Source organism: Aeromonas sp. R7-1 (genome assembly GCF_040908115.1).
Lineage (GTDB): Bacteria > Pseudomonadota > Gammaproteobacteria > Enterobacterales > Aeromonadaceae > Aeromonas > Aeromonas caviae.
This window is the reverse complement of the sequence record NZ_JBFODD010000038.1, coordinates 1-56,440: the sequence shown is the minus strand read 5'-3', so window position 1 is coordinate 56,440 and position 56,440 is coordinate 1. Positions and strand designations below refer to the sequence as shown.

The 56,440-nt window shown below is 58.9% G+C and carries 53 protein-coding genes and 1 pseudogene (1 of these 54 cut by a window edge); 27 read left to right on the top strand and 27 right to left on the bottom strand.

Annotated elements, in window-relative coordinates; translation table 11 throughout:
* The 7 genes from AB5Y51_RS09525 to AB5Y51_RS09495 all read right to left on the bottom strand — a co-directional run.
* Positions 1-280: the 5' portion of a substrate-binding domain-containing protein gene (locus AB5Y51_RS09525; RefSeq protein ID WP_041211440.1), read on the bottom strand. It extends 746 nt beyond the left edge of the window; 280 of the gene's 1,026 nt are visible here — the first part of the coding sequence; its start codon is at positions 278-280; its stop codon lies off the left edge, out of view.
* Positions 280-1,212, bottom strand: a complete 933-nt coding sequence (rbsK, locus tag AB5Y51_RS09520; protein ID WP_226044212.1) for a ribokinase — start codon at positions 1,210-1,212, stop codon at positions 280-282. Before rbsK ends, AB5Y51_RS09525 begins: the two co-directional genes overlap by 1 nt.
* 97 nt (positions 1,213-1,309) lie before the next feature.
* Positions 1,310-2,185, bottom strand: a complete 876-nt coding sequence (gene rbsB / locus AB5Y51_RS09515; RefSeq protein WP_039040773.1) for a ribose ABC transporter substrate-binding protein RbsB — start codon at positions 2,183-2,185, stop codon at positions 1,310-1,312.
* A 30-nt stretch (positions 2,186-2,215) separates the two neighbouring features.
* Positions 2,216-3,184 (bottom strand): ribose ABC transporter permease, encoded by a 969-nt coding sequence (rbsC, locus tag AB5Y51_RS09510; RefSeq protein ID WP_039040774.1) that lies wholly within the window; start codon positions 3,182-3,184, stop codon positions 2,216-2,218.
* Complete coding sequence (rbsA, locus tag AB5Y51_RS09505; protein ID WP_368178336.1) at positions 3,181-4,710, bottom strand: ribose ABC transporter ATP-binding protein RbsA; 1,530 nt, start codon at positions 4,708-4,710, stop codon at positions 3,181-3,183. Before rbsA ends, rbsC begins: the two co-directional genes overlap by 4 nt.
* A 35-nt stretch (positions 4,711-4,745) precedes the next feature.
* Positions 4,746-5,165 (bottom strand): D-ribose pyranase, encoded by a 420-nt coding sequence (rbsD, locus tag AB5Y51_RS09500; protein ID WP_368178335.1) that lies wholly within the window; start codon positions 5,163-5,165, stop codon positions 4,746-4,748.
* A 245-nt stretch (positions 5,166-5,410) separates the two neighbouring features.
* Entirely contained in the window at positions 5,411-6,028 is a 618-nt protein-coding gene (locus AB5Y51_RS09495; protein WP_039040777.1) for a glutathione S-transferase family protein, read from the bottom strand.
* Between the two features lie 257 nt (positions 6,029-6,285).
* Between AB5Y51_RS09495 and AB5Y51_RS09490 the strand changes: the two genes are divergently transcribed.
* On the top strand, positions 6,286-7,041 hold the full coding sequence (locus AB5Y51_RS09490) for a hypothetical protein (protein ID WP_042017089.1): 756 nt from the start codon (positions 6,286-6,288) through the stop codon (positions 7,039-7,041).
* 61 nt (positions 7,042-7,102) lie between these two features.
* Entirely contained in the window at positions 7,103-7,765 is a 663-nt protein-coding gene (locus AB5Y51_RS09485) for a DUF2987 domain-containing protein (RefSeq protein ID WP_010674784.1), read from the top strand.
* Between the two features lie 71 nt (positions 7,766-7,836).
* Here the strand turns inward: AB5Y51_RS09485 and ttcA are convergent, their stop codons facing one another.
* The 11 genes from ttcA to ccoN form a co-directional block, all read right to left on the bottom strand.
* Positions 7,837-8,745, bottom strand: coding sequence for a tRNA 2-thiocytidine(32) synthetase TtcA (ttcA, locus tag AB5Y51_RS09480; protein WP_010674783.1), 909 nt, complete (start codon positions 8,743-8,745; stop codon positions 7,837-7,839).
* 67 nt (positions 8,746-8,812) lie between these two features.
* Positions 8,813-9,760 (bottom strand): universal stress protein UspE, encoded by a 948-nt coding sequence (uspE, locus tag AB5Y51_RS09475; RefSeq protein WP_039040780.1) that lies wholly within the window; start codon positions 9,758-9,760, stop codon positions 8,813-8,815.
* Positions 9,761-9,896: 136 nt separating this feature from the next.
* On the bottom strand, positions 9,897-10,652 hold the full coding sequence (locus tag AB5Y51_RS09470; RefSeq protein WP_039040781.1) for an FNR family transcription factor: 756 nt from the start codon (positions 10,650-10,652) through the stop codon (positions 9,897-9,899).
* A 68-nt stretch (positions 10,653-10,720) separates the two neighbouring features.
* Positions 10,721-11,407, bottom strand: coding sequence for a sulfite exporter TauE/SafE family protein (locus tag AB5Y51_RS09465; protein WP_045524886.1), 687 nt, complete (start codon positions 11,405-11,407; stop codon positions 10,721-10,723).
* Positions 11,391-11,597 (bottom strand): cbb3-type cytochrome oxidase assembly protein CcoS, encoded by a 207-nt coding sequence (gene ccoS, locus AB5Y51_RS09460; protein ID WP_167825620.1) that lies wholly within the window; start codon positions 11,595-11,597, stop codon positions 11,391-11,393. Before ccoS ends, AB5Y51_RS09465 begins: the two co-directional genes overlap by 17 nt.
* Before the next feature lie 82 nt (positions 11,598-11,679).
* Positions 11,680-14,076: a heavy metal translocating P-type ATPase gene (locus AB5Y51_RS09455; RefSeq protein ID WP_319909185.1), complete on the bottom strand. Its 2,397-nt coding sequence runs from the start codon at positions 14,074-14,076 to the stop codon at positions 11,680-11,682.
* Between the two features lie 88 nt (positions 14,077-14,164).
* The gene (locus tag AB5Y51_RS09450) at positions 14,165-14,653 is read right to left on the bottom strand and encodes a FixH family protein (protein ID WP_045524884.1); all 489 of its coding nucleotides are present in this window, start codon (positions 14,651-14,653) and stop codon (positions 14,165-14,167) included.
* Between the two features lie 113 nt (positions 14,654-14,766).
* Positions 14,767-15,756, bottom strand: coding sequence for a cytochrome-c oxidase, cbb3-type subunit III (gene ccoP / locus AB5Y51_RS09445; protein ID WP_010674776.1), 990 nt, complete (start codon positions 15,754-15,756; stop codon positions 14,767-14,769).
* Positions 15,756-15,935 carry a CcoQ/FixQ family Cbb3-type cytochrome c oxidase assembly chaperone gene (locus AB5Y51_RS09440; protein WP_010674775.1) on the bottom strand — a complete coding sequence of 60 codons (180 nt, stop codon included), beginning with the start codon at positions 15,933-15,935 and terminating at the stop codon, positions 15,756-15,758. The genes ccoP and AB5Y51_RS09440 overlap by 1 nt, the downstream gene beginning before the upstream one ends.
* An 11-nt stretch (positions 15,936-15,946) precedes the next feature.
* Positions 15,947-16,561, bottom strand: coding sequence for a cytochrome-c oxidase, cbb3-type subunit II (gene ccoO / locus AB5Y51_RS09435; protein ID WP_010674774.1), 615 nt, complete (start codon positions 16,559-16,561; stop codon positions 15,947-15,949).
* Between the two features lie 18 nt (positions 16,562-16,579).
* Positions 16,580-18,004, bottom strand: coding sequence for a cytochrome-c oxidase, cbb3-type subunit I (gene ccoN, locus AB5Y51_RS09430; protein ID WP_010674773.1), 1,425 nt, complete (start codon positions 18,002-18,004; stop codon positions 16,580-16,582).
* 279 nt (positions 18,005-18,283) lie between these two features.
* Here ccoN and AB5Y51_RS09425 point away from each other — a divergent pair, with 279 nt between their 5' ends.
* The 14 genes from AB5Y51_RS09425 to rmf all read left to right on the top strand — a co-directional run bounded on the left by AB5Y51_RS09425 (position 18,284) and on the right by rmf (position 38,603).
* The gene (locus AB5Y51_RS09425; RefSeq protein WP_323921061.1) at positions 18,284-18,742 is read left to right on the top strand and encodes a hypothetical protein; all 459 of its coding nucleotides are present in this window, start codon (positions 18,284-18,286) and stop codon (positions 18,740-18,742) included.
* A gap of 108 nt (positions 18,743-18,850) precedes the next feature.
* Positions 18,851-19,309 (top strand): GAF domain-containing protein, encoded by a 459-nt coding sequence (locus tag AB5Y51_RS09420; RefSeq protein WP_010674771.1) that lies wholly within the window; start codon positions 18,851-18,853, stop codon positions 19,307-19,309.
* A 101-nt stretch (positions 19,310-19,410) separates the two neighbouring features.
* Positions 19,411-20,055 carry an RNA chaperone ProQ gene (gene proQ / locus AB5Y51_RS09415; RefSeq protein WP_134997858.1) on the top strand — a complete coding sequence of 215 codons (645 nt, stop codon included), beginning with the start codon at positions 19,411-19,413 and terminating at the stop codon, positions 20,053-20,055.
* Between the two features lie 8 nt (positions 20,056-20,063).
* A complete protein-coding gene (gene prc / locus AB5Y51_RS09410; protein WP_041211433.1) occupies positions 20,064-22,079 on the top strand; it encodes a carboxy terminal-processing peptidase in 2,016 nt (671 codons plus the stop codon).
* A 129-nt stretch (positions 22,080-22,208) separates the two neighbouring features.
* The gene (gene pepN / locus AB5Y51_RS09405) at positions 22,209-24,833 is read left to right on the top strand and encodes an aminopeptidase N (RefSeq protein WP_368178334.1); all 2,625 of its coding nucleotides are present in this window, start codon (positions 22,209-22,211) and stop codon (positions 24,831-24,833) included.
* A 67-nt stretch (positions 24,834-24,900) separates the two neighbouring features.
* Entirely contained in the window at positions 24,901-25,122 is a 222-nt protein-coding gene (locus AB5Y51_RS09400; RefSeq protein ID WP_010674767.1) for a DUF2835 family protein, read from the top strand.
* 274 nt (positions 25,123-25,396) lie between these two features.
* Positions 25,397-30,238: an NAD-glutamate dehydrogenase gene (locus tag AB5Y51_RS09395; RefSeq protein ID WP_368178333.1), complete on the top strand. Its 4,842-nt coding sequence runs from the start codon at positions 25,397-25,399 to the stop codon at positions 30,236-30,238.
* 47 nt (positions 30,239-30,285) lie between these two features.
* On the top strand, positions 30,286-31,296 hold the full coding sequence (gene pyrD / locus AB5Y51_RS09390) for a quinone-dependent dihydroorotate dehydrogenase (protein ID WP_368178332.1): 1,011 nt from the start codon (positions 30,286-30,288) through the stop codon (positions 31,294-31,296).
* Positions 31,297-31,381: 85 nt separating this feature from the next.
* Positions 31,382-31,918, top strand: coding sequence for a cell division protein ZapC (locus AB5Y51_RS09385; RefSeq protein WP_029314546.1), 537 nt, complete (start codon positions 31,382-31,384; stop codon positions 31,916-31,918).
* A 308-nt stretch (positions 31,919-32,226) separates the two neighbouring features.
* Positions 32,227-34,398, top strand: a complete 2,172-nt coding sequence (gene rlmKL / locus AB5Y51_RS09380; RefSeq protein ID WP_042017072.1) for a bifunctional 23S rRNA (guanine(2069)-N(7))-methyltransferase RlmK/23S rRNA (guanine(2445)-N(2))-methyltransferase RlmL — start codon at positions 32,227-32,229, stop codon at positions 34,396-34,398.
* On the top strand, positions 34,398-34,625 hold the full coding sequence (locus AB5Y51_RS09375) for a glutaredoxin family protein (RefSeq protein WP_010674762.1): 228 nt from the start codon (positions 34,398-34,400) through the stop codon (positions 34,623-34,625). Before rlmKL ends, AB5Y51_RS09375 begins: the two co-directional genes overlap by 1 nt.
* A gap of 72 nt (positions 34,626-34,697) precedes the next feature.
* Complete coding sequence (locus tag AB5Y51_RS09370; RefSeq protein WP_041215149.1) at positions 34,698-36,608, top strand: ABC transporter ATP-binding protein; 1,911 nt, start codon at positions 34,698-34,700, stop codon at positions 36,606-36,608.
* Positions 36,609-36,616: 8 nt separating this feature from the next.
* Entirely contained in the window at positions 36,617-38,266 is a 1,650-nt protein-coding gene (locus AB5Y51_RS09365; RefSeq protein ID WP_368178331.1) for a DUF3466 family protein, read from the top strand.
* A gap of 160 nt (positions 38,267-38,426) precedes the next feature.
* Positions 38,427-38,603 carry a ribosome modulation factor gene (rmf, locus tag AB5Y51_RS09360; protein ID WP_010674759.1) on the top strand — a complete coding sequence of 59 codons (177 nt, stop codon included), beginning with the start codon at positions 38,427-38,429 and terminating at the stop codon, positions 38,601-38,603.
* A gap of 79 nt (positions 38,604-38,682) precedes the next feature.
* Here rmf and fabA read toward each other — a convergent pair whose 3' ends face one another.
* The 3 genes from fabA to AB5Y51_RS09345 all read right to left on the bottom strand — a co-directional run bounded on the left by fabA (position 38,683) and on the right by AB5Y51_RS09345 (position 41,744).
* Positions 38,683-39,243, bottom strand: coding sequence for a 3-hydroxyacyl-[acyl-carrier-protein] dehydratase FabA (gene fabA, locus AB5Y51_RS09355; protein ID WP_010674758.1), 561 nt, complete (start codon positions 39,241-39,243; stop codon positions 38,683-38,685).
* Between the two features lie 78 nt (positions 39,244-39,321).
* A complete protein-coding gene (locus AB5Y51_RS09350; protein ID WP_219603620.1) occupies positions 39,322-41,301 on the bottom strand; it encodes a Lon protease family protein in 1,980 nt (659 codons plus the stop codon).
* Positions 41,302-41,381: 80 nt separating this feature from the next.
* Positions 41,382-41,744 carry a helix-turn-helix domain-containing protein gene (locus AB5Y51_RS09345; RefSeq protein WP_324042009.1) on the bottom strand — a complete coding sequence of 121 codons (363 nt, stop codon included), beginning with the start codon at positions 41,742-41,744 and terminating at the stop codon, positions 41,382-41,384.
* 125 nt (positions 41,745-41,869) lie between these two features.
* On the opposite strand from AB5Y51_RS09345, the gene AB5Y51_RS09340 reads away from it, so the two are divergent.
* The 8 genes from AB5Y51_RS09340 (at position 41,870) to AB5Y51_RS09305 (ending at position 47,745) form a co-directional block, all read left to right on the top strand.
* Complete coding sequence (locus AB5Y51_RS09340; RefSeq protein ID WP_128342418.1) at positions 41,870-42,121, top strand: hypothetical protein; 252 nt, start codon at positions 41,870-41,872, stop codon at positions 42,119-42,121.
* Complete coding sequence (locus AB5Y51_RS09335; RefSeq protein WP_324045545.1) at positions 42,108-43,634, top strand: replication initiation factor domain-containing protein; 1,527 nt, start codon at positions 42,108-42,110, stop codon at positions 43,632-43,634. The genes AB5Y51_RS09340 and AB5Y51_RS09335 overlap by 14 nt, the downstream gene beginning before the upstream one ends.
* 27 nt (positions 43,635-43,661) lie before the next feature.
* Positions 43,662-43,982, top strand: a complete 321-nt coding sequence (locus tag AB5Y51_RS09330) for a hypothetical protein (protein WP_039040801.1) — start codon at positions 43,662-43,664, stop codon at positions 43,980-43,982.
* 300 nt (positions 43,983-44,282) lie between these two features.
* Positions 44,283-44,498: a Flexible pilin gene (locus tag AB5Y51_RS09325; protein ID WP_151027399.1), complete on the top strand. Its 216-nt coding sequence runs from the start codon at positions 44,283-44,285 to the stop codon at positions 44,496-44,498.
* A 119-nt stretch (positions 44,499-44,617) separates the two neighbouring features.
* A complete protein-coding gene (locus tag AB5Y51_RS09320) occupies positions 44,618-45,940 on the top strand; it encodes a hypothetical protein (RefSeq protein WP_368178330.1) in 1,323 nt (440 codons plus the stop codon).
* Between the two features lie 3 nt (positions 45,941-45,943).
* Positions 45,944-46,258, top strand: coding sequence for a DUF2523 family protein (locus AB5Y51_RS09315; RefSeq protein ID WP_151027397.1), 315 nt, complete (start codon positions 45,944-45,946; stop codon positions 46,256-46,258).
* A gap of 3 nt (positions 46,259-46,261) precedes the next feature.
* A complete protein-coding gene (locus AB5Y51_RS09310; protein WP_368178329.1) occupies positions 46,262-47,476 on the top strand; it encodes a zonular occludens toxin family protein in 1,215 nt (404 codons plus the stop codon).
* Positions 47,477-47,505: 29 nt separating this feature from the next.
* Positions 47,506-47,745: a hypothetical protein gene (locus tag AB5Y51_RS09305; RefSeq protein WP_368178328.1), complete on the top strand. Its 240-nt coding sequence runs from the start codon at positions 47,506-47,508 to the stop codon at positions 47,743-47,745.
* 200 nt (positions 47,746-47,945) lie between these two features.
* Here the strand turns inward: AB5Y51_RS09305 and AB5Y51_RS09300 are convergent, their stop codons facing one another.
* The 5 genes from AB5Y51_RS09300 to AB5Y51_RS09280 form a co-directional block, all read right to left on the bottom strand.
* Positions 47,946-48,920 carry a DUF2971 domain-containing protein gene (locus AB5Y51_RS09300; RefSeq protein WP_368178327.1) on the bottom strand — a complete coding sequence of 325 codons (975 nt, stop codon included), beginning with the start codon at positions 48,918-48,920 and terminating at the stop codon, positions 47,946-47,948.
* 246 nt (positions 48,921-49,166) lie between these two features.
* Entirely contained in the window at positions 49,167-49,577 is a 411-nt protein-coding gene (locus AB5Y51_RS09295; RefSeq protein WP_323945495.1) for a hypothetical protein, read from the bottom strand.
* 112 nt (positions 49,578-49,689) lie between these two features.
* Positions 49,690-50,040: a DUF3653 domain-containing protein gene (locus AB5Y51_RS09290; RefSeq protein ID WP_201893947.1), complete on the bottom strand. Its 351-nt coding sequence runs from the start codon at positions 50,038-50,040 to the stop codon at positions 49,690-49,692.
* 191 nt (positions 50,041-50,231) lie between these two features.
* A complete protein-coding gene (locus AB5Y51_RS09285; protein WP_042017652.1) occupies positions 50,232-51,527 on the bottom strand; it encodes a site-specific integrase in 1,296 nt (431 codons plus the stop codon).
* A gap of 278 nt (positions 51,528-51,805) precedes the next feature.
* A complete protein-coding gene (locus AB5Y51_RS09280; RefSeq protein ID WP_039041159.1) occupies positions 51,806-52,111 on the bottom strand; it encodes a YebG family protein in 306 nt (101 codons plus the stop codon).
* A 220-nt stretch (positions 52,112-52,331) separates the two neighbouring features.
* Between AB5Y51_RS09280 and AB5Y51_RS09275 the strand changes: the two genes are divergently transcribed.
* From AB5Y51_RS09275 to AB5Y51_RS09265, 3 genes are read left to right on the top strand one after another with little or no spacing between them, the layout of a single operon-like run.
* Positions 52,332-52,976 (top strand): paraquat-inducible protein A, encoded by a 645-nt coding sequence (locus AB5Y51_RS09275; protein ID WP_010674754.1) that lies wholly within the window; start codon positions 52,332-52,334, stop codon positions 52,974-52,976.
* Positions 52,954-53,562 carry a paraquat-inducible protein A gene (locus AB5Y51_RS09270; RefSeq protein WP_010674753.1) on the top strand — a complete coding sequence of 203 codons (609 nt, stop codon included), beginning with the start codon at positions 52,954-52,956 and terminating at the stop codon, positions 53,560-53,562. The genes AB5Y51_RS09275 and AB5Y51_RS09270 overlap by 23 nt, the downstream gene beginning before the upstream one ends.
* A 51-nt stretch (positions 53,563-53,613) precedes the next feature.
* The gene (locus tag AB5Y51_RS09265) at positions 53,614-56,166 is read left to right on the top strand and encodes an MlaD family protein (RefSeq protein ID WP_368178326.1); all 2,553 of its coding nucleotides are present in this window, start codon (positions 53,614-53,616) and stop codon (positions 56,164-56,166) included.
* Positions 56,167-56,214: 48 nt separating this feature from the next.
* On the opposite strand, the pseudogene AB5Y51_RS09260 reads toward AB5Y51_RS09265, so the two are convergent.
* Positions 56,215-56,440 (bottom strand): annotated as a pseudogene (locus AB5Y51_RS09260) (IS1595 family transposase); the annotation flags it as partial.

The following is a 56,440-nucleotide window of genomic DNA, read 5'->3' as shown; positions in this document are numbered from 1 at the left end:
GCATCAGGTTGTAACCCTGCTCGAAACAGTAGCGCTCCACCCCGCGCACCACCTCGGCGAAGAAGGGGTTGCTGGAGGTGGTGACCAGCATGCCGATGCTGTTGGTCTCCTTTACCTTGAGGCTGCGGGCCACCAGGCTCGGGGCATAGTTGAGATCGCGCATGGCGGCGAAGACCCGCTCCCGGGTCTCTTCGGCGACGAAACGGGTCTCGTTGATGACGTGGGAGACAGTGGTGGTCGACACCCCCGCCAGCGCGGCCACCTCCTTGATATTGGCCATCAGTGCCCCTGCGCAGTCTGTTCAAGGAGGAAGGCATCGACCTCCTGCTTGCTCGGGATGGAGCTTTGGGCACCAAACCGGGTGACGGAGAGTGCCGCCGCCCCGTGGGCAAAGCGTACGGCAGCGTCAAAGTCGGCGCCGGCGAGCTCGGCCGCCAGGAAGGCGCCGTTGAAGGTATCCCCGGCCGCCGTGGTATCCACCGCCTTGACCCGAAAACCCGGCATGAGCGCCTGTTGCTGCCCCTTGCTGCAATAGACCCCTTGAGACCCCAGGGTGATCATCACCTCACCGATGCCCATCTGGTGGAAGCGGGCGGCAGCCTCACGGGCGCTCGCTTCGTCCGTCACCTTGATGCCGGTCAGCAGCTCGGCCTCGGTCTGGTTGGGGGTGATGAGATCCACCAGCGCCAGCAGATCCCTTGAGAGCGGGCGCGCGGGGGCTGGGTTGAGCACCACCCGTGTGCCGTGGGCACGAGCCAGACGGGCCGCTTCCTGCACGCTCTCGAGTGGCACTTCCAGTTGCAGCAGCAGGGTGTGGGCGGCGGCGATCATCGCCTCGTGACCTTGCACCACGGTCGGGGTGAGGGCGCCGTTGGCTTCGGCGGAGATGCCGATGCTGTTCTCCCCCTCGTCGCTCACATAGATGATGGCGATGCCGGTGGGGAGCCTGGGGTCGAGTTCGACGGCGCTGACATCGATGCCGTCGTTGGCAAACCCGGTTTTCATCTGGTGGCCGATGGCATCATCACCGATGCGGGCGATGAAGGAGACAGGGGCGCCGAGGCGGGCGGCGGCCACCGCCTGATTGGCACCCTTGCCGCCGGGAACGACCTGATAGCTGTGGCCGGTCAGGGTTTCACCGGGGCGGGGAAAGTGGGGGACGCGCAGCACATGATCCGCATTCACGCTGCCGAGGACTACGAGACGATTCATTCCTATCACCCTTGGTTGAGTACATCCTGGTCTGGGTGGGCCCAGACCAGGCGGCACTGGGGGAAAAAGAGAGGGGAGGCGAACCTCCCCCAACAACTTACTTGTTGACGATTTGCAGCGGTACCGGGATGGATTTTTCTACCGGTTGACCCTTGAGCACCTTGTCGGCGGTTTCCACGCCGATGGCGCCGATGAGGGCGGGCTGCTGGGCCACGGTGGCGGCCAGTTTACCCTTGGCCACGGCCGCTTTGCCATCGTCGGTGCCGTCGAAGCCCACGATCATCACCTCTTTGCCGGCGGCCTGCACGGCGCGGATGGCACCCAGCGCCATCTCGTCGTTCTGGGCGAACACCGCCTGCACGGTCGGATGGGCGGCCAGCAGGTTCTCCATGACGTTCAGACCCTTGGTGCGGTCAAAGTCGGCGGGCTGGGAGGCCAGCACCTGCAGTTTGTTGGCGGTGACCGCCAGGGCGAAGCCTTCGCCGCGATCACGGGCGGCGGAGGTACCTGCGATCCCTTCCAGCTGGATCACCTTGGCGCCGCTGCCCAGCTTCTCGGCGATGAAGTCGCCAGCCAGCTTGCCACCGGCCACGTTGTCGGAGGCGATGTGAGCCTTGACGTCACCCTGGGCTGCGCCGCGGTCCAGGGTCAGCACCGGGATGTTCGCCTTGTTGGCCAGGCGAATGGCGTTGCCCACTGCTTCGGAGTCGGTCGGGTTGATCAGGATGGCGTTGACCTTGCGCACGGTGAGATCTTCCACGTTGGAGAGCTCCTTGGCCGGGTCGTTCTGGGAGTCAAGCACCACCAGATCGTAGCCAAGCTCCTTGGCCTTGGCTTCGGCGCCCTCCTTCATGGTGACGAAGAAGGGGTTGTTGAGGGTGGAGACCACCATCGCCAGGGTGTGATCCGCGGCCTGGGCGGTGCCCAGCACGGACATGATGGCGGCAGCGAGCAGGGTATTGAGCTTTTTCATCATTTCATTCCTTGTGTGTGGCGTGGCTTGTTAACGGTTGCTTTTGTTATCGATCATCACGGCAAGCAAAATCACGCTGGCCTTGGCGATCATCTGGTAATAGGAGCTGACGTCGAGCAGGTTGAGGGCATTGTTGAGGAAGCCGATGATGAGGGCACCGATCAGGGTACCCATGATACGGCCCTTGCCCCCCATCAGGCTGGTGCCCCCCAGCACCACGGCGGCGATGGCATCCAGCTCGTACCCCATGCCGGCGGTGGGCTGGGCGGAGGAGAGGCGGGATGTGACGATGAGCCCGGCCAGTGCCGACAGCATGCCGCACAGACCATACACCGCGAGCTTGACCCGATCCACATTGATACCGGAGAGGCGGGTGGCCGATTCGTTGCCGCCGAGGGCATAGATGTAGCGGCCCAGGCGAGTGTGGTTGAGCAGGTACCAGGCCAGCAGGAAGACGATGGCCATCAGCCAGATGGGCACCGGCAGACCCAGCAGGTAGCCGGTCCCGAGCCAGGCGAAGTGATCGGCGCCGTCACTGAAGCCGGTGGAAATGGGGCGCCCCTCGGTGTAGACCATGGTGACGCCGCGCAGGGCGGTCATGGTGACCAGGGTGGCGATGAAGGCCTGTACCTTGCCCTTGGCGATGATGAGGCCGCTGATGCTGCCAAGCAGGGCGCCGGCCCCCAGGGTGAGGGGGATCACCAGGCCGATGGGCAGCTCCATGGCCACCATGGTGGCGGCCAGGGCGCCGCACAGGGCCAGTACCGAGCCGACCGACAGATCGATGCCGGCGGTCAGGATGACCAGCGTCATGCCGACCGCCATGATGGCGTTGACCGATGTCTGGCGCAGGATGTTGAGCAGGTTGTCGGCGGTGAAGAAATTGGGGCTCAGGAAAGAGACCACGCCGATCAGCACCAGCAGCGCGACCAGGGACTTGTTCTCGATCCACCAGGCCTTGCTCATGACGCCGCGGCGGGAAAGGGTTTGGGTTGTCATTGTGCTGCCTCTTGCTCTGCTTGCCACTGTTTACCGACTGCCGCTGCCATCAGCTTCTCCTGATTGGCATCGCGGGTGTTGAATTCTGCGCTGATGCGCCCTTCGTGCATCACCATGATGCGATCACTCATGCCGAGCACTTCCGGCATTTCGGAGGAGACCAGGATGATGCTCATCCCCTCCTTCTTGAACTGGTTGATGAGCTGATAGATCTCCTTCTTGGCGCCGACATCGACGCCGCGGGTCGGCTCATCCAGGATCAGCACCTTGGGCCGGGTAAGCAGCCCCTTGGCGATGGCCACCTTCTGCTGGTTGCCGCCGGAGAGGAGCTTGATTAGCTGATCCTGACTCGGGGTCTTGATGTTGAACAGACGCACATAGTCCCCTACCGCCTGGCGCTCGGCCTGACCGTCAATCTTGCCGCCACGAATGAACTCGCCGAGGGCGCACAGGCTCATGTTTTCGCGCACCGACAGCTCCAGCACCAGGCCGTCGCCCTTGCGATCCTCGGAGATATAGGCGATGCCGGCGGCCAGGCCATCGGCCGGGCTCTTGGGGACCAGTGCGTGGCCATCCACGGTAATGTCACCGGCGCTGATGGGGCTGGCACCGTAGATGAGCTTCATCAGCTCGGTACGCCCGGACCCCATCAGGCCGCTGAAGCCCAGAATTTCACCCTGACGCAGGGAGAAGCTCACCCCGCGCACGCCGGGGCCGGCCAGATCGTTCACCTGCAGGCTGACCGGGCCAAGCTCGCGCACCAGGCGCGGGTACTGCTCTTCCAGTCGGCGACCCACCATCATCTCGATGATCCTGTCTTCATCGAGATCGCTCACCGCCTGCTCGCCGATCCACTTACCATCCCGCAGCACGGTGACCCGATCGCAGATCTCGAAGATCTCTTTCAGGCGGTGGGAGATGTAGACGATGCCGCACCCCTGCTCACGCAGCTCGCGAATGACGGTGAAGAGCTGCTCGGTCTCGGTATCGGTCAGCGCATCGGTGGGTTCGTCCATGATGATGACGCTGGCATCGAACGACAGCGCCTTGGCGATCTCCACCATCTGCTGTTCGCCGATGGAGAGACTTCCGAGTCGGGTATCCGGCCCATGCTTGACGCCAAGCCGTGCCAGCAGGGTGCTTGCCCGTTCGCGCAGCTGCTTGTGGTCGATGCTGCCAAAACGGGTGCGCGGTTCGCGGCCGAGGAAGATGTTGGCGGCAATCGATAGCTCCGGCAGCAGATTCAGCTCCTGATGGATGATGCTGATCCCCTGATCCTGGGAGTCGCGGGGGCCCTTGAAGTGAACCGGCTGGCCGCGATAGCTGATGCTGCCCGAATCGGCCTGGTAGATGCCGGTCAGCACCTTCATCAGGGTCGACTTGCCAGCGCCGTTTTCGCCGAGCAGGGCCATCACCTGGCCCGGATAGACCCGAAGACCCGCGTCGTCGAGGGCGCGTACCCCGGGGAAGGTCTTGACGATCCCGGTCAGCTCCAGAATGGGTGAGAGGGGGGAGGTTGTGCTCATTTGCAGCTTCCTTGAAGAGGCCTTCTTTGAAGAATTCAGAACGCCACACCGGCGCAGAGGATCAGGTTGGCGTAGGGGGTCACCTCGCCGCTGCGCACGATCGCCTTGCTCTGGCGGGAGCGGGTTTTGAACTCCTCATGCAGGCAGTATTCGATGGCGATGGGCTTGCCCTGGGCGGCTGCTTGCGCCTCCAGCTGATCCACCAGCGCCTGATGGGTGGCGGGGCTGATCGCCTTGATCTCGCTTGCCATGATCACCTTCTCCACCACCAGGTCGGTGAGCAAGGCGGTCAGCACGGTTTCAAGGCTCGGCGTCCCCGCCATCAGCGCCAGATCGATGCGCTCGGGGCCTGCCGGAATGGGCAGGCCAGCGTCGCAGACGGTGATCTCGTCGGTGTGGCCCATCTGCGCGACCAGCGCGCTTAAGGGAGCATTGAGCAGCTTGCCTCGTTTCATACAGCACCTCGGCGGCCTGGGACCGCATATGGATATTGAGTTGGGCAATCGGTTACGCAACCGGTTGCGTCATTAGGGCGAAAGATAGGTGTTAACCGTTAACGGGTCTAGGCAGTGATGACGAAAATGTGAAAACGATCTCAGTGACAGGGCAATTTCAGAAGAAACGGGTGCCAGAAGAGCACCCGTCTGAGAGGCGTCGCCGGATGTTGCCCGTACAAAAAGGCGTACCCGGCGCGAGGAGTTCAGAGGGCGAGCGCCGCCTGCACTGCGGGGCGGGCCAGCATGCGCTGATAGTGATCCGCCACCTTGGGAAACTCGCTGATGGCAACCCCGTCGCTCTCGAGCCAGCCTGCAATCACGAAGAGGTAGATGTCGGCCAGGCTGAAGCGCTCCCCCAGTACCCAGGGGCCGGCCAGATAGTGGCGCTCAATCTGGTCAAAGCCATCGCGCATGTTCTGGGGCATCTTGGCCTGCATGGCAGCCATGGCCTGTTCATCGTCGGCCCAGCGGCCGGGACGGCGTCCATGGGCATGGGCGACATGGACGGTGGAGACGAGGAAACTGTGTACCTCCTGCATCCTGGCCAGGAGGAAGGGGTCATCCAATGGGGCCAGCCCGGCGTTAGGAAAACGCTGGGCCACGTAGAGCAGCAGGGCCGGTGTTTCGGTCAGCACGCCATGCTCCGTCACCAGTGCCGGGACTCGCCCCTTGGGATTGATGGCGAGGTAGTCGGGGCTGCGCTGTTCACCAGCGGCCAGATCCAGGCGCTTGACAAGGTGAGGGGCACCGGCCTCCACCAGAGCGATGCGTACCGCCATGGCACAGGTACCGGGGGCAAGATAGAGCGTCAGTTCGGACATGACCGTTTTCCTTGTGTGAGAGAGAAGAGCCAGTGGACATCTCGTCCGCCAGCGCGCGCCATCATCCTACTCCCGTTGGACAGAGGGGCCAAGGGTGAGGGGAACTTCATCAAGAAGGGCTGCAAGGCCTTTGGTATCAATGGCTTTCTGAACGGAAGATAACAGGAAAAACGGCTACGCATGCCGGTTCAAACCGCTATAATGTGCCACCTTGGATCAGTCGTCAGTGAATGTTGGACAGTCAATTGAGTAATAGAATGCGGATCGGTGGAACCCTCGAACAGTCCCTCAGCCAGGGATATCGTCTGGACCTGCAAGGGGTGTTGAAAGAGGGGTGGCAACAGACTCGTCGCACCGGTTTCGGATTGGCGCTGGCCATCGCCGGGGTCATGGCAATCTGGATCCTGCTGAGCAATACCTTGCTGACACCCTATGTCGCCCGTGAAGGAGGGGATATGGATATGGCCCTGATCCTGAGCTTGCTGGTCACGGTGATCATGTCACCCATGACCTCCTCCCTCGACATGCTGGGGTTGCAGCAGTCGGTGGGGGTGCGCGCCCGGCCGAGCCAGGTATTCGACTTCTTCCGCCACTTCCTGCGCCTGGGCAGCCTGAGTCTGCTCGGCAGCCTCATCACCAGCCTGTTTGGCCCCCTGTTCGAGCTGCTGGGTGTGCCGGTGATGCTGGCCTTCATCCCTTCCGCCCTGGTGGGCATGGGGCTGGTGTTTACCGTACCTCTGGTGCTGGAGCGCGGTCTTTCCCCGGCTCAGGCCATTCTGGTCTCCCTCAAGCTCTTTGCCCGGGGATGGCCCAGCATAGTGCTGCTGCACGGGGTCATGCTGGCACTCTTCTTCCTGGCGCTCATCCCCATGGGGCTGGGACTTATCTGGGTGGCGCCGCTCTACTTCAACTGCAAGGGCATTCTCTACCGGGATCTGTGTGGGGTGGCAGTCGAAGTGACCGAGGTTGCCAGTGGCAACGACGGGCAGGGCCCGGATCATTTCAACGCATAACGGGATACCAGGGGATCAGCCGGTGTCGACCCGCCCGGAACATGATGCAAAAGGATGGCATATGAACAAGCGATACGGGATGGCGGCGCTCCTGCTGGTACCCATGCTGGGACAGGCTGAGCCGTCCCTTGAACTCGACTACGGCACCTTCTACAGCCAGATGAAGACCTTCGCCAAGGGGGAATTTGGCCACGCCAGACTGGGCTTTTATCTGGCCAGTCAACAGAACGGTCGGCGATGCGGGCTCACCTCGGCCCGGGTCTCGACCCCGGACAGGGATGTGCCCGCCGAGGTCACGGTGGATGGCGAACTGCGTCTGCCCTATGACGAAGATCTCAACCTCGACAAGGCGATCGTGGTGGTGGGGCTCACCGAGGCCCACGCCGCCTGCGATCTGTCGGTACAGGTGATGGCTGACGCCCCCGCCACACCCGAGGTGCCGCTGGCCGAGCTCGTCTCGCGCCAGCAGCAGATGCAGCGATTGCTCGACAAGATGGCCGGCATGGTCGGCCAGTATTTCCTGCCCAAGATGGAAGGGGTGAGGATCTCCATGGTGGCGCCCGCAGGCACAGCCTACCTTGTGGAGGGTGCCCGTCAGGAGGCCGTCTCCTGGCAGCAGGGGCAACTGCTGCTCAGCAATGCGCAGCTGAAGGGGTTTGCCCAGGGCAAGCTGCAACTGCAAGGGGAGATCCTGCGCCTGACCCCCTGGCTGCACAAGGGGTAGCGACCCGAGTCCGCAGATTGCCAGAATGAAAAAAGGAGCGCCTGGCGCTCCTTTTCTGTGGGTGACGGGGCTTAGCGCACCTCAATCACGTCCAGCATGTCCATCTCGTCGATGTCCAGCAGCGGCGCCTTGGGCAGCTCGGGCGGATCAAATGCCTTGTCGCCACCGTCGATGATGCCGGAGTCGCGGTTGATGCTCTTGAAGTCAAACAGCTGGTGATCGAGCAGATGGCTCGGGATCACGTCCTGAATGGCGGTGAACATGGTTTCGAGACGACCCGGGAAGCGGCGATCCCACTCCTGCATCATCTGCTTGATGGCCTGGCGCTGGAGGTTCTCCTGGGAGCCGCACAGGTTGCAGGGGATGATGGGGAAGGCCTTGACCTCGGCATAGCGCACCAGGTCTTTCTCCTTGCAGTAGGCCAGGGGGCGGATCACCACGTTCTTGCCATCGTCGCTCACCAGCTTGGGGGGCATGGATTTGAGCTTGCCACCGTAGAACATGTTGAGGAACAGGGTCTCGAGGATGTCGTCACGGTGATGGCCAAGGGCGATCTTGGTGCAACCCAGCTCCTGGGCGGTGCGATACAGAATGCCGCGGCGCAGGCGGGAGCAGAGCGCGCAGGTGGTCTTGCCCTCCGGTACCTTCTCCTTGACGATGGAATAGGTATCTTCTTCCACGATCTTGAAGTCGATGCCGAGAGTGCTCAGGTATTCGGGCAGCACGTGCTCGGGGAAGCCGGGTTGCTTCTGATCCAGGTTGACGGCCACCAGATCGAAATGGATGGGGGCGCTGGCCTTCAGGCTCATCAGGATGTCGAGCATGGCAAAGCTGTCCTTGCCGCCAGACAGGCAGACCATGATCTTGTCACCCTCTTCAATCATGTTGAAGTCGGCGATGGCCTGGCCCACGTTGCGCCGCAGGCGTTTCTGCAGCTTGTTGAAACTGTATTTCTCTTTGGCGTTAAGCTCTTCTAGCATGGCCTCAAACCCGGGACAAAAATAAGCGGCTTATTATAGCCATGTCCCGGGGGAGGGCAAGAAACGCTTATGCAGGATGACGCCTGTCATCCACAGGGCAGCTGTAATCGTCGGGTTTGAGGATGAGAATGTCGCAGTTGAGCCTGTCCACCACGTGCTCGGCGGTGTTGCCAAGCAGGGCGGCAGAGAGGCCGGTACGGCCGACGCATCCCATGATCATCAGGGTGGCATTCAGATCGTCCGCCATGTCCGGCAGCACCTCCTCCGGCAAGCCTTCCGCCACCTTGGTCCACATGTGGTTGATGCCGAACTGATCGGCATGTTCCCGCAGCAGATCTTCATGGTGTTTGCGAATGGCATCGTTGTAGGCGTTGGGATCGAACTCTGGCAGTTCGATGGCGACATTGACCGGGGTGCCCGGGTAGGTGTTGACCAGATAGAGACTGGCACCAAGCAGCTCGGCGATGGCGATCCCCTCGCGGGTGATCCGCTCGTTGAGCACCTTCTGCTCCTTGTCATCGCTCGAGCAGTTGATGGCGGCAATCAGGTTGCCCCCCCGTTGCCAGTGCCCTTCTTTTACCAGCAGAACCGGACAGGGGCATTTGCGCAGCAGGTGCCAGTCGGTGGGGGTGAAGATGAAGGTTTGCAGGAAGGAGTGTTTGTGAGTCGCCTTGACGACCAGATCGTGACGCTGTTCCAGCACTTCCTGAATGACGCACTCGAAGGGACGGTTGTGCCAGAGCACTTTCACCTCGCATTCCAGCCCTCTGGCCCGATAGGGAGTGAGGATCTCGTCGAGCCACTCCCGACGCTGGGCGATGACACCATGGCGCATCTCTTCCCGCTCGTCTGCCGAGAGCATCGCGGTCATCTCGTAAGAGAAGTCGTAAATCGTCAGGAGCAGGGTCAGCTGGGCACCCTCATCCAGCTCGGCGACCTTGACCGCGCGCTCGAGCGCGATCTGGCGCTCCTCCTCGGGATTGATCACCACCAGAATGTTTCGGTACTTGACCATGTTCTCCTCCTTGGCAAAAAGGCCAATGATGGCAACTCTTTAGCTATTACAGCTTAGTCCAAGGGGGGAGACGGGAAGGTGTGCCGGATCAAATTTCAGGGTGATCCGATCCGGCAAAAAAGGGAATAAACGGGGATTAACCGCAGGGAGGACGAGTGGCTCCGGCCATGACGCCCAAGGCAACGTTGTCCAGTACAGTAATGTATTTGCCTTTGACGCTGATGAGACCGGATTTCTGGAAACGGCCCAGCAGGCGGCTGATGGTCTCGACGGTGAGACCGAGGTAGTTGCCGATGTCCCCACGGGTCATGGAGAGGCGGAACTCCTTGGCGGAGAAGCCGCGCTCGGAGAAACGAACCGAGAGATTGTGCAGGAAGGCAGCGAGGCGCTCTTCGGCGTTCTTTTTGGAGAGCAGCAGTATCATCTCCTGGTCGCCCATGATCTCGTTGCTCATCAGGCGCATGATCTGCTGGCGCAGTTTGGGCATCTTGCCTGAGAGGTCGTCGAGCACATCGAACGGGATCTCGCACACCATGGCGGTTTCCAGCGCCTGGGCGAAGGAGGGGTGAGACTGCTTGTGGATGGCGTCAAAACCGACCAGATCGCCAGCCAGGTGGAAGGCGGTTATCTGCTCGTCACCCTGCTCGGTGATGGTGTATGACTTGATGGTCCCGGAACGGATGGCATAGAGCGATTTGAGCTCGTCGCCGGCCTTGAACAACTCTTCACCCTTCTGGATAGGCTTTTTGCGCTCGATGATGCTGTCCAGCTGATCAAGCTCGTTGTCGTTCAGGGTGAAGGGGATGCAGAGCTGGCTGATGCTGCAATCCTGGCAATGAATTGCACAGCCACCGCTCTGAATACGTCTGCCAGGTTTCTTGTCCGGGATCATAGGCTCAAATGAATAATTGATTTATATCAAACAAGTTTACCACCATCTCATCCGTTTTGGATAGGGTTTCAAAAAGACGCCATTCCGATCCAGAGGGTGTGGATCCCGTAAGCAATAAGCAGCAAGGCGCCCCCAAGGCGCAGGCTGCGCAGGGTGAGCCAGTAGCGCAATCGGTCTGCCAGCCCCCCCAGCGCAAACAGGGTCGGCAGGGTGCCGAGGCCGAAAAAGAGCATGATGAGTGCCCCGCCACTCGCGGAGCCTGCAGCAGCGCTCCAGGTCAGCATGGAGTAGACGAGGCCGCAAGGGAGCCAGCCCCAGACCATGCCAAAGGGGAGGGCCTGCCAGGCTGATGTAAACGGGAGAAACCTGCCTGCCAGCGGCTTGATGAGAGGCCAGAACTTCGCACCGATGCGCTCGAGCAGCAAGACGCCATGCCACCAGCCAGCCAAGTAGAGGCCGAGCGCTATCATGAGCAGGGCGGCGATGAGGCGAAGCCCTGCCAGGGCGTGTTTGCCGGCGCCTATCTCCGTGGTGGTGGCGAGCAAGCCGCCCACCAGCGCGCCCGCCAGCACATAGCTCAGGATGCGCCCCAGGTTGTAGTTGAGCAGATAACCGAGCCTGCCCCAAAAATGCTGCTTCTCGGCAGGTATGGCCATGGAGAGCGCTGCAGACACGCCGCCGCACATGCCGATGCAGTGGCCGGCACCGGCAAGCCCGACCAGCAGGGCGCCCATGAGGTCAAGGCTGCTGGTCATGGGGACTGTTTTCCTCTTCAGGGTGTTGTTCAGGGGGGGACAAGGGGCGCTGCTCCTCGTCAAACAGGATGTTGGAGCCCTGCCTGTCGAGATCCTCGAACTGCTCGGAGCGGATGGCCCAGAAGAAGACGGCTCCTGCAATGACAACGAACAGGATGGCGATGGGGATGAGGACGAAGATGATGTTCATGGCGCGGACCCTGTGGTGAAAGGGGGATGATAACCCGGCGAGGCAAGAGGTGCCGCCACCCGGGAGGATGCCAGACGGCTGCTCACCGGTTGAGCCGCATGGAATTGGTGACCACGATGAGGGAGCTCAGGGACATGCCTGCAGCCGCCAGATAAGGGGGGAGCCAGCCACTGGCCGCCAGCGGCAGCACAAGCAAGTTGTAGCCGATGGACCAGGCAAAGTTCTCCTTGATGATCTTGCGAGTGCGCAGGGCCAGGGCCCGGGCGGCCAGCAGACGGGAGAGATCGTCGGCCAGCAGGATGGCGTCGGCACTGTTCTTGGCCAGATCCGTGCCCCCCGCCATGGCAAAGGAGGCGTGGGCGCCAGCCAGCACAGGGGCGTCGTTGATGCCATCTCCCACCATTATGCTGATATCCCCGGCCGCTTCCCGGGCCTTGAGGTAGGCCAGCTTGCCGTCCGGGGTGACCCCTTTTACCAGCTCATCGACCCCCAGCTCGCGGGCCAGCATGTCCGCCTGGTCCGAACCGTCGCCGGTGAGAATGGTGGTTTGCAGGCCTGCCTCCTTGAAGGCCTGGATCAGTGCACCGGCATCGGGGCGCAGCGTGTCGGCCAGGATGAAACGGGCCAGCAGTCCGTGTTCATCGGCCAGATAGATGGCCAGCCCTTGAACGGCATTCTCTTCTTGCGCCAGTTCGAGCCAGCGTGCACTACCGATGCGGTAATGCTTGCCCTCAATCACTCCCTGCACGCCGTGGCCGATGAGGGGGGTGACGTCGCTGGCGGCGAGCGGCACCCCGTCCGCCAGTGGTTTGCTTCGAAACGCACGGGCGATGGGATGCTCGGAGTAGGTCTCCAGGGCCTGGGCGAGTGCGAGGCAGCGGGCTGCGTCGAGCTCGCCGAGGGGCTGGGTGCTCACCAGGCTGATGTTGCCCGTGGTCAGGGTCCCCGTCTTGTCCATCACGATGCGGTTGGCCCGGGTCAGAATGTCCAGCACGTGGCCGCGGCGCAGCAGAATGCCGCTGCGGGTCAGGTTGGCAGTGGCCGAGGTGAGCGCGGTCGGGGTGGCCAGCGAGAGGGCGCAGGGACAGGTCGCCACCAGCACCGCCAGGGTGACCCAGAAGGCCCGCTCGGGCTCATGAAAGTGCCAGAAGGTCCAGACCGCGGCCGCAATGATCAGGAGCACCAGGATAAAGTGGCGCGACAGCACGTCCGCCAGTTGGGCGATGGCGGGCTTGTCGTCCAGAGCATGATCCTGCAGGCGCATGATCTGGGCGAGACGCGACTCTTCAATGGAATGGCTGACCCGGATCTCCAGGGGGGCATCGGTATTGATGGTGCCTGCATAGACGGGATCCCCGGCCTGCTTGAGCAGAGGCAACTGTTCGCCAGTCAGCATGGATTCGTTGAGGCTGGCCTGGCCCAGGGTGACGATGCCGTCGGCTGGCAGAGTGGCCCCCGCGAGTACCCGCACCCTGTCTCCGACTCGCAGCGTCTTGGCGGCCACCTCGTGTTCGCCGTCATCATCGATGCGGGTCGCCATGATGGGCACCAGACGCGCCAGGTTGGAGCTCGACTCCGACGCCTTGCGCCTCGCTCGCAGTTCCAGCAGACGGCCCAACAGCAGGAAAAAGACGAACATGGTGATGGAGTCGTAATAGACCTCACCCGTGTTGAAGACCGTGGCCCAGATGGAGGCGACGAAGGCGCCGATCAGTGCCAGCGACACCGAAACATCCATGGAGAGGTGCCCCTGCTTCAGGCTGCGCCATGCCCCCACGTAAAAAGGCTGGGCCGAGTAGATCATGATGGGGGTGGAGAGCAGAAGGCTTATCCACTTGAAGTAGATCATGAACTCCTCTTCCACGCTGATGAAGAGGTCCATGTAGAGTGCCACGGCGCACATCATCACCTGCATGGATCCAAGCCCGGCCAGCGCCATGCGGAACATGTAGCTGCGCACCTCTTTGGCGTAGAGTGCTTCCTGCTGATGAGTTTGGAAGGGATAGGCGCGATAGCCTACCCTGGCAAAGCCCTTGAGAATGTCGCTCAACGAGAGCTGGGCCGGATCCCACTTGATGCGGGCGCGATGGGTGGTGGTATTGACGTTGATGTAACGCAGACCGCGCAGGGTCATCAGGTGCCGCTCGATGAGCCAGGCACAGGCGGCGCAGGTCAAGCCTTCCACCGTCAGCTGGATCTCGCGCGTTGTTTCGCGACCCGTACCGGTGTCGGTGACGAACTCCTGCTGCACCTCCGCCAGATCGTAGTGGGTAAGGGCGGCGAGCTCTTCGGGCACCAGCTCCCCCTTGATGCCGGGAGCGGTGCGGTGTTCGTAATAACTGGCGAGGCCGCATTCGAGAATGGTCTGTGCCACGGCTTGGCAGCCAGGGCAGCACATCGGCTGAACGATGCCTTTGATCTCGAGAGTAAAGTTACTGCCAGTGGGAACCGGTTCACCACAGTGAAAACAGCCGGTCATGGTGATCATCCCTCTTTGATGCAGCCCTGCAGGCCGGGTCGGGGAGAAGGGCGGCTGACCGGCGTGCCGATCACCCTGCCTTCGTGATTCAACGTCCCTTGGGATCGAGCTCAATCGCTGCCTGAGTCGGCAGTTGTGCCGTCTCCTGGAGGCGCCATTCATGGTTGAAGGCATCGACCCGCACGTGCCACTTGCCGGTGAGGGGCTTGTCCAGCATCAGGCGATAGACTCCCTTGCCATCGGCCGTCAACAGATGTTCGCTGTCCAGGCCCGCCAACGTGGGATGAAACAGGGAGAGGTGCAGTGCCTGCCCGGGGGGGAAATCCCCGGACAGTGGATTTAACGTCAGCTCCTTGTCGCTGACATTGAGGGCGATACGGATGCCGAGCGCCTCGGCGCGATCGAACTTGCTGAGATCCTGGTTAATCTCCTTGCCCTGCTTGTAGTAGTCCTCCGCCACCAGGTTGACCCCATCCTTGCTGGCAATGATGGCGGTGGCGATGCTGCCTACCACGGCGGCACAGGGGAGGGCGATGATGAACCAGGGCCAGAATTGGCGATACCAGGGTTGGGTCATGATGCTACCGAAACAAATGGTTAACGAAATGGCGGTAATTCAGCCAACACAAGATAACAAAAAGCCTCGAAGAGTCGAGGCTTTTTGCTGATTAATCACGTGCTTATCACATGTTACTGCTGATTTTGCCGATCGTTGTGGGACAAGCTGTAAACGTAGGAGGCGAGCAGGTGTACCTTGTCTTCCCCCAGAATGTCCTTCCAGGCCGGCATCACGCCGTGGCGCCCGTGGGTGATGGTCTGTTCGACCACCTGACGGGAGCCGCCATAGAGCCAGATGTTGTTGGTCAAGTCGGGAGCGCCGAAGGCGATGCCGCCCTTGGCATCCGGGCCGTGGCAGGCGGCGCACATGGCAAAGCGTGCTTCCCCTTTCTTGGCTTCCACCAGATCAACCTTGCGACCGGAGAGGCTCAGCACATAGGAGGCCACCTCCTTCACCCCGTCCTGACCCAGGATCTCGCCCCAGGCGGCCATGATCCCCTGACGACCGCCCATGATGGTGGTCTTGATCTGGTCGGGGGCGCCGCCCCACTGCCATTCGCTGTCGGTCAGGTTCGGGAAACCGCGGCCACCGCGGGCATCGGAGCCATGACACTGGGAACAGTTTTGCAGGAACAGGCGCTGACCCACCTTCAAGGCTTCCGGATCCTTGGCGATCTCGGTGATCTCCTTGTAGCTCTTGCCGTCAGCCTGATAGGTCAGCTCGCGGAACTTGGCGCCGTAGATCTCGTCAGCCTTGGCGAGTTCCCGGTCGTATTCCACCGCGCGTCCTTCGGCCTTGGCGGAAGCCGCCGCTGCCTTGGACTCGGCCAGGGAACGTACATCCTGGTTGGAGCTCTGCCAGCCCAGCAGACCCTTGAAGTTGCCAAGGCCCGGGAAGGCGAGCAGGTAGATGAGCCCGGTGACGATGAAGAAGAGGAACATATAGGACCACCACTTCGGCAGGGGATTGTTGATCTCCTCGATGCCGTCGAAGGTGTGACCCATGGGTTTGCCCTCTTCGGCCCCCATCTTGTCCTTCATGCACCAGGCCAGCAGCAGGAAGCAGCCGAGAATGGTGCCAAGGCTTATGACGGTCACAAAAATGCTAAACAGAGTGCTCATTATTGCTTCGCTCCTGCGTTCTTGTTATCAGCACTGGGTTGCTCGTCATCGGCAAAAACCAGGTTGGCGGCCTCGTCGAAAGAAGCCTTGCGGCGCTTGCTGTAGGCCCAGACGATGATGCCAATCATGATGACCATCAGCAGCAGGGTGTACAGGCCGCGAAATGTGCCGTAATCCATATCCCGACTCCTTATTTCAGGGCATGGCCCAGTGATTGCAGATAGGCGATCAGCGCATCCAGCTCGGTCTTGCCCTTGACGGCCTCACCGGCGCCGGCGATGTCGGCATCGGTATAGGGCACGCCGAAGTGATCCCGGAACAGAGCCAGCTTCTTGCCGGTCAGCTCGCCACTCAGCACATTGGTCTCGAGCCAGGGGAAGGCCGGCATGTTGGACTCGGGCACCACATCACGCGGGTTGATGAGGTGGGCGCGATGCCAGTCATCGGAGTAGCGGCCGCCGACCCGGGCCAGATCCGGACCGGTACGCTTGGAGCCCCACAGGAAGGGGTGCTCCCACACGCTCTCGCCGGCAACCGAGTAGTGGCCGTAGCGTTCGGTCTCGGCGCGGAACGGGCGGATCATCTGGCTGTGGCAGACGGTGCAGCCTTCGCGGATGTAGATGTCGCGTCCTTCCATCTGCAGGGCGGTGTAGGGCTTGAGGCCCTCCACCGGCTCGTTGGTCTGCTTCTGGAAGAACAGGGGGGTGATTTCCACCAGGCCCCCCAGGCTGATGGCGAAGATGATGCCAATGACCAGCATGGGGACGCTTTTTTCAAAAATCTCATGACGGTTGTTGTTGCTCATGCTTTAAACCCCTTCAAATCAGGCTGGCTGTGCGACGGGTTCCAGGGAACCCTTGGGCGCAGTGACGGTGCGGTAGGCGTTGTAGGCCATCAGCAGCATGCCGGTGACGAAGAAGCAGCCACCCAGGAAGCGCACGAAGTAGAAGGGATAGGAAGCTTGCAGCGCCTCCACGAAGCTGTAGGTCAGGGTGCCGTCGTCGTTGACCGCACGCCACATCAGTCCCTGCATCACACCGGAAATCCACATGGCGACGATATAGAGCACGGTGCCCACGGTGGCCAGCCAGAAGTGGACGTTGATGAGTTTGATGCTGTACATGCGCCCCTGCCCGAACAGGTTCGGGATCAGGTGGTAGACGGCGCCAATGGACACCATGGCAACCCAGCCCAGGGCACCGGAGTGAACGTGACCGATAGTCCAGTCGGTGTAGTGGGAGAGGGCGTTGACGGTCTTGATCGCCATCATGGGACCTTCGAAGGTCGACATGCCGTAGAACGACAGGGAGACGATCAGGAAGCGCAGGATGGGGTCATAACGCAGCTTGTGCCAGGCACCCGAGAGGGTCATGATGCCGTTGATCATGCCGCCCCAGGAGGGCACGAACAAGATGAGGGACATCACCATGCCCAGCGACTGGGCCCAGTCAGGCAGGGCGGTATAGTGCAGGTGGTGCGGACCGGCCCAGATATAGAGGGAGATCAGCGCCCAGAAGTGCACGATGGAGAGGCGGTAGGAGTAGACGGGGCGACCCGCCTGCTTGGGCACGAAATAGTACATCATGCCAAGGAAGCCCGCCGTCAGCAGGAAGCCCACCGCGTTGTGGCCATACCACCACTGCACCATGGCATCCATGGCGCCGGAGTACATGGAGTAGGACTTCATGCCGGAGAGGGGCACTTCCATGTTGTTGACGATGTGCAGCACGGCAACCGTGATGATGAAGGCACCGAAGAACCAGTTCGCCACATAGATGTGGGAGGTGGTGCGCTTGACCAGGGTGCCGAAGAAGACGATGGCGTAACTCACCCAGACCACGGCGATGGCGATGTCGATGGGCCACTCCAGCTCGGCGTACTCTTTGGAGGTGGTGTACCCCAGCGGCAGCGAGATGGCTGCAGAGAGAATGATCGCCTGCCAGCCCCAGAACACGAAGGAGGCGAGGGGACCACCAAACAGCCGGACCTGACAGGTGCGTTGCACCACGTAGAAGGAAGTGGCCATCAGGGCGCTGCAACCAAATGCGAAGATGACCGCATTGGTATGCAGGGGACGCAGACGGCTGTACGTCAGCCAGGGGGTGTCGAAGTTGAGGGCAGGCCAGATCAGCTGGGCTGCAATCAATACACCCACCGACATGCCGACGATACCCCAGACAATCGTCATGACGGTGAACTGGCGCACAACGGTGTAGTTGTACTCAGGGTGGTTTGTTGTATGGCTCATCGTTGTATTCCGCTTCCGATGCTGTTGTTTGTGTTGCCCGGTGTCCTGGGCCATTTTCACCCCGGTTTTGCAAAATCCTCTCGTTAACATCTGTTAATAAAAGGAAAAGCAAAAGGTGGTTAAATGAAAATCCATTGAGAATGATACTGAAATGACCGGTAAAATAACAGTACAAACAGTGATATATTTGGCTCCAGCGGGTCTCATGTCCGCCAGTTTTTACCTTGCGCCAGATCACGAAAATTACATTTTCAAAGTACCTTACAGAGCTGTTTTTTCATGAAAGAGAGACTCACTTCACGCAAAATCGTCCACCTGTCCATGGTGCTGGTCATTTTGCTCTCCCTGATGGCCTATCGAACCTGGTTTTCAGGCACAGGAAACGACCATGTAGAGGGCACCAATGTTCAGATTTGTGATCTGTCCCACAGCCCCTGCCGCCTCATCGTCGGGGATCGCCCGCTGACGGTCAGCATCGATGGCTTGCCGATCCGCCCTGAACATGACTTTGTCCTGCGCCTTCAAGGGGGTGTGCCGGCCATCACGCCGGTCAAGGCCTGGCTCGAGGGCAAGGAGATGTTCATGGGGCTCATCCCCGTGCTGTTTGAACCCAGCCAAGCGGGGTGGCGAGGGGTGGCCCAGGTGGGAAGTTGTACGACCGAGGCGATGGACTGGCTCCTGACCATCGAGTGGAGCAATGGCCAGCGCCATCAACTGACGTTGGGCGCGGCACGTTGAACGGCCTCTCATCGGGACCCAAGAGGGGGGATAATTGAAAATTGATTTGAAATTTTCAGGCAGGACGGTACCTTGCATTGATTATCAAGGAGTGAAGTTCATTTAATCATGATTGAAAAACAAGCATTTTATCGCACGCTCAACCAGCAGGCCCAGGCATTGCTGGAGGGCGAACCCGACATGATCGCCACCCTGGCAAACCTGTCTGCCCTGCTCAATCAGGAACTGGCTGACATCAACTGGGTTGGTTTCTACCTGCTGCAGGGCGAGACCCTGGTGCTCGGCCCGTTCCAGGGCAAGCCGGCCTGTGTGCGCATCCCGGTCGGGCGCGGCGTCTGTGGCACTGCGGTTGCCGAGGGCAAGACCCAGCTGGTGGACGACGTGCACCAGTTCGCGGGGCACATTGCGTGCGACGGTGCCAGCAACTCGGAAATCGTGATCCCGTTGCGCCGTGGCGGGGAGATCATCGGGGTGCTGGACATCGACAGTCCAATCTTTAACCGCTTTGACGAGCAGGACCGGATTGGCCTCGAAGAAACGGTGCAAATTTTGGAAAGCATGCTCTAAGTCATTGCTAGATGGTTCGCAAAAGGTCCCAAGCTCTCTATAATGGGGCCTTTGTTGTGTTCGGGCATGCCCGTGCGTCTATATGAAAGCCAAGGTTATACATGGAAAACACTGAAAAGCTGAAGAACAGTAAAGAGATCGTCGCCTACCTGGTCGAGAAATTCCCGGCCTGCTTCATCGCTGAAGGAGAGGCCAAGCCACTCAAGATTGGCATCTTCCAGGATCTGGCCGCGCGTCTTGCTGATGACGAGAGAGTCTCCAAGACCATGCTGCGCTCTGCTCTGCGTCAATACACCTCCAGCTGGCGTTACCTGCATGGCCTCAAGGCTGGCCAGGCCCGTGTCGATCTGGACGGCAACCCGGGCGAGCTGCTCACCGAAGAGCACATCGAGCATGCCAAACAGGCGCTCAAGGAGAGCAAGGAACGTGTCTTTGCCAGCCGCCGCACCAACACCAAGGAGAAGGAAGACAAGCCCAAGCAGCCGCGTCGCAACGCGCCGCGCAAGGCTGACGCTCCCCGCTCCGACAAGCCCAAGTCCGCCCTTGCTCCCAAGGCTGCACCGGTCGCCGATGCGCCGCTGGTGAAAGTGGATGCCGCTACTCTGAAAGTCGAGCAGGGCGTGCGCGTCGTGCTGGGCAAGTCCCCTGTGCCTGCGACCATCAAGGAAGTGACCAAGGATGACGTACAGGTTCAATTGCAGACCGGCATGATGTTGCGGGTCAAGTTCGAGCATCTGGTTCTCTAAGGAGACGAATGTTGAAGCATGGCGTGATTCGTTTTTCACTCGTTGCCTGTAGCCTGGCGCTTGCCGGGCTCGCACAGGCCATCGAGCCGGTGCTCAAGGAAAGTGATTTGCCTGTGTTGGCTCAAGAGAGCCAACATGCTACGGCCAGCAAGCGAATTGCCAATCTGTTTACCCGCTCCCACTACAAACAGTTCAAGCTGGACGACGCCTTTTCCTCCGTGATCTTTGACAAGTATCTGGAGAATCTGGACTACAGCCGCAACCTGTTTCTGGCCTCTGACATCAGCCGTTTTGAGAAATATCGTACCGGTTTTGACACCGACCTCGAGCGAGGGCGGCTGGCTCCGGCCTACGAGATGTTCAACCTGAGTCAGCAGCGGCGGTACGAGCGGTTCGAATACGCCCTCAAACTGCTCGACACTCCCTTCGATTTTACCCAGAAAGACAATTACGTCTTCGATCGGGAAGGGGCTCCCTGGCCCAAGGATGAAGCCGAGCTCAACGAGCTGTGGCGTCAGCGGGTCAAGTTCGATGCCCTGAGCCTCAAGCTCAGCGGCAAGGAGTGGCCCGAGATCAAGGAGCTGCTTGGCAAGCGTTACAACAACGCCATCAAGCGGATGTCCCAGACCGAGAGCGAGGACGTGTTCCAGCTCTTCATGAACTCCTTCGCCCGCGCCATCGAACCGCACACCAGCTATCTGTCTCCGCGCAGCGCCGATCGGTTCAACACCGAGATGAACCTCTCGCTGGAGGGGATTGGGGCCGTGCTGCAGGCGGAAGATGACTTTACCGTCATCCGCTCCCTGGTGCCAGGCGGCCCGGCGGCCAAGTCCAATCACCTGAAACCCGATGACAAGATCACCGGGGTGGGGCAGGACGACGGCAAGATTGTGGATGTCATTGGCTGGCGTCTTGACGACGTGGTCGAGCTCATCAAGGGGCCCAAGGGCAGCAAGGTGAAGCTGGAGATCCAGCGCGGCAAGGGTGCAACCGCCAAGACCGAGCTGGTGGAGCTGGTGCGTGACAAGGTGCGTCTGGAAGACAGAGCCGCCAAGTCCAAGGTGATCACCGCCGAGGGCAAGAAGATCGGCGTGCTCGAGATCCCGAGCTTCTACGTCAACCTGCACGACGACGTGATCAAGGAGATCTCCAGCCTCAACAAGCAGAAGATCGACGGCCTCATCGTCGATCTGCGCGGCAACGGCGGCGGTGCCCTGACGGAAGCCTCCGCCCTGAGCGGTCTGTTCTTCGCCAGTGGTCCCGTGGTGCAGATCCGTGATCACATGGGTCGCATCACCGTCAATGGTGACGACGACGGCAATGTCTACTACGGTGGCCCCATGTCGGTGATGATCGACCGCTACAGCGCTTCGGCGTCCGAGATCTTCGCCGCCGCCATGCAGGACTATGGTCGTGCGCTGATCCTCGGCGAAAACTCGTTCGGCAAGGGGACGGTGCAGCAGCATCGCAGCCTCGCAAAGGTCTATGACTTCTACGAGCAGCCGCTGGGTCACGTGCAGTACACCATCGCCAAGTTCTACCGTATCGATGGCGGCAGTACCCAGAACAAAGGGGTTGCACCCGATATCGCCTTCCCGACCGCAGTGGCGCCGGGTGAGACGGGGGAGAGCCGCGAGTTCAACGCCTTGCCCTGGGACAAGATCGCCTCGGCCAGCTACGAGCGACTGGGGGACTTCTCCAGCCTGTTGCCCAAGCTGAAAGCGGCCCACGAGGCGCGGATCACCAAGGATCCGGAATTTGCCTATGTGCTGCAGGACATCAAGGAGTATCAGGCGGACAAGGACAAGAAGTCGGTCTCCCTGAACGAAGCCGAGCGACTGGCTGAACAGGCCAAACAGGACGAGAAGGCGCTGGCGCGAGCCAACGAGCGGCTGACCCGTCTTGGCAAGCCGACGGTGAAGAGCCTGGATGAACTGCCGACCGATTTCGAGGCACCTGACGAATACCAGGTGGAAGCGGCCAACATCACGGCGGATCTGGCCACCCTCAGCAAGAAGAGCTGATGCTGGCAACGAAATGACAAGGGCGACTCGGGTCGCCCTTTCTTTTGCCTGAATGCAAACTATTTGACCCTGTCCGAGCCTTGTGACAGCCTCTGACACGTCAATAACAAAGCGTGGAAGCACACAATAATGACTGAACAACCTCAGGCCATGACGGCCAAATATCGCCAGGATTACCAGGCTCCCCTCTATTGGTGTGACAGCCTGGATCTCGATTTTCAGCTGCAAGAGCCCCTGACCCGGGTCACCGCCATCTCCCGTTTGCGTCGCAGCGGCGATCACAACGAGCCCCTGGTGCTGGACGGCGAGGGGCTTGACCTTGTCAGTGTCAGTGTGGATGGCGTGCCCTATCAGCAATACGAGCAGGGAGAGAGCAGCCTGACTCTGTTCAACCTGCCGGCCGAGTGCGTGCTGACCGTGGTCACCGACATTGATCCCGCCGCCAACACGGCGCTGGAGGGGCTCTACAAATCCGGCGATGCCTATTGCACCCAGTGCGAGGCCGAGGGCTTTCGTCGTATCACCTATTACATGGACAGGCCGGACATCCTGGCCCGTTACAGTACCCGCATCACCGCCGACAAGGCCAAGTACCCCTATCTGCTCTCCAATGGCAACAAGGTCGCGAGCGGCGATCTGGACGACGGTCGCCACTTCGTGCAGTGGCAGGATCCCTTCCCCAAACCGAGTTACCTGTTTGCCCTGGTTGCCGGTGACTTCGATGTGGAACGCAACCACTTCATTACCAAAAGCGGCCGCCAGGTGGCGCTCGAGATCTTCGTGGACAAGGGCAACCTGGACCGCGCCGGTTTCGCCATGGAGAGCCTCATCAACTCCATGCGTTGGGACGAGCAGCGTTTCGGCCTCGAGTATGACCTCGACATCTACATGATCGTGGCGGTGGACTTCTTCAACATGGGCGCCATGGAGAACAAGGGGCTCAACATCTTCAACTCCAAGTTCGTGCTGGCCAACCCGGCCACTGCCACCGATGCGGACTACCACGGCATCGAGCGGGTGATCGGCCACGAATACTTCCACAACTGGACCGGCAACCGCGTCACCTGCCGCGACTGGTTCCAGTTAAGCCTCAAAGAGGGGCTGACGGTGTTCCGGGATCAGGAGTTCTCCTCCGATCTGGGGTCGCGCGGCGTCAACCGCATCAACAACGTGCGCACCGTGCGCGGTCCGCAGTTTGCCGAAGACGCCGGCCCCATGGCCCACCCCATCCGCCCGGATGTGGTGATCGAGATGAACAACTTCTACACCCTGACCGTCTACGAGAAGGGCTCTGAAGTGATCCGCATGATGCACACCCTGCTGCGGGAGGACGCCTTCCAGGCGGGCATGCGACTCTACTTCGAGCGTCACGACGGCTCTGCCGCCACCTGCGACGACTTCGTGCAGGCGATGGAGGATGCCTCCGGGGTGGATCTCGCTCGCTTCCGCCGCTGGTACAGCCAGTCCGGCACCCCCGAGCTCACCGTGACCGACGAATACGATGCCGAAAGCGGTGTCTATCGTCTGCACGTGAGCCAGCACACCCCGCCGACCCAGGATCAGCCACAAAAGCTGCCGCTGCATATCCCCCTCGACATCGAGATCTACGATGAGCAGGGTGCCGTCATCCCGCTGCAATACCAGGGCAAGGCCATTGGCAATGTGCTGGACGTGCTGGAAGCACAGCAGACTTTCGAATTCGATCGGGTACCGGTCAGGCCAGTACCTTCCCTGCTGCGGGACTTCTCCGCCCCGGTCAAGCTTCACTATGACTACAGCGACGAGGCCCTGGCCTTCCTGATGCGCCATGCCCGCAACGAGTTTGCCCGCTGGGATGCGGCCCAGATGCTGATCAACAAGGCGGTGATCGACGGGGTTGCCCGGGTCCAGCACGGGCAGGGGATTGAACTCTCCCGCACCCTGCTGGCGGCCTTTGTCGCCATTCTGGACGAGGCTGCGCTGGATCCCGCCCTCAAGGCAGAGATCCTGGCCCTGCCGGGAGAGGCGACCCTGGCCGAGCTGTTCGAGGTGGCCGACATCGACGCCATCCATCAGGTGCGCAACGGCATTCAGACTGCTCTGGCCCACGCCTTTGGCGACCGCCTGCTGGCGTGCTACGAGAGCCTGCGTCTGCCGGCTTATCAGGTGGTCCATGCCGACATGGCCAAGCGGGCCCTCAAGGGTGTGGTGCTGGGTTATCTGGCGGCGCTGGATGCCGCGAAGGCCGATACCCTGGTGCGCGAGCAGTACGGGGCTGCCGACAACATGACCGACACCCTGGCGGCGCTCCAGGTGGCCAACAGCCATCTGCTGCCGTGCCGCGCCGCGCTCTTGGCCGACTTCGAAGGCAAGTGGGCCCATGATGGCCTGGTACTGGACAACTGGCTGCGGCTGGTGGGGGCCAAGCCGGCCAAGGATGTGCTCGATGACGTGAAGCAGGCGATGGCGCACCCGACCTTCAGCATCCGCAACCCGAACCGGCTGCGGGCGCTCATCGGCAGCTTCGCCATGAACAACCAGGTGCAGTTCCACGCCGCCGATGGCAGCGGCTATCGCTTCCTGACCGATCTCTTGATCGAGCTCAACGAGGTCAATCCCCAGGTGGCGTCCCGCCTCATCACCCCGCTTATCCAGTTCAAGCGGCTCGATGAGGGGCGCAAGGCGCTGGTTCGCGCCGAGCTGACCCGCCTGGCCAACCTGGACGGGCTGGCGCGGGATCTGTTCGAGAAGGTGAGCAAGGCGCTGGCACAGTAAGCGTCACGACGGCGGGCAGGGGAGTCTGGCTCTCCTGCCCGTTTTTCATGGATGACCAGGAGGTGACATGAGGCAATACACTTTTCGGCTCTCCCTTGGCCGCGACGAGATCATGTTGATGTACCAGGGGCAGGTGAACCGCCTGGTGGTACGAACCGAGCAGGGTCTGACCCTGGAGCTGGGGTTGGAGAAAATCCGGCGTTTTGTGTCGGAGAGCGGCGTTCACGGCTACTTTCGACTGAAAACCCAGGATGATCATCGCTTCATTTCCCTGGAACGCATAAATTAACAAAACTTGAACATCAATCCGGGTAAATATCTGCTTTAAGTCACTATCTATCCGGTAAATGGCGCGGCATCCAGTGCGATTTTCTGAATTTTGCCAACTTGGCAAAATTTATCACAACCCAAGCCGTGATCTGCCCCTTGTTTTTAACATCCCGTTATCACCTTTGCTCGCCTTCCTTGATCCAAGCCATTACACTTCGCTGCAACTCTGTACCGGTGGGCATCCTGGGTGGATGTCGCCGTGTCTGTGATGTCGTCCGATAAGGAAACTAGCAATGGCATTGAAAGACGCCCCTACCTCCGTTCTGCTCGAAAACGTTCTCAGTCTGATCCACCAGAAATTGCCGAAAAACAGTGCCTCCCTGGTCGAATGTTTCGTTGCCAAGTTCTACGGCAACATGGCCAGCACTGATCTGCATGACCGCAATGACAGCGATCTCTATGGCGCCGCCCTCAGTCTGTGGAATGCCCTCAACCACCGTACCGGCATCGAGCCCTATATCCGGGTCTACAACCCCGAGCTGACCCGCCACGGATGGCAGTCTCCCCATACCATCGTCGAGATCATCCTGCAGGATTCCCCCTTCCTGGTGGACTCCATCCGCATGGCCCTCAAGCGTCTCAATATCACCGCCCACATGATGCTGCACCAGCCGCTGCACCTGATCCGCGGCGAAGGCGGCAAGATTGGCGCCATCCTGGATCTGGACAACACCGCAGAGCAGACCTCGGTGGAAACCGCCTTCCTCATCGAAATCGATCACCTGACCGGTGAAGAGGAGATGGACGCCCTGACTGCCGAGCTCAACTCGGTGGCGCGGGAAGTGGCCCTGGCGGTGGGAGACTGGCAGCCCATGCTGGCGCGCCTGAACGAGATCATCGAGGAGCTGCCCAAACGCAAGAACCCGGTCAGCCAGGCCGAGGTTGACTCCTGCGTCGCCTTCCTCAAATGGGTGGCCGCCCACAACTTCACCCTGATGGGTTATCGTCGCTACGACGTCAAGGCGGTGGAGGGGGATCACGAGATCCTGCCGCAGCCCGAGTCCAGCCTGGGGCTGATGAAGAACTCCATCAAGGACGAAGGCCAGCGCCTCGGCACCATGCCCGCCAGCGCCCGTCACGCGGCCCTCAGTTCCGACTTGCTGATCCTCACCAAGTCCAACAGCAAGTCCCGGGTGCATCGTCCGGCCTATGTGGATTACATCGGCATCAAGCGCTTCGACGAGCACGGCAAGGTGGTGGGAGAGGATCGCTTCATCGGCCTGTATGCCTCCTCCATCTATAACACCAGTGCGACCCAGATCCCCCTCATCAGCCACCGCCTCGAGCGCATCATGGCCGCCTCCGGCTTTGAATCGGGCTCCCATGCCTACAAGGCGCTGCTGAACGTGCTGGAAACCTACCCGCGCGACGAGCTGATCCAGGCCCGTGAAGAGGAGCTGCTGGCCACCGGTCTCGGGGTGCTGGAGATGCAGGAGCGGGACATGCTGCGCCTGTTCGTGCGCCGCGATGTCTACGGCCGCTTCTTCTCCTGCATGGTCTATGTCACCAAGGAGCGCTACAACACGGCGCTGCGAGTCAAGACCCAGCAGATTTTGCAGAAATATTTTGGCAGCAGCATCGATGTGGAGTTCAACGTCTACTTCACCGAGGGCGTGCTGGCACGGACCCACTACATAGTACGGGTCAACAACAACAACGTGGATGTGGATGTGAACGAAGTACAGAACAACCTGATTGAAGCGGCCCGCAGCTGGGATGACCGCCTGGATTCCGTGCTGCTTTCCCACTATGGCGAGGCCCGCGGCAACGAGCTGCGCCGCCGTTTCAGCACCGCCTTCCCCCGCGCCTACAAGGAAGATGTGCTGCCGGGCTCTGCCGTCGCGGACATCATGGCCCTGGATGGATTGAGCGAGGCCGAGCCGCTTGGCATGCTGTTCTACCGCGCCCAGGAGGAGGAGAACGATCGCCGGGTACGCCTCAAGCTGTTCCACCGAAGCGAACCCATCCACCTCTCCGACGTCCTGCCCATGCTGGAAAACATGGGGCTGCGCGTCATCGGCGAGACACCGTATCAGGTACGGACCCCCACCGGCGAGGTGTTCTGGATCCTCGATTTCTCCATGCTGCTGCGGGGTGAGCAACCGTTCGATCTGGAGCAGAGCCAGCAGCGCTTCCAGCAGGCTTTCGCCGCCATCTGGAACAAGACCCTGGAAGATGACGGCTTCAACCGTCTGGTGCTGGGGGCCGGCCTCACCGGTCGTCAGGTATCCGTGCTGCGGGCCTATGCCAAATACATGCGCCAGACCGGCGTCTCCTTCAGCCAGTCCTATATCGAGGAGACCCTGACCCGTTATCCGGACATCGCCCAACTGCTGTTCACTCTGTTCGAACAGCGCCTGGATCCGGCCATCAAGCAGGATGCCAAGGTGCAGGCCAAGCTGCACGAGGAGCTTGCGGCCAAGCTGGATCAGGTCGCCAACCTGGATGACGATCGCATCATTCGCCGCTATGTGGAGATGATCGACGCCACCCTGCGCACCAACTACTACCAGCTGGACAAGGCGGGCAACATCAAGCCCTACATCTCCTTCAAGCTGGCCCCCTCCAGCATCACTGACATGCCGCTGCCGCTGCCGAAGTTCGAGATCTTCGTCTACTCCCCGCGAGTGGAAGGGGTACATCTGCGCTGGGGCAAGGTGGCCCGTGGCGGCCTGCGCTGGTCCGATCGCAAGGAGGACTTCCGCACCGAAGTGCTGGGTCTGGTGAAAGCCCAGCAGGTGAAGAACACCGTTATCGTGCCGGTGGGCGCCAAGGGCGGCTTCTATTGCAAGCAGATGCCGGCAGGCGCCCCCCGTGCCGTCATCCAGGAGGAGGGCAAGGCCTGCTACCGTCTGTTCATCCGCGGTCTGCTCGACGTGACCGACAACATCATCGGCGGCGAGGTGATCCCGCCCAAATCCGTGGTGCGTCACGACGAGGATGACTACTACCTGGTAGTGGCCGCCGACAAGGGCACCGCGACCTTCTCCGACATCGCCAACGAAATCAGCCTCGAATACGGCCACTGGCTCGGCGACGCGTTCGCCTCCGGCGGCTCGGTGGGCTATGACCACAAGAAGATGGGCATCACCGCCCGCGGCGCCTGGGAATCGGTCAAGCGGCACTTCCGTGAGATTGGCATCAACTGCCAGACCACCGACTTCACCTGCGTGGGGATAGGCGACATGGCCGGCGACGTGTTCGGCAACGGCATGCTGCTCTCCGAGCACATCCAGCTGGTGGGCGCCTTCAACCACATGCATATCTTCGTCGACCCGACCCCGGATGCGGCCAGGAGCTTCGTCGAGCGCAAGCGCCTGTTCGAGCTGCCCGGCTCCAGCTGGGATGACTACAACCGTGAGCTCATCTCCAAGGGGGGCGGCATCTTCCTGCGCTCTGCCAAGTCCATCAAGCTGAGCCCGGAAATGCAGACCCTGCTCGGCACCGACAAGAGCGGCATGGCCCCGAACGAGTTGATCAAGGCGCTGCTCTGCCTGAACGTCGACCTGCTCTGGAACGGCGGCATCGGCACCTATGTGAAGAGCGCCCGCGAGAGCGACGCCGACGTCGGGGATCGCAGCAACGACGTGCTGCGCGTCAATGGGCGTGATCTGCGTGCCCGCATCGTGGGCGAGGGTGGCAACCTGGGCTTCACCCAGCTTGGCCGGGTGGAGTATGCCAGTCAGGGTGGTCGCATCAACACCGACTTCACCGACAACGTGGGCGGGGTGGATTGCTCCGACAACGAGGTCAACATCAAGATCCTGCTAAACCAACTGGTGGCCGCCGGGGATCTGACCCTCAAGCAGCGCAACCAGATGCTCTACGAGATGACGGATGCGGTGGCCCAGGTGGTCATCACCAACGCCTATCGCCAGTCACAGTCCATCTCGGTGACCGCCTTCCGTGGTGCCGAGCAGCTGAAAGAGCAGCAGCGCTTCATCCAGGGGCTGGAGCGGGAAGGCAAGCTGGACCGGGCGCTCGAGTTCCTCCCCTCCGACGAGGAACTCTCCGAGCGGATGGCGGCAGGGCAGGGGCTGACCCGACCCGAGCTGGCGGTGCTGGTGGCTTATGGCAAGATGGTGCTCAAAGAGCAGCTCAATTGCCCGGAAGTGACCGACGAGCCCTTCCTCGCCAACATGCTGGTCACCAGCTTCCCGACCCAGTTGCAGCAGCAATTTGGTGCGGCCCTGGCCCAGCATCCACTGCGAGGCGAGATCATCGCGACCCGGGTGGCCAACATGCTGGTCAACGACATGGGGCTCAACTTCGCCAGCCGGATGAAGGACGAGACCGGTGCCTCGGTGGCGGAAGTGGCCTGCTGCTTCGCCATGGCCCGGGAAGTGTTCGGCCTCGGCGCCCTGTGGCGTGACATCGAAGGGTGTGACAACGGGGTGGATGCCCAGACCCAGCTCGAGCTGATGTTCTACAGCCGCCGCATCGTGCGCCGCGCCACCCGCTGGTTCCTGCGCGCCCGCAACCGCAGCTGGAGCATCGGCGAGAACATCGCCTTCTTCCGCCCGGCCTTCGAGACCCTGAGTCAGCACCTTTATGAGGTAATGGACGAGAGCGAAGTGGCCGAACACAGCCAGGCTGTCGCCGCCCTGATGGAGAAACAGGTGCCGGAGGCCATCGCCCGTCGCGTGGCACACATGAGCAGCCTCTTCTCCTGCCTGGATCTGGCGCAGATTGCCGCGGAGCACAAGACCGACATCCTGCGGGTTGCCAACGTCTACTATCGCCTGGGTGCCAAGCTGGATCTGCACTGGTTCCTCGAGCAGATCAACCATCAGCCGGTGGGCAATCACTGGCAGGCGATGGCGCGGGCCTCCTTCCGCGAAGATCTGGACTGGCAGCAACGCAGCCTCACCTCCGTGGTACTGGAAGGGTGCAAAGAGCAGGGGGAATGCGCTACCATACTGGCCGACTGGATTTCGGAGCATGAGCAACTCTTGTCCCGTTGGACCCACATGTTGGCCGACTTCAAGACCACGAGCACGCACGAGTTCGCCAAGTTCTCGGTGGCCTTGCGAGAGTTGAACCTGCTCCAGTTGAATTGCCGAACCTCGGCATAACCCCAAAAGCCCCGGCCAGTTGCCGGGGCTTTTTTTAAGGAGCAAGCATGCTGTACCCACTCGCCAGGCATTTCCTGTTCAAACTCAATCCGGAGCAGGCTCACGATCTCTCCATCAAATATTTGCCCCGCCTTCTCGGTACCCCGCTTGATTGTTTCTTCCGCCATTCTCTGCCCAAACGCCCCGTCACCGTCATGGGGCTTAATTTTGCCAATCCGGTGGGGTTGGCCGCCGGTCTGGATAAAGACGGGGAGTGTATCGATGCCTTCGGCGCCATGGGGTTTGGTTTCATCGAGGTCGGTACCGTGACCCCCAGACCCCAGAGCGGCAATGACAAGCCTCGTCTCTTCCGGGTGATCCCGGCCGAAGGGATCATCAATCGCATGGGATTCAACAACAAGGGAGTCGATCACCTGGTGGCCAAGGTGAAAGAGGCCAAATATCAGGGGGTGATCGGCATCAATATCGGCAAGAACAAGGACACCCCCATCGAGCAGGGCAAGGATGATTACCTTCTCTGCATGGACAAGGTGTATGACCACGCCGGTTATATTGCGGTCAATATTTCCTCACCAAACACCCCGGGTCTGCGTCAATTGCAATATGGCGATGCACTGGATGAACTGCTGGCCGCATTGAAACAGCGTCAACAGGAGCTGGCCGAGAAATATAAAAAGTATGTGCCGCTGGCCGTGAAAATTGCCCCGGATCTGTCACTCGATGAAATAGATCAGGTAGCCGCCTCTTTGATCAAGAACAGTATTGACGGTGTCATCGCCACCAATACCACTCTGGAGCGGGAGTTGATATATGACATGCCCCATGCCGCAGAGGCTGGCGGGCTCAGCGGTCGTCCGCTCCAGCACAAGAGCACCGAGGTGATTCGCCACCTGGCCAAGGCCCTCGACGGCGCCCTGCCCATTATCGGTGTGGGTGGTATCGACAGCGCCATGGCGGCTCGGGAAAAACTGGCGGCGGGTGCCAGTCTTGTCCAGATTTACAGCGGCTTTATTTATAAAGGGCCGAGTCTGGTCAAAGAGATCGTTACCCATATTTAAAAAATAACCGGTTGCCCTTATTTAACGTTGCTCAAATTCTCAACATGGAATAAAGTCGAGGGACGGCTTAGATAAGGGCACCACCATGTGTATTCAACCCAATGACAATTGGCAGTGGCATTATGACGCTCAGGATGATCGCCTGATGCTGGATTTGTCCGATCGCATGATATTTGCCACCGAATATAAAGGTCGGCAACTTGTTCCCTGTTCTTTCACCACCCAGCCTTTTTGCGTGGATGATGCCGCCCTCTATTACCAGTTGATGGACAAGGCCGCTGAACTCGACTGGAGTACGCCCCACCAGGTCCAGCTGGTCCTCAATGCCATCGCCGTCAGCCGTTTTTATAAACCCCTGATGCCGCAAAGCTGGTTCTTTCATGAACAGCAGGCCCATGTTATTCCGGATATGGGATCCCTGGTGTGGATGGATACGCCCCATGGTCGGGGGGAATTCATGGTCATCGAAGCCGGCGATCAGGCGAGTGTTTGCCTGAACCTGACCGACGAGCTGGTGCTGACCAACAGCAAGACGCTGCCGCGCTTTGCCGTGATCAAGGTGATGAATAACCGGATGCAAGCCAGAGTTCGGGCACAGACACAATATCGGGAAGTGGGCTGACGACGGGGCCGTTATATGGCGACGAATAAGTCCGTTATAGGCCTGCTATATTGGTCTGATATTTAAGCGCTCAGTCTCTCTCTTGTTCCATTATTTGTATTTTCTCCTTCGTCTGGTCGTCACGACCATTTTCTGCCTGGTCCGGGCAAGATTTTCGAATTCTTTACGAATGTGATGGTAGACAACTGCCAGCCAGGAGCGGGATCCTGTCGCCCGCAAGGGGGAGGGGAGCGTTTGCCGCGCCTCTTGCCGTTTATATGGCGCCTTTGTCCAAGGTTCGAGTGCCGAGCGCGGGCCGATAAGGTATAATGCGGCACTATTTTTATGGCATCCCCGTGAGCGTGATGAAAGAATTTTTTGCAACCTGCCCCAAAGGGCTGGAAAACCTGCTGGCCGTCGAGCTGACCAATCTGGGTGCGGAGCAGGTCCGTGAGACCGTGGCCGGCGTCCACTTCAAGGGCGAACTGGCCATCGGCTACAAGGCCTGTCTGTGGAGCCGCTTTGCCTCCCGTATCGTGCTGGTGCTCTCCGAGTTCCAGATGAACGACGATCTGGACCTCTACCTCGGGGCCCATACCATTCCCTGGGAAGATCACTTCTCCGGTACCGCCACCATCGCGGTGGACTTTACCGGTACCAACGCCTCCATTCGCAATACCCAGTACGGCGCCCTGAAGATCAAGGACGCCATCGTCGATCGCTTCACCAAGCGCGGTCACGTGCGCCCGGATGTGGACAAGAAGTCTCCGGACATTCGCATCATGGCGCACCTTGGCAAAGGCAAGGCCAATATCACGCTGGACTTGTCAGGCCCGGCGCTGCACCAGCGCTTCTATCGCCAGGGCACCGGCGAGGCGCCCCTCAAAGAGAACCTGGCTGCGGCCATGATTGCCCGCAGCGGCTGGGCCGGCGAGCCCATGATGGACCCCATGTGCGGCTCCGGTACCCTGCTGATTGAGGCGGCCTTCATCGCTGCCGACATGGCGCCTGCGCTGCGCCGCGAGCGCTTCGGTTTCGATCGCTGGCTGCAACACGATGGTGAACTGTGGCAGAGCCTGATGATGGAAGCCCAGGTGCGAGCCAAGCGCGGCATGCAGCGCTGCGAGGTGAAGCTGTTCGGTTGCGATGCGGATACCCGGGTCCTGATGAAGGCCCGTGACAACGCCAAGGCCGCCGGCGTGGCCCATCTCATCACCTTCAAGCAGGCCGATGTCACCAAGCTGGAAAACCCGCTGCCGATGCCGGCTGTGGAAGGGGAGAGCCGTCAGGTCGGCATGCTCATCTCCAACCCGCCCTATGGCGAGCGTCTTGGGGAGTTCCCGGCGTTGCTGGAAGTGCATCAGGCCCTTGGCGATGCCCTGCGCCGCGGCTTCCAGGGGTGGAAGGTCACCATTCTCTCCGCCTCTCCCGAACTCCTGAGCTGCCTGCGCCTGCGTGCCGACAAGCAGTATCGCCTGTTCAACGGCGCCCTCGAGTGCCAGCTGCGCAACTACCAGATCGCCCTCGATGCCGTCGCTTCCCAGAAAGAGGTGGCCCAGGACTTTGCCAACCGTCTGCGCAAGAATCTGAAGACCCTCGAGAAATGGGCGAGCAAGGAGAACCTCGATTGCTACCGCCTCTATGACGCGGACTTGCCGGAGTACAACGCCGCCATCGACCGCTATCAGGATTATCTGGTGGTACAGGAGTACGCGGCGCCCAAGGACATTCCCGCCCAGAAGACCCGCCAGCGTCTGCTGGACATGGTGCAGGCCGCCATCAAGGTGACCGGCATGGACGGCGAGAAGGTGATCCTGAAGGTGCGCGAGCGCCAGGAAGGCAAACAGCAGTACCAGAAGCTCTCCGAAGAGCAGCACCGGATGGAGGTGCAGGAGTACGGAGCACGCCTCTGGGTCAACCTCTACGACTATCTGGACACCGGCCTCTTCCTCGACCACCGTCAGACCCGCCGCATGCTGGGCCAGATGGCTCGGGGCAAGCGCTTCCTGAACCTCTTCGCCTACACCGGCAGTGCTACCGTGCACGCGGGGCTCGGCGGCGCCCGCGAAACCACCACGGTGGACATGTCGCGCACCTACCTCAACTGGGCCCAGGACAACATGCGCCTCAACTCGCTGGTGGGCCGCGAGCACAAGTTCGTGCAGGCGGACTGTCTGAAGTGGTTGTCGGAAGCCGACGAGCAGTACGACCTCATCTTCATCGATCCGCCCACCTTCTCCAACTCCAAGCGGATGGACGAGAGCTTCGACGTGCAGCGGGATCACCTGCTGTTGATGCAGCACCTCAAGCGCCTGCTCGCGGCGGACGGCACCCTGGTCTTCTCCAACAACAAGCGCCACTTCAAGATGGACTTGGCCGGCCTTGACGCCATCGGTCTCAAGGCGCAGAACATCACGAACAAGACCCGGCCCAAGGACTTCGAGCGCAACCAGCATATCCACAACTGCTGGATCATCACCCACGCCGAGGCACAAGGCTGATGCTGACCCTGTTTCACACCGACGGCTGCCATCTGTGCGAACAGGCGTGGACGCTGGTGGAACAGGCCGGGATGGCCGCGCAGACCCGCCGCTGCGACATCCTGGAGGAGGAGGCCTGGCTCGAGGCTTACCGGGTGCGCATCCCGGTGCTGCAAGACAGTGCCGGCCGGGAGCTGGGCTGGCCCTTCACCCTGGGGGAGCTGCAAGGCTGGCTGGCACAGGGGTGAGCAGGATTTGACGACAAAACGGGGGCAGATTCACGCTGCCGCCCGTTTTTTCATAAGCAACAAGGAACAAACATGGCTCTTTTGACATTGCACGGCGCGTCCCTGTCGTTCAGTGATTTTCCGCTGCTCGACCATGCCGAGCTCACCATAGAGCGGGGCGAGCGCCTCTGTCTGGTGGGTCGCAACGGGGCGGGCAAGTCCACCCTGATGAAGGTGATTGCCAGCGAACTGCCACTGGACGACGGCCGTCTGGTGTTGCAACAAGATTTGAAAGTGACCCGCCTCGAGCAGGATCCGCCCGCCTCGAGCGAGATCACCGTGTTCGATTACGCCGCAGAAGGGCTGGCCGGGGTAGGGGAGCTGCTCAAGCAGTACCACCATGTCTCCCACGCCCTGGCGCACGACCCTTCCGATGCCAACATTCGCACCATGAGCCAGTTGCAGGAGCAGCTCGACTATCAGAACGGCTGGCAGTACGAGACCCGCATCAATCAGGTGCTGACCCTGCTCGATCTCGACCCTGATGTGACGCTCGACAGTCTGTCTGGCGGCTGGCTGCGCAAGGTGGCTCTGGCCCGCGCCCTGGCGTGTGACCCGGATCTGTTGCTGCTGGACGAGCCGACCAACCACCTGGACATCGATGCCATCAACTGGCTGGAAGAGTTCCTCAAGGACTTTCGCGGCGCCATCGTCTTCATCTCCCACGACCGGGAGTTCATCCACAAGCTGGCGACCCGGATCATCGATCTCGATCGCGGCGTGATCACCTCCTGGCCCGGCAACTACGACGAATATCTGCAAGGCAAGGAGGAGTGGTTGCGGGTCGAGGAGCTGAAAAACGCCGAGTTCGACCGCAAGCTGGCCCAGGAAGAGGTATGGGTGCGCCAGGGGATCAAGGCGCGTCGTACCCGCAACGAGGGACGGGTGCGGGCCCTCAAGGCGATGCGCATGGAGCGCACCCAGCGCCGGGAACTGCAGGGCAAGGCCAAGCTGCAACTGGACGAGGCGGGCCGCTCCGGCAAGCTGGTGTTCGAGACCGAGGGGCTGGGGCTGGACTTTGGTGATCGCACCCTGTTCCAGGGACTGGATCTGCAGGTGCTGCGCGGGGACAAGATTGCTCTGGTGGGCCCCAACGGCTGCGGCAAGTCGACCCTGATCAAGCTGCTGATGGGGCAGCTCGAGGCGAGCCGTGGCTCGGTGCGCCAGGGGACCAACCTGGAAGTGGCCTACTTCGATCAATACCGTGAGCAGCTCGACCCCGAGAAGACGGTGGTGGACAACGTGGGGGAGGGCAAGCAGGAGGTGATGGTTCGCGGCCGCTCCCGCCACATCCTTGGCTACCTGCAGGACTTCCTGTTCGAGCCCAAGCGGGCGCGCACCCCGGTCAAGGCCTTGTCAGGGGGCGAGAAAAACCGTCTACTGTTGGCCAAACTCTTCCTCAAGCCCAGTAACTTGTTGATTCTGGATGAACCAACCAACGACCTGGATGTCGAAACGCTGGAATTGCTGGAAGAGCTGCTCACCGATTACCCGGGCACTCTGCTGCTGGTCAGCCACGATCGCCGTTTCATCGACAATACCGTGACCGGCTGCTGGCTGTTTGAAGGGGATGGTCGGATCAGCGATTATGTCGGGGGCTACGCCGACATGATGGCCACACGAGCCCTGCAGGCCGCCCAACAGACGGCCAAGGCGACCCAGATCAAGGTGGCAGAGCCTGTCGCGTCGGCAGCGGAGCCTGCGAAAAAAACACGAAAACTCTCTTACAAGTTGCAACTGGAGCTGGATAATCTGCCAGCCCGGCTGGAACAGTTGGAAATGGAACTCGATGCCCTGCAGGCCGAGATTAACCACCCCGGTTTCTTCTCCCTGCCAGCAGAGCAGACCCAGCCCAAACTGGATGCATTGAATGCGGCAGAGGCCGCATTGGAACACGCCTTCTCCCGTTGGGAGGAGTTGGAAGCGTTGAAACATCAAGACTAAGGAAGTAGATGAAAAAGCAATTATCCATGCTGGCCATCCTGGTCGGCGCCAGCCTCAACGCGCAGGCGGCACAAAGCTCCTTTTTCACCATCGTCGATGACGAAGTCAAAGGCTATGCCAGCGGGATCAGCGGCGATGCCAACGGCCTCATCGGGCTCAACACCAAGAACAACATGGCGGAATACTTCTCCACCGTGCGGTTTGCCGACTTCCTGGTGGATCGTTTCCGTTTCGAGCAGGGTTGCATGCTCTCCAACTCGGTCTGCAACTCCTTCTGGAGCGACAACTCGGGCTTTGCCTACCAGTGGCGTCGCGACTTCCTGGACAAGGTGGATCAACGCAGCAACCTGGGCTACGTGACCAGCTCCGAGGTTGATGGCCTGGTGACGGCCCTCGGGGATGTCCCGGAGGATCGGGTCGGTTACAAGATGAATGGCAAGCTGCGTACCGCCTTTGCCGTGGTCAATGACGGCAACCCGGTCGAGCTCAAGGATGCGGCCAGCACCCACGGCCTGAGCGTACCCACCTCCATCAAGAAGCTGGACAACGGTCAGTATCTGGTGACCGGTACCGCGGCCAGCGACAAGTATCGCCACAAGGTGGGCGGTGACTTCTACAAGTGGTGTTTCGAGACGGGCAATGACAGCCAGTACGGTGACTTCCGCTACTGCCCCGGGGTCGATACCCAGGCGAGCTTCTGGCTGCTCAACAGCTCGGGCGGGTTCAACAAGCTGATGCAGGCCGGCACCTATGGTCATCAGCGTGACGAGGTGCTGCAAACTGCCTCTGCACTGGGCGTGGCCAAGTACAACGGCACCCTCTACGGCGTGGGCTACAGCTCTACCGGCGAGGTGGGCACCGGTGATCTGGATGGTCGCAACCTCGCCAGCTACTGGACCCTGGATACGGCTGCCGGCACCGTGGGCACCACCAAGATCATCCCGCTGCCGGATGGCGAGCCTGGCAAGGACGATGCCAAGCTGCAACACAGCTGGGCCGTGGCCGTCAACGACAACGGCTACGTGATCGGCAACCAGCGCTATCGCATCAACAAGAGCCAGAACCGCCCGGTGGAGATGTTCCTGTTCAACCTGAGCAAACCGGGTACGGCGGCCAGCCTTCCTCTCCAGGACAAGCCGGTCTCGGGGGCAGGCTCGGAAGCGGCCGCCATCAACGAGCACAACATGGTGGTTGGCTGGCGCGACTCCCGTCACCAGACCCAACCGGTGGTCAATGGCACCAACCGCATGCAGGAAGCCTTCCTGCTGAACGCGGCCGCCCCGGCCAACAGCTGGTATCTGAACGATCTCATCTGTGGCAAGGATGACGCCGGCAACAAGCAGTGTGCCCAGAACGGCAAGTACTATCACATCGCTTATGCCAGCGGCATCAGCAGCGACGGCACCATTGCCGCGACGGCGTATCGCTATGACAGCGAGAGCGACCTCAACAAACGCGCCAACGCCACCGTGGTCGCCGTCAAACTGACGCCGGCCGTGGCGGATTATCAGGGCAATGCCCCGGCCAGCTATGTGGTCAGCAATGCGCCGGTCAACAACCAGACCGGTCAGGATGGTGGCGAGGGCGGTGGTGGCAGCCTGTTCTGGTTGACTCTGCTGGCGCTGCCCTTTGCCTGGCTGCGTCGCTATCAGCGATAAATAAGTGTCATCAAAAATTAATGCAGTTCAGTATCTTGTGTCACAACCCCTGAATAGCATGGAATTTTTTGTTTGACCCTGCCTCCCCCCTGGGGTAAAGATGAAGGCGACCGGTGAAAAACTGGTCGCTTTTTTTGTTCCACGAAGAGGGTCGTAGATGATGAAGAGACAGAAACGGGACCGTCTGGAGAGAGCTCGCGCTCGTGGTTATCAGGCTGGCGTAGTCGGCAAACAGAAAGAAGCGTGTCCGTACCAGTGCCTGGATGCCAGGGGCCATTGGCTTGGTGGTTGGCGCGATGCCATGGAAGGGCGAGGCTCAGGCCTCTTCATGAAGTAACCGATACTTCATCACTCATTACAAAAGGAAAGGGGCCATTGTGGCCCCTTTACGTTGTTCTGCTCACCCAGGAGCAGGATCAGAATGCGGTGGTGTCTTTGAACAGGCCCACTTTCAGATCGGTGGCGCTGTAGATGGGGCGACCATCCACTTCCACGACGCCATCGGCAATGCCCATGACCAGTTTGCGGTTGATGACGCGCTTGAAGGTGATTTTGTAGGTGACCTTCTTGGCCGTCGGCAGGATCTGGCCGGTGAACTTGACTTCACCGACACCCAGCGCACGTCCTTTGCCAGGACCCCCTTTCCAGCCCAGGAAGAAGCCGACCAGTTGCCACATGGCATCCAGGCCCAGGCAGCCGGGCATGACGGGATCGCCGGGGAAGTGGCAGTCGAAGAACCAGAGATCCGGCGTGATATCGAGTTCAGCCAGGATTTCACCCTTGCCGTGCTCGCCGCCATGGTCGTTGATCTTGACGATGCGATCCATCATCAGCATGTTGGGGGCGGGCAGCTGGCTGTTACCTTCACCAAATAATTCGCCACGGCTGCAGGCAAGCAGCTCTTCACGGGTAAAGGACTCTTTGCCTTGTTCGCACAGGGAGAGGCGGGGATCAGTGGTGTCGTTATCTAGGGTCACGCTGTTTATCCTTCATATGGGTCAAAGCCGGGCCAATTTAGCTTACAGATGTTCGCCAAACAACTCCGATCACTTCATTTAACGGCCAAGCAGCCGGTCCAGCAGGCTGCGCAGCAGGCCGCCACTCTTTGTTGCCGTGCCATTGAGTTCGTCCAGTCTCTCCTGGATGCGGCCAAACAGGGTATCCGGCATGTCCGGTTCGCCAGCGACGCAGCCGGTGAGCAGCTCGATAGCCTCTTCCACGTGATCCACCGGGTGGATGTGGAACTGGCCGGCCTCTACTGCCGCGATCACTTCATCAGAGAGGTTGAGCTGCTGGGCGTTGGTGCCGGGCAGCAGAATGCCTTGCTTGCCGGTGAGACCGTGGATCTTGCACACCCGGAAGAAGCCCTCAATCTTCTCGTTCACGCCGCCAACGGCCTGCACATTGCCGAACTGGTCGACCGCACCGGTCACGGCGAAGTGCTGATAGATGGGCTGGCGGGCGAGGGCGGAGAGCAGGGCACACAGGCCGGTCAGGGAGGCGCTGTCACCATCGATCTCGTGGTATGACTGCTCGAACACCAGGTTGGCCGAGAGCGGCGAGGGGTTCTCTGCACCGAACTTGTTGGAGAGGTAGCCGTGGATGATCATCATGGCTTTGGCGTGAATGTGACCGGCGAGCTCCGCCTTGCGCTCGATGTCAGCCACATCGCCATCCCCGAGGTGGACGGTCGCGGTGAGGCGTACCGGCTCCCCGAAGTCATAGGGATGGCCGGCCACCTGGATGACGGAAAGGCCGTTGATCTGGCCAACCTCTTCACCGTCGGTCTGCAGCAGGATCTGGCCGTCGATGACACCCTGATCCGATTGCTCCACCAGATAGTTGAGGCGGTAATCCTGCTCTTCCAGGGCGAGCAGGATATGTTCGTCAGTGACGCAGGTCGCTTCCAGCTCGCGGGCCAGGCTGTCGGCCATGCGCATGATGGCGCCGAGCTGTACCTCGGAGAGGGATAGCCACTCCTGGTGGTCACACAGGCGGCTGGCATGGCGACAGAGGGCGAGGAGGGCACTTGGGGTGAAATCCAGCAGCGCCCAGCGCGCTCGCAGCCAGGCGAGATATTGCAGGAAGGCGGGGAGATCTTCCTCGATGCTCACTTCGGAGACCAGATCGGCACGCAGGAAGATGCGCTCCGCCATGTCCCTGTCCAGCATCTGGAATTCCGCCACGTCCAGCCTGTCACCGACCAGGATCAACTTGAACCGGATGGGGGTCGCCTCCGGGGTGAAGAAGGGCGTCAGCGTCTTGCCTTCCTGATAGGCATTCCAGTCCAGCTCGCCTTTTTGCATGGCGTTCTTGAGCTTGAACCAGAGATGAGGCTGATCCAGCAGCTCATCGAGCTGAAGTACCAGGTAACCACCGTTGGCTTCCCGCAGCAGGCCGGGTTCCAAAAGGTGCTGGTTGGCGTAGACGGAGCCTTGTTCCGTCTGATAGTTGATGGAGCCGAACAAGGTATCCCAGTTCAGGTCGCGGCCGTAGACGACAGGGGCTTGCTGATCCTCATGATGGATCAGCAGGTTGATGAGCACCGGGTGCTGGAACTCGAGGCCCTGGGCGACATGGGCGGCCAGATCGGAGAGGAAATCCACGATCTTGGGGTCGTTGTTCTGTTTGCGGATGATCCGGGTGACCAGCCGTTCGGCGTCGAGATGGTGGCTCATCAGCTTGAGCAGCTCGCCGACCATTTCGCAGAACTCGAAACCCGAGCCCGGTTGCAGGCGCAGCCAGATGGGTTTGAAAGGGTTGTTGAGATTCTCGGTATAACAGAGATCGAACAGGTCGCCATCCTTGCCATTCGAAGAGGCGATCAGGGTCTGGCAGACATTCTCGTAATCTGCACCGGGGAAACCGTTGAGGATCATGACCGGGCAGTCACCATCAAAACTGGCCAGCCGTTTGATACCCGAAATCGCTCTGGGTTGCAGGGCGGCAAACGGAATGGGGTCGAGTTCGCCAAGTGTGGGGAACTGCTCAATCGAGAAAGCGGGTTTTAATTGTTCTGATGTTAATTCAGCCACTTAAGACATCCGGTCGGGGATAGGATCAATTGCCACCATTATACACAGTTCGGTTGAGGGTGACAGAATACCAAGATATTTCATTTAACATAATATACATTATGCGCGGTATGGTCAGGCCCGCTCAGTGGAGACAGAAACACAGCCGCCGCAAGGGCTACCGCCGTGCCAGCTCCTTTCGAATACTTCGCCAGAATATCGTACCAAGCCTGTTTCAGCTCGGGATCCGTGGCCCTGACTGCCGCCAGACTTATCAGCACTTCTTGGACGTCTAGGCCGATTTCCTCGGCAATCTTTTTTGCAGTGGCATCAGTAAGTTGCATCTTCCCAGTGGTGAGGCTGGAGATATGTGACTTGGTAAAACCAAGCTCGGCAGCAACTTGCTGATACTGGCTAAACTTTTTGGCCCTCATATAGGCTTGAATAAGCGCTTTAGAGTCCATGTTTCTGTCTCCTGAGTGGTTAGACAATCGGCCCATCATACTCATTTTCTGCCCAAATGCCTCGGTTGTCAGTGCGCTAATTAACTGACCTAATGTAGTCAGTTCATTAGCTTGCTGACTAACCTATGACCCACTCTAGCCCACAAAACCCGGATCTGCCTGCGCTCATCGAGCGCAAGGTCTATTGGCAGGCAGAGCCGACTGGCGATTACTCCGCCTGCATCGCGGGTCAGGTCGAGATGTTCCGCGACCTGCATGAGCTGCGGGTCTATCTGTCGATGACGTACCCCGATACCGTGTTCGAACTGGTGGAAGTCACCGAGGACACCTGGCGCGGCTTCTATGACCAGGGAGTGTTTTTCGATGACTGGTCATAGCTCCGTGATGCCGATAAATGGGGTTATCGGCAACAAAACCCTGATCGACTATCTGTCCTTCACCTGGGCACCGACTGAGTTGATCCAGATGAAGGAGCTTGCCAAGCAAGGTGCGCTCTTGAAGGCTGTCCCGCGCTTCGATACCAACGTGAAGGCCCTGCAAGCGGCCATTTCTGAACCCCCTGTCGAGGGGCTGCGTTATCTCTGGAAGCGTCCGGTTGGCTTCGCTCCCCTCACCCGTTTTGACAAGGTGACAGAACGCCTGTGCAGCAAGGCCGAACGGCTGGGGGTCTCCCCTACCCCAGCGGTTGAATATGACAAGACCACTGAGCGGTTAAGCCTCCATGGGGTGCCTAAGTCCCCTGCCCCTGTCGTGACGCTATCCATGACCGAAATGATGGAGCGTGCTTTGCATTCCGGTTACAAGGCCCGTGCCGACATTCGTAAGGAGTTGAAGGCGGTCTGCACTGCCCTGCTCAAGTTCTCCGAGTTCGAGGTTGTCGAGGGTGCCAAGTATTGGGAAGCCTACAACGACTTGATCGATTGCTACGGCGTCCAGTTCCTGGATGCCCTCTGCTGCAACGAGCTGGAGCTGTGGTTAGAGGAGCTGAATACCCGCATTGGTGTCCCCATCCCCGAGCCGCGCTTCACGATGCGCCCTCGCCGCTCTGGCCTGCACGGTTACGCCAATTCGGCTGACCTGCTGTGTGACGGCATCCCCTGCGGCCTGATTGGCTGGGGTGCGGCAAACCATGGTTGCATGGTGAGTTTTTCCGGTGTGGGTTGTGCCGCCCTGGATTTCCAGGCTTTGCATGATGTTATCTCTCACATTCCAGGCGTGCGCATCACACGGGTGGATCTCGCCCTGGATGACTACAGCGGCGAGCACATCACCTACCAGGGTGCCATTGCTGGCGCGGAAGCCGGCGAGTTCCATCCCCAGCGGGGCCGCGCTCCGTCCTGGATGAAGATTGAATCGGGCGAGTTCGTGATCACCGAGGTTGCTAAGGGCATCGCCAAGCGCTTTGGCATGGTGCCGACCAAGGGCTGCTCGTTCTACGTGGGCAGCCGCATCAACGGAAAGTGCGCCCGGGTATACGAAAAGGGCAAACAGATGCAGTCGGCAGAGTATCCGAATTGGGTACGCGCCGAAGGCGAGCTGCACAATAAGGACCGCATTATCCCGCTGGACGTCCTGGTAAACCCAGACCCCTATTTTGCGGGGATGTATCCGCAATTTGATAAATGGCTGGCTGCTATCCAGGAAGCGGAAATAAAGCCCGTCAGACTGACCACCTTTAAAAACAAGTTCAAAACGTCCAGGGACAATGCCGTCTTTAATATGTCCCGCATGGCGGGTCGCCTTGTTAATTGGTTAGCGAACATCGAGGGATTATCGCCTGAGAAGATTGTTAACCAATTAACTGCGCACCTGGAAGAAAGTGATATTCCGGCGCGATTAAGAATGCCGCTCCCTCCTGACTTGGACGAGCTGCCTGTATTTTCGACCTAACCAAGGTTCTTCAACGAGGTAATAACTATGTCTATTTTGTCCAGTGTGCTGGTCACTCGCGTGACCCATGGCTACGGTGTTTCTCGCAAGTCTGGCGCTCCGGTGCCTTATGACTTTGCCCAGGTGGAATATCTGGCTCCTGCAAACAACGTCAACAAGCCGGAGTGCAATATCAACTCCTGGGGCTATGAGGTTCGCCAGTTGTCCCTGCGCAATGATGCGCCGACTATCAAGGAAATGGCTGATTGCCCCAAGTTGGTGGCGATTGACCTTATTCTGGAAGCGGATCCCCAGAATCCGACCCGCAACGTTGTTGTTGGCTACCAAGCCTCTAAAAAGCCGCTGTAATCGGCGCGCAACGAGGAGGAGGAGCGAGGGCGCGCAGCGACCGACGACGAGGGCGCAATAATGATTTGCCTGGATATTACCTCCGAAGGATATACCCGCCTTTCAGAGGGGGATTCTTGTAATTACGTGCTCCTGACTGTCCAGGAGCACACAAAACTCACCGATATATCCGACTGGTTCCAGTTTGATATATCACTTGTGGGAATTGCCTTTAGCTCTGGGATTGTTATGTGGGCTTTGGGTTTAAAAGTGGGCGCAATTGCCCGTGTTATTGTAGGTGCAAAAAGAGGATAAACGAGTATGCAAAACTATTTCCGTAATGGCTGTATCGCTCTGAGCTGTTCTATGGCGGCCATGGCTGCAAATGCAGAAGGTGGCAGTGCTGCTGCGGCCGCTGCTGCTGCGGCTCTCGATACCGCTAAATCCGATGTGGATGCGACCGCGCCGAAAGTCATGTTGGTGGTGGCGACTGTTGTCGGCGTCGTCATCCTGATCGGCCTGATGCGCAAAGCTTAATCGTGTCTTTGCTCATCGGGACGCTATGGTTCCTGTTCTTTGTTGAAGGTTACAGGGCAACGTTTTCCATATGACACAAGGCGGCTTCGGTCGCCTTTTTTATTGGGGGTCGCGTGAGAGTGCTTTATCTGCTGTTCCTGGTACCGCTGGGGGCGTTTGCGAGCTGTCCGGCAGGGCTCAAGCTGTCCAGTGTACCAATTAGCACTGAGCTGCCTTACTGCGTGAAATGGGAGACGTCCAGCCTGGGAGGCTGCGAGGTGGCTTGTCCTGGTGTCTGCGTTGAGGTGCCTGCTTCGGGCACCAAGGGGCCTATTGAGACGACAGGCGGCGAGTGTACCCTTGGCGGTGGCGGTAGTGGCGAAACTGGTGGCGGTGATAACGGCGGCGGTAATACAGGTGGTGCGCCATATTATTATCCCTTTAAAGACCAAATTAGCCCTATTGGTGTTGGTGGTCATGATCAAGAGGCCACTACTGCGGCTTTAAAGCAGATTGATGAGGATTTGCGTTGGACTGCTATTAAATTATATGGTCAGGGTGAAGCATCGCTTGCCACATTTAAGGATTTTGGTCGAGACCTGAGAAAAGTTACTGATGCGCTGACCACTCAAATTAACAGCTCTGAACAAGTTGGCTTAATTAATAATCAGATGCTTTCGACGCTCAATAGGTCTGAGGATGCGTTGCGGGAATTAACCAATTGTGTGGTAAACCCTCTTGCCAATGGTTGCGGTCATTTAACTGGTTCTAGTAGTGGTGCAGTTTCTACGGCTGATTTATCGGCAATTAAAGGCGATGTTGCCTCTCTTAAAGCGATGCAGCAATCGGCCATGTCAACCCTGGGCTCTATTGGTGGCAATACAAGCTCCATGTCATCCAATATAGGGAATATGCTTGGTGCTATCGGGAGTCTTCAAGGCTCGGTTAATTCGGTTAACTCCAATATTTCTAGCCAGTCTGGTTATTTAAGTCAGATGAATGACAATCTTTACGGCATCAAGTACATGCTCCAGGATGGTTTAAAGAATGGCTGGGGAAACTCTGGCGGTGGGCAAGGTGGGTCTGGCGACTTTAATATTGATTATTCTCAAATGCCTGGTTCGGGATCCAATCCTTTGCATGTTGCGGGCTCTGAGTATAATTCAACGCTTTGCTCGGGTGACGCTAGTTGTGCCTTTGACCTGGAACAGATAACAAAGAAATATGATGAAGAGAAGGAGGCGTTAAAAAGTCAGTATCTGGCTATTAAAGGCGAGATGGCCGACATATTCAGGTTTGATTTTTACGGTTCGGCATCTGTTCCCAAGTGCTTCGATATGTTTTCCTTGTTTGGCAATGATTACCAAGTGTGCCCCAATGTTGGCGGGTATTGGGAAATATTGCTCGCGCTGATGTTGTTTATTTTCTACTTTATTGCTTTCATGATTGTTGCGAAGAGGTGAGCGATGGAATGGCTAGGTGATTTATTCAGTGGTTTGTTTCAGGATATATACAATCTTGCGGTCCAGGTAACGGCATGGATTTCGGTGAAATTCGCTATTCAGTGGATCCAGTTTAAATTGTTCATGTTGGTGTTTTCATGGGATGTTGCCAGGGAAATCCTGATAAACCTGCAATTCAGTGATTTGATATCGACTTCGTTTAATAGTCTTCCTGCATCTGTGCGGGATATATTGCTCTATCTGCAATTTGATAAGGGTATGTCTGTTATCACTCAGGCGTTTGTGACGCGCTTTCTACTGAATATATTCGGGTGGTGATCTATGTCGATTAAAATCCATCACGGTGCGCCAGGGTCATATAAATCAAGCGGTGCTATTCACACCGATGTGATTCCCGCCATCAAAGAGGGACGCTATATCATCACTAACGTGCGCGGTTTCTCTGTTGAGCGCTGCCGTGAGGTGCTGGGGAATGATGTGCCAGAGGGGTTTGAGGTGCTCTATGTCGAGACGGAATCCCAGGAAGGGCGTGATCATTTGGCGCGGTTTTACCACTGGGCTCCCAAAGGGGCGTTCTTCCTGGTTGATGAGGTGCAGCGGGTATTTCCGCCAGCATGGCGCCAGAGTGACCTGGATAAACTCAATTATCCAGGTGGGCCGGATAAGGCCAAAGAGGATGGCCGACCGGAAACTATCGACGTGGCCTTTGATATGCACCGTCATCACAACTGGGATTTCGTATTAACGACCCCGAACATCAAAAAGGTTCACCAAGTTATTCGGTCGGCTGCTGAGACTGCAATTCGGCATACCAATATGGCGATATTGGGGATTGGTGGCCGTTATAAGACCGTTCTTCACCTTTCCGACAATTCCGGCACATCCATGTCTGATGTGCTGCAAGCCAAGCCATTTAATAAGGTGCCCAAGTATGTTTTCAAGCTTTATGACTCGACTACAACCGGTAAAGTCTCGGATACAATCGCGGGCAGCTCGATGCTGCGAGACCCTAAAATACTTTTTGTTCTGGTCGTTTGGGGACTCTGTGTTTTCTTTGGTTTCATCAAGCCTCAATATATTGACTCGCGTCCTGAAACCTCTGTGGTGGCTTCTGCGCCCGTTGATGCCGCTTCTTCGGTTCCTGGGCAAGTGGGTGCTGCGACCGCTGCTAATGTACGTCCTAGTGGCGCTCCTGCTGCGGATGCTGCTGGCGTCTTTGCTGTAGGCCCGTTCGCCGGATACCGGATGATCATCAACTGCCATGTGCTGACCAAAAGTGATCGAGACGTCTACAACGTCGAATATTGCTTTGCGCTGCGGAAGGGGGACGACGAGCAAGCCATCTATGCCGAGGAGTGGCCGCAATTCTTCGTCGATTTGAAGCCCATGACGGCGTGCCATGCGGTTATCCAGTACCAGGGGCAGCCAGTGGACGTTTATTGCGACCCTGACGGGGATGCTTTGCGTAAGCGGGTCAATGGTGCGCTCTTTGCTGGTGCCAAGAATGACGGGGTGCCTAACGATGACCGGACATAAATACATCGCTGGATCTAATGGGGGTTGCCGTGATTGGCATCATCGCTATCTGCATTGATATTGCCATCCTGATAGCCATAGGGAGCAATCCTGGCTATTCCGCCGAGGCTCGTTGGGCCTGTGTTGCCCTTGTGGTGCTGTTCTCGCTGCCTCCCCTGCTCTGCCTCTTTGGGGGCTACCTTATCGAGCTGGAGGTGAAGTGGCAGCACCACTGCCGGGCAAAACGCCGTGCTCGATCTGCTGCCGCTTGCGTTAAGGATGGCCGCTGACCATTACATATGGTGAGCTGCGCGAACCATGATAAACGCCCTGCCGCAGGGCGCTTGCGTCCCGAGGACCTATGCCCCCCAGGTGTCTGCCTCCCTGGGGTGATTCACGGCATTGAGCGCCTCCGCTGAAATAACCCCCTTCCCTGCTAAACCGGCGTTGGGCTTTCCTAATCTGAATGAGGAAAATAGCGGATGTGTTTTTATTGGGTATCAAACATGCTTGATGTTATTTTGATTGGTATTAGTTCAAATCTCTTCTTTGATAAATGAAATTGATACAATTCATATTTATCATGGAGTTTATCATAATATGGTTTGATAATTTTTTTATCTACCTTACACCCAAAATATATAGATTTTATTGCATTTTCATCTATATTTATTAAGTGTATTGCGTCCTTGGATGATTGTAAAGCTGCGCATACCACTGAGTTGATTTTATCGCTATTGATAATGTATTTGTTTGGGGTTTGGGTTTTTGAAATATAGCCTTTCGCTAATTGATTACTGATGAGCTGTTGATATGTCATGTGCTCACTTATATTGACCTTTGATTTTGAAGGGCTAAGTTCATTATCAATTTTTGCGTTATCACTAGTCACAATGAGTGTATTTGCCTTAATGTATGGGATAATGCATCGATGTTCTTTTTCATATATCCACTCGTCACTTTTTTTGAATAAATGATTTATTGTTGCATTCTTGCTGAGCGTTTTTATATCGGTATCTGTGTACCCAAATGATTCAAATCTTAAATTGTCATAATTTATTTTTTTAGGTGAATTCAAAAGCAGTAAAAACATTTTTTCTTTTTCTGTTAGATCATCTAATTGCACATGTTCTAATACACTTCTATTGTAGCCGATACAGATCCCATTATGTTGATTTGAATAGTGTGCCCACATGAGGCTATTTCTAGGCGTTTCAGAAAAAGACACAATTCCATTCAAAGATAGCATCATGTTTATGCCCTTTTCACATGCATTTACTCCTTTATTTACCGTGTTTTCATCTAGTCCTATTTTTTCTAGGAACTCCTTAATGGATGACGCTATGTTTTCACATGCGTCATATTCAAAAGGATCATTCAAATATACGGTAGGAGATAGCTTTATAGTTGGTTCATCAAAATAGCTTAAAGGTAACAAGCTCGTATATTTGTAAAAAATGTCCATTTTTTTTATGCCCTGCATTATGATTGTTGACCCCCGTATAGTAATACGGGGGGAATTCGTTTCACAGAGCCTGATGACACCACGGATCACATCTTTAGTGGTTTGTGCTGCGCTCCAGCGTACCTGGTCAGGCTTTCACGACATATCATGCTGCGCCCATGAAAAAGGGGGCTTGCGCCCCCTGCCCTACCCTGTCTAGCTTCTTCCGCCATCCTTCCTGGGCAGTTCCCCAGGTGGATGCGGTATTCATGCTTGGTCGACTGCGGATAGCCTCAGCTCTTCCATCAACCAAGTCATGGCGTCCTCCTGGTTCTTGAAGGTTCTGACATTCTGCTGCTTTATGTTGGGTACTCGCTCAATCGCTATGTCGTGTAGTACCTGGGATCTGATGACATGAGCTTTAGCGACCATCTTCTGACCGTTGAGCCAACCATTGAAGTCATTAGCTGTACTGAGAGCCTCATCGGTGCCGCCTTCGTAGCTTCTTGTATCGACAAGGAAGCAGAACGGATGACCGTCAAGGCTGGCGATGAGGGTCTTGATGCTGTCAACCCAAATCCTGCACCCCTCCGAGTTGAACGCCCCTATCAGTTGGCTTTGGATCACTTGTTCAGAAATGCTGGAGATATGTTTGCCATGAGCAATAACGGGCCCCATCCGAACTTATTCCCATGTTTTTATGTGTATGTTGAATTATCTTGCATTCAACTGAAAACGTTTGCAAGCCTGTCTAGGTCAGGAAAAAGGGGGCTTGCGCCCCCTCCCCTGTCTACTGGATGCCTAGCTTCTTCCGCCAGTGGAAGGCTTCCCTCTGCTTCTCTGACAGCTCGGCCTGGATGATGGCCAGCGCCTCGATCCTCCTCCTGTCGAACATGACGCCATTCGGTGCGATCAGGCAGTCATTCTTCATCCGCCATCCCTGCCACTCCTTGAAAATCGTGGGCAGCTCCCGCCCAGATGCCATACGCATAAGCCGTTTATAGACAGGTGGGATCTCTTTACCCTTATCCCAATTTGTGACCTGCCTCACAGAAACGAAACATAGATTTGCCGTCTCCTCTTCCGATAAACCGCATTCAAACCAACGAAAAATGAAGTTTTTGGTCAACTCTCGTTCCATCCAAGTAAATACCTGATAAACCAGCAAAATTGCGTGGGCTGGCTTATCGGCGGGCTTCACATGGGCATTTAACCAAACGCGACATTATGCGCAGTGTCGAATTAATGAGTCACAGGGCATGGTCAATCAAGGATTGCCTTTAGGTCCCGCGTCTTGGTTATGAGTGCAGTTTTATTGTTTACCACTGGTTATCAATCATATGTTCGGTCCTGGTCGAGCAAGTGATCCAGCGGCTTGCGGCTGGCACTCTCGTGACGTTCCCGGTTACCGGTGTGCAGGTACTTGGAGGTGGTGTCGATGCTGTCGTGTCCCGCATCGGCTTGTACGTGGGATAAAGGCCGTCCGTGCAGATTGATGTCATGGGTGATGCCGGTGTGACGAATGGAGTGCGGCGTCAGGGTTCGCATTTCAGCAGCATCCTGATCAAAACCATCTTGTTCGGCAAGGCTTGCGGCCTGTTCAAATACCGCCATTACCAGGTCTCGTAGCTGGCGGATACCCAGATTGGCATTGAGTTCGCCTTGTTCGCGGCCATGGGCCGCCGCCTTGTGGCGTACGAACAGCGGGGTCTGCTCTCCGGGGGCCGGCAGTGGCGAAAGGCCAAGAAAGGTACGATAGCGAGCCAGGGCTTCGAGCAGAGCCTGAGAAACGGCCACGGTGCGACGTTTACCGCCTTTGCTGCGGGGAATGTCATAACCCCAGACGCCCGTTTTGGCGTCACGTCGAAACTGGCCCATGACGGGGCTGAAACCCGGCCTGGCCGCCACCTCGGAAATCCGCAGATAACAGGCATACATCAGACAGATGAGAAAGCGGCTGCGCTCATGTTGTGCCGGGCATTCGGCAGCGAGCTGTTCGGCGGCTTGCATCACATAAGACCATTGCAGCTCAGTGAAGGATTGCGCGTCTTCACCAGCCTCCTGGGGGCCCGCACGTTTAACCCGCTGCAGCAGGAGAGCCGGATTGCGATCCATGTACTCCTCCTGAATGAGAAACTGGAAGAAGGCGGACAAAATGGCGAGTTTTGTCTTCATCGCCTGCTCACTCAGTCGATACGGCAGCTCCCGGCCCAGTTCCCGCTTGCCCAGAAACGGACGCCACAGGGGGTTTGGCAACCGTTCCCCCCACTCCTTGTCGAGCACGAACTGGGCGACGTTGCGATAGGCAATCAGTCCGGACGGTGGCGCCTGGCAATAGTCGAGATAGCGCATCATGATGCGCCTGGTGAGATCCCTGGGGCTGATGGCCACCTCGCAAAAACACCAGTGCAAAAAAGTGGTCAGCTCACTGCGATAGGTCTTGTAGTTGTTTTCGCTGTGGCGCTGCTCCAGCAGCCAGTCGACGGCCAGCTCATACACGATCCCCGCGTCGGGGACCTTGCCAAGACTCAGGGTGGCGAGGTATTGGTTGACCTGGGGATTGCCCGCCTCAAGGTGCTCCACGCTATCGAACAGCGGCATGGCGGGTGGAAGTGCTGGATGAGTCATGATGGTGTGTGATGTCGGTTGAATGTTTTGAACGGGGCCGCCCCCCTGATGCCGATAAATGGGGTTATCGGCATCAGGGCTTGCAGTGCGCCTTGGGGGCAACGACCTGAGGCATCTTGCTGTGATACCCCATGATAACGAGCAATCGGCATATTCAATGAATATGCAGTGTGGTTGGAAAATCCTCGGGGAAAATAGTCGTGAAAATGACTTAAGTTGCACTTTTCATGAATGAGATAGCGGGTTCTGCCTCACATCCCCTTCCCCGCCCTTTCGTCTCAAGCCACGCTCTTCAGGGGCTTCCCCTTTGGCAGTTCAGTATCCAGCTTGTCTTCTTTGGGGGGATTCCCCTGCCCTTTTCCACCGCGCAATACCTGCTGCAACTGATCCCGCTGCTCGGCCAGATAAAAGGCCAGACTCTCCTGCTGCTCCGGTGCAAGCGCGACCGGCGCACCCGCCAGCAGTGTCATCAGCTCATCGGCGGTGTCCAACAGTTTGTCATAGGCATCCGCCTCTTTCTTGCTGGCAAAGGTCATCTTCTCCACTCCCCCACGTACCACAACATACTTGATCTCAACGGCCATCGCGGCGCCCTCCTGATGATAGTGATTGCAAGTATATGTACGTATATACAGTATTGCAAATACCCTCAGCATGTCGCCATGCATCGCCAGCCCCTGCTTGGCTGGCGGCGGCCAGTTCACAGCGGAAAACACGTCTTTTCAAAGGGGGGTGTGCAGCGCGGCAAGACAGGGCAGGCGTTTTAAGGTAAATTTCATCAATTCCTTCAACAGGTTGAATCGTATGTCGGATCCGCACTCGGTGATTGTCTGTCCGGCCTGTGACTTGCTGATCGAACGCAAGTTGCTGCCGCTGCGCCGTCACGCCCATTGCCCCCGCTGTCATCAGCATCTGTATGGGCGCTATGCCTTTCGCCCTTCCCAGTTGATGGCGCTGACCATCACCGGATTCCTGTTGCTGCCTTCCGCGTTTTTTGAGCCTTTGATCTATCTTCGCCTGGCGGGCGTGAACTCGGACGCCAACCTGATCAAGGGAATTATGATGCTGTATGCCGAGAGCGAGCTCTGGGTGGCAACACTGGTGCTCTGGTGCGCCGTGCTGGCGCCGACAGGGCTGCTGCTCGGGATCTTTGCCCTCGCCTCCGGCCTAGCCAAGCGCTGGCATCTGCTGGCGTGGACCCTCAAAGCGGTCGAGGTATTTCGCCACTGGGCCATGCTGGAGGTGTACATCGTCAGCCTGCTGGTCGCCCTGTTCAAGCTTATCGACATCGCCGACGTGCGCCTGGGAGGCGGTCTGCTGAGCCTGGGTTGCCTGATGCTGCTCAACATGACGCTGCTGATCCTCTTTGATCCTGCCCCTTACTGGGAGCGGATTCCGCTGCAACACGCCTCCCGGGAGCCGGACCATGTCCCCGATCAGCGCCCGTGAACTGGGGCTTTGCCGCTGCCATACCTGCGGGTTGCTGGTGCGCCATCAACACGGCATGAGCTGCCCTCGTTGTCACACTCCCTTGCAGATGCGCATCCCCCATTCCCTCGCCTGGTCATGGGGCCTGCTGGCGCTGGCCACCTTCATGTTGTTGCCTGCGAACCTGCTGCCCATCACCCACTTCTACAACAAGGGATTATTGCAGTCCGATACCATTTTCAGCGGTATCATGGCGCTCTATCGCAGCAAGATGTCCGGCATCGCTACCATAGTGCTCACCGCGAGCATCATCGTGCCCATCGGCAAGATCCTGGGCCTTGGCTGGATCTGCTGGCAGTTGCAGCGCAGCAAGCCGGTGCGCCGCAAACGCCAGCTCGTCATGTACCGCATCATCGATTTCATCGGACGCTGGTCCATGCTGGACCTGTTCGTCATCTCGCTGATGGTGGCCCTGGTGGATCGCGGCGTGCTGCTCAACGTGCGTGCCGGCCCCGGGGCGACGGCGTTCGCCGGCGTGGTCGTGCTTACCATGATGTCGGCCAGGATGCTCGATACCCGCCTGTTGTGGGACAAGGCGGCCCGTTAATGTTTTTTGTGTCGAACGTGCTGTGCATCACAGCCAATGTAAGGAGTCGGTATGGTCGGGGCTGAGCCCGTCATTGAGAAGCACCGCTGGTTATCCCCGGTCTGGTTGCTGCCCTTCATCGCCCTCTTGCTGGCGGGAGGCTTTCTCTACCAGCAGTGGACGAGCAGTGGTCAACTCATTCGCATCAACTTTGCCCAGGGCAACGGTATCTTGCCGGGCAAGACCCAGTTGCGCTATCAGGGGGTCGCCATCGGCGTGGTCCAGGAGCTGGAACTGGCACAGGATGGTCGCAAGATTGCGGTGCTGGCCAAGGTGGACAGCCGTGCCCGCTCCCTCATACGCAAGGGCTCCGACTTCTGGCTGGTGAGTCCGAAGGCGTCACTGACCGAGATCTCCGGCCTGGACACCCTGGTGTCCGGCAACTACATCAACCTGCAACCCGGACGGGAGAACAACCCGCTGGAGGATGAGTTCGATGCCCTGGATGGCCCTCCCCCCGGTTATCAGGCCCAAGGGCGAACCCTGCACCTGACAGCCGATTCTCTGGGGTCGGTGGGCATCGGCGCCAAGATCTATTTCCGCGGGCTGGAGGTGGGCAGTGTCATCAACACCCGTCTTGGGGAAGATAACCAGAACGTGATCCTGGATCTGGTGATCGAGCCGCGCTTCGAGCACCTCGTCAAGGCGGATACCCGCTTCTGGAACATCAGCGGCATCAAAGGCTCCTTCAGCCTGGCTGGCGTCAGCGTGGAGGCGGGCAGCCTCACCTCCATCCTGAGCGGCGGCATTGCGTTTGACTCCCCCAAGGATTCTCCCGTGGCGCAAAAGGGGGTCAATTTCATCCTCTACAAGGGGCTGGCCGAGGCCGCCCGGGGTGAGCGCATCACCATCCAGGCGGGGACTCTGCCCATCAAGGAAGGGATGCCCATCCTCTATGAGGGCATCGAGATTGGACGCATCGACCCCATTCGTCTGACCGAGCAGGGGCGAAGCGTGACGGCCCTCATCAACCCCGAGCAGGCGTTCCGGGTGACCGGCAAGAGTCGCCTGGTGTGGGAGACGGTCTCTCTCTCCCCTGCCGGGATCAAGCATGCGGATCGCCTGCTGGCCGGGCCCGCCATTCGTCTGGACTATGAACCCGGTGAACGGGTCAACACCATGACCCTGGAGAGCCAGGCACAGCGCGGCGGCATCAAGCTGACCCTGCAGGCAGAGGATCTCGCCGGTTTGAGCGAAGGGGCTCCGCTCTGGTTCAAGGGGTTGCAGATAGGTCAGCTCGGGGCACTGACCCTGGATACCGGCGGCAATGCCAGTGTCGAGCTGCTGGTGAACGAGCGTTATCGCCATCTGTTGCAACGGGCTCGCTTCTATCGCGCCGCCCCCTTGCAGGTGGAGGCGGACCTCAGCGGTATCAAGGTGGAGACCAGCCCGGCCAGTGCCTGGTTGGCGGGGGGCATCAAGCTGGTACAGGCTGCGAAGGGTGACAGGATTGACCGCCTCTACCCCAGCCAGGAGCTGGCCCTGCTTGGGAGCCGCCATGCCAAAGCGGTCAGCTGGACGCTGCGTGCCGCTCAGGCTGATGGTATCGGTGTGGGCTCCCCCGTCTTCTACCTGGGACTGGAAGCGGGCAAGGTCAAGGCGCTGGATGCCGATGGTCGCGGCGTGGCCATCACCCTGGAGATCGATGCCATCTATGCTCCTTTGCTCAAGCAGCAACCCCAGTTCTGGAAGAAGGCCGCCATCGACGGCAAGATCCGGCTCGACGGCGTGCAGGTCAAGATGGGGAACCTCGCCACCCTGCTGCGTGGTGCCATCGAATTCGACAAGCTGGGGACAGGTCGCAGCAGTCATCAGCTCTTTGACAGCAAGGAGCAGGCAAGCTCCCAGGTGCGCACCCTCACCCTCACGGCAGATCACAACCCGGGTCTCGGGGTCGGCAGCCCCATCCGCTATCGCGGAGTGGACATCGGCAAGGTGGAGCAGGTGGAACTGGACCCGACCCTGGGCCAGGTAAGCTTCAAGGCCGAGCTGAATGAGCAATATGCCGCGCGCTTCCTGCAATCCGGGGCGCGCTATGCCCTGGTGCAGGCCAAGGTCGGGCTGGGGGGCGTTGCCCACCTCGATACCCTGATCAAGGGGGCCTTTGTGGAGGCGACACCGGGCCGAGGGGCTGGCAAGGAGACCTTCCCCTTGAGCCAGAGTGGCCCCGCCGGTCTTGCCCTGACCCTCAAGAGCCCCTCCGTCGATGGCATCAGCGTGGGCAGCCCCCTGCTGTTTCGCAAGATGGTGGTGGGCAGCGTCACCGGCGTGACCCTGGCCCGGGATGGCAGCGAGGTACTGATCGATGTGAATGTGGATGGACAGTACGCCCATCTGATACGCGCCAACAGCCGCTTCTGGAATGTCTCCGGGGTCAAGGCCGATATCGGGCTGACCGGTGGCACCATCGAGGTCGAAACGGTGCAAAGCCTGCTGGCGGGCGGGATTGCCTTCAATACGCCGGAGCGGGAGATGGGCGCGACCGTCAAGGCGGGCCATCGTTATCCGCTTCATGCCAAGGCGGAAAAAGAGTGGCTGGAGTGGAGTCCCCGCATCTTGCCCTGAGTTATTCCCCTGCTCGTCAAAAACCGGCCTTGTGCCGGTTTTTTTAGGCTATGTCCCAATTACGTGTTGCATCGGGTGCCCTAGCGCCTCATGCAAACACATCTTGGTATTTACCTCCCTGCCGTAACGTTCCAGCATCCTGCGCCAGCCCAGATAATTCCTCAGGTAGTGGGTTGCGACTCCATGGAATCGTTCCATCCACTCCTTCAACCGCCGGTGATATCCGTTCACATGCTGGATGTGGTATGCCCCAATGACTCGCTCACCTCGACGG

What these genes read in the sequence shown, in the direction of transcription:
- rbsK (WP_226044212.1), bottom strand. Translation starts at nt 1,212, where the DNA reads ATGAATCGTCTCGTAGTCCTCGGCAGCGTGAATGCGGATCATGTGCTG.
- rbsB (WP_039040773.1), bottom strand. Translation starts at nt 2,185, where the DNA reads ATGAAAAAGCTCAATACCCTGCTCGCTGCCGCCATCATGTCCGTGCTG.
- rbsC (WP_039040774.1), bottom strand. Translation starts at nt 3,184, where the DNA reads ATGACAACCCAAACCCTTTCCCGCCGCGGCGTCATGAGCAAGGCCTGG.
- rbsA (WP_368178336.1), bottom strand. Translation starts at nt 4,710, where the DNA reads ATGAGCACAACCTCCCCCCTCTCACCCATTCTGGAGCTGACCGGGATC.
- rbsD (WP_368178335.1), bottom strand. Translation starts at nt 5,165, where the DNA reads ATGAAACGAGGCAAGCTGCTCAATGCTCCCTTAAGCGCGCTGGTCGCG.
- AB5Y51_RS09495 (WP_039040777.1), bottom strand. Translation starts at nt 6,028, where the DNA reads ATGTCCGAACTGACGCTCTATCTTGCCCCCGGTACCTGTGCCATGGCG.
- AB5Y51_RS09490 (WP_042017089.1), top strand. Translation starts at nt 6,286, where the DNA reads ATGCGGATCGGTGGAACCCTCGAACAGTCCCTCAGCCAGGGATATCGT.
- AB5Y51_RS09485 (WP_010674784.1), top strand. Translation starts at nt 7,103, where the DNA reads ATGAACAAGCGATACGGGATGGCGGCGCTCCTGCTGGTACCCATGCTG.
- ttcA (WP_010674783.1), bottom strand. Translation starts at nt 8,745, where the DNA reads ATGCTAGAAGAGCTTAACGCCAAAGAGAAATACAGTTTCAACAAGCTG.
- uspE (WP_039040780.1), bottom strand. Translation starts at nt 9,760, where the DNA reads ATGGTCAAGTACCGAAACATTCTGGTGGTGATCAATCCCGAGGAGGAG.
- AB5Y51_RS09470 (WP_039040781.1), bottom strand. Translation starts at nt 10,652, where the DNA reads ATGATCCCGGACAAGAAACCTGGCAGACGTATTCAGAGCGGTGGCTGT.
- AB5Y51_RS09465 (WP_045524886.1), bottom strand. Translation starts at nt 11,407, where the DNA reads ATGACCAGCAGCCTTGACCTCATGGGCGCCCTGCTGGTCGGGCTTGCC.
- ccoS (WP_167825620.1), bottom strand. Translation starts at nt 11,597, where the DNA reads ATGAACATCATCTTCGTCCTCATCCCCATCGCCATCCTGTTCGTTGTC.
- AB5Y51_RS09455 (WP_319909185.1), bottom strand. Translation starts at nt 14,076, where the DNA reads ATGACCGGCTGTTTTCACTGTGGTGAACCGGTTCCCACTGGCAGTAAC.
- AB5Y51_RS09450 (WP_045524884.1), bottom strand. Translation starts at nt 14,653, where the DNA reads ATGACCCAACCCTGGTATCGCCAATTCTGGCCCTGGTTCATCATCGCC.
- ccoP (WP_010674776.1), bottom strand. Translation starts at nt 15,756, where the DNA reads ATGAGCACTCTGTTTAGCATTTTTGTGACCGTCATAAGCCTTGGCACC.
- AB5Y51_RS09440 (WP_010674775.1), bottom strand. Translation starts at nt 15,935, where the DNA reads ATGGATTACGGCACATTTCGCGGCCTGTACACCCTGCTGCTGATGGTC.
- ccoO (WP_010674774.1), bottom strand. Translation starts at nt 16,561, where the DNA reads ATGAGCAACAACAACCGTCATGAGATTTTTGAAAAAAGCGTCCCCATG.
- ccoN (WP_010674773.1), bottom strand. Translation starts at nt 18,004, where the DNA reads ATGAGCCATACAACAAACCACCCTGAGTACAACTACACCGTTGTGCGC.
- AB5Y51_RS09425 (WP_323921061.1), top strand. Translation starts at nt 18,284, where the DNA reads ATGAAAGAGAGACTCACTTCACGCAAAATCGTCCACCTGTCCATGGTG.
- AB5Y51_RS09420 (WP_010674771.1), top strand. Translation starts at nt 18,851, where the DNA reads ATGATTGAAAAACAAGCATTTTATCGCACGCTCAACCAGCAGGCCCAG.
- proQ (WP_134997858.1), top strand. Translation starts at nt 19,411, where the DNA reads ATGGAAAACACTGAAAAGCTGAAGAACAGTAAAGAGATCGTCGCCTAC.
- prc (WP_041211433.1), top strand. Translation starts at nt 20,064, where the DNA reads ATGTTGAAGCATGGCGTGATTCGTTTTTCACTCGTTGCCTGTAGCCTG.
- pepN (WP_368178334.1), top strand. Translation starts at nt 22,209, where the DNA reads ATGACTGAACAACCTCAGGCCATGACGGCCAAATATCGCCAGGATTAC.
- AB5Y51_RS09400 (WP_010674767.1), top strand. Translation starts at nt 24,901, where the DNA reads ATGAGGCAATACACTTTTCGGCTCTCCCTTGGCCGCGACGAGATCATG.
- AB5Y51_RS09395 (WP_368178333.1), top strand. Translation starts at nt 25,397, where the DNA reads ATGGCATTGAAAGACGCCCCTACCTCCGTTCTGCTCGAAAACGTTCTC.
- pyrD (WP_368178332.1), top strand. Translation starts at nt 30,286, where the DNA reads ATGCTGTACCCACTCGCCAGGCATTTCCTGTTCAAACTCAATCCGGAG.
- AB5Y51_RS09385 (WP_029314546.1), top strand. Translation starts at nt 31,382, where the DNA reads ATGTGTATTCAACCCAATGACAATTGGCAGTGGCATTATGACGCTCAG.
- rlmKL (WP_042017072.1), top strand. Translation starts at nt 32,227, where the DNA reads ATGCGGCACTATTTTTATGGCATCCCCGTGAGCGTGATGAAAGAATTT.
- AB5Y51_RS09375 (WP_010674762.1), top strand. Translation starts at nt 34,398, where the DNA reads ATGCTGACCCTGTTTCACACCGACGGCTGCCATCTGTGCGAACAGGCG.
- AB5Y51_RS09370 (WP_041215149.1), top strand. Translation starts at nt 34,698, where the DNA reads ATGGCTCTTTTGACATTGCACGGCGCGTCCCTGTCGTTCAGTGATTTT.
- AB5Y51_RS09365 (WP_368178331.1), top strand. Translation starts at nt 36,617, where the DNA reads ATGAAAAAGCAATTATCCATGCTGGCCATCCTGGTCGGCGCCAGCCTC.
- rmf (WP_010674759.1), top strand. Translation starts at nt 38,427, where the DNA reads ATGAAGAGACAGAAACGGGACCGTCTGGAGAGAGCTCGCGCTCGTGGT.
- AB5Y51_RS09345 (WP_324042009.1), bottom strand. Translation starts at nt 41,744, where the DNA reads ATGGACTCTAAAGCGCTTATTCAAGCCTATATGAGGGCCAAAAAGTTT.
- AB5Y51_RS09340 (WP_128342418.1), top strand. Translation starts at nt 41,870, where the DNA reads ATGACCCACTCTAGCCCACAAAACCCGGATCTGCCTGCGCTCATCGAG.
- AB5Y51_RS09335 (WP_324045545.1), top strand. Translation starts at nt 42,108, where the DNA reads ATGACTGGTCATAGCTCCGTGATGCCGATAAATGGGGTTATCGGCAAC.
- AB5Y51_RS09330 (WP_039040801.1), top strand. Translation starts at nt 43,662, where the DNA reads ATGTCTATTTTGTCCAGTGTGCTGGTCACTCGCGTGACCCATGGCTAC.
- AB5Y51_RS09325 (WP_151027399.1), top strand. Translation starts at nt 44,283, where the DNA reads ATGCAAAACTATTTCCGTAATGGCTGTATCGCTCTGAGCTGTTCTATG.
- AB5Y51_RS09315 (WP_151027397.1), top strand. Translation starts at nt 45,944, where the DNA reads ATGGAATGGCTAGGTGATTTATTCAGTGGTTTGTTTCAGGATATATAC.
- AB5Y51_RS09310 (WP_368178329.1), top strand. Translation starts at nt 46,262, where the DNA reads ATGTCGATTAAAATCCATCACGGTGCGCCAGGGTCATATAAATCAAGC.
- AB5Y51_RS09300 (WP_368178327.1), bottom strand. Translation starts at nt 48,920, where the DNA reads ATGGACATTTTTTACAAATATACGAGCTTGTTACCTTTAAGCTATTTT.
- AB5Y51_RS09295 (WP_323945495.1), bottom strand. Translation starts at nt 49,577, where the DNA reads ATGGGGCCCGTTATTGCTCATGGCAAACATATCTCCAGCATTTCTGAA.
- AB5Y51_RS09290 (WP_201893947.1), bottom strand. Translation starts at nt 50,040, where the DNA reads ATGGAACGAGAGTTGACCAAAAACTTCATTTTTCGTTGGTTTGAATGC.
- AB5Y51_RS09285 (WP_042017652.1), bottom strand. Translation starts at nt 51,527, where the DNA reads ATGACTCATCCAGCACTTCCACCCGCCATGCCGCTGTTCGATAGCGTG.
- AB5Y51_RS09280 (WP_039041159.1), bottom strand. Translation starts at nt 52,111, where the DNA reads ATGGCCGTTGAGATCAAGTATGTTGTGGTACGTGGGGGAGTGGAGAAG.
- AB5Y51_RS09275 (WP_010674754.1), top strand. Translation starts at nt 52,332, where the DNA reads ATGTCGGATCCGCACTCGGTGATTGTCTGTCCGGCCTGTGACTTGCTG.
- AB5Y51_RS09270 (WP_010674753.1), top strand. Translation starts at nt 52,954, where the DNA reads ATGTCCCCGATCAGCGCCCGTGAACTGGGGCTTTGCCGCTGCCATACC.
- AB5Y51_RS09265 (WP_368178326.1), top strand. Translation starts at nt 53,614, where the DNA reads ATGGTCGGGGCTGAGCCCGTCATTGAGAAGCACCGCTGGTTATCCCCG.